The sequence below is a fragment of the Rhodococcus sp. DN22 genome, assembly GCF_036669995.1.
GTDB classification, from domain to species: Bacteria; Actinomycetota; Actinomycetes; order Mycobacteriales; family Mycobacteriaceae; genus Rhodococcus_F; species Rhodococcus_F erythropolis.
Genome location: NZ_CP133328.1, coordinates 56,973 through 114,643, shown reverse-complemented (window position 1 = coordinate 114,643; position 57,671 = coordinate 56,973). Strand labels below are relative to the sequence as shown.

Below are 57,671 nucleotides of genomic sequence, written 5' to 3'. Positions count from 1 at the left end.
GATGGTTTCAAGCTGCCTCCACATCTTGTATCTAAACAGCTCATCGCCGGATCGACCTCACGCATTCTGGTTCCCGAAGAGCCGGATTACTACGAGGGTTGCGGGGAGACCGTCGCGCACGCCGGCCTAAGCGGTTCGCCAATCGTCTTTTTCTGCTACTAATCTGCATTCGGATGTGACGGACCAACTCGGACGCAGACGGGATACTGCTGGATTCCACTTTCCGGAGTCGTGATTCTTTCCGCTCTCACTAAGAAAATTCGCCGTGACTTACGCGGTGCGGCATCGCGCAACTAACGTCCGTTCCTCCCCCTGCACCTAGGCGAATGGATCGGCATGAACAATGATCTCTTTACTTGCTCCGAGCCGCACCCATGGGTATTTCGTGACAAAATATGGCGCTTCGAAACTCGTGTAGTCACATGACCATCCGGTCCGGATCCTGCCCGGATGGCCGCTTCATACCTGTTGAACTGGCATTTTTTCCAGTGCGGAACAATCAACTCGCGACACCATGGCGGCGAAACATGTAAGAATGCTGACACGGCGGTATGTATTCACCAATTTATTGGTCGGCTTCCAATTCAGAAAGTTCAGAAGCCTTGGTGCCTTAAGACCAGACACGGGATTTGGGTCCAATATCAGATTCCAACGCAAGGAAGGCGTTTAGATGGAATATCCCCCTGAAACGGCTATAAAAAGTCAATTCCTGGTTGCACTTGACGATACTTTTCAATACCTGGCAAATTCAAAAACTTCGAATTCAGTGCGCGTGAACGGATTTAAGATGATCCTTTCGTACATTCATATTATTGAAGGCAGTCTTTCAAATTGTCACCTGCACAATACGATCGACAATCCCAGCTTCGCGCCAGAAATCGACTCTATAAAATCTCCATCAGGCCGACTCCTCAATGAGGTCGAGCATAAAGGTTCGGTCGACGACGAGAAAATTGTCGCCAAATTATATGACCCGGCCGTTCGAGAGCTACTAGTGAATGCAAATGGATTGTCGCACAATTCCCAGGACTTACTGGAAACAATGGCTGCAAGATTGCGAAACTCTGAACGGTTCCTTGCATCAAACCCAAAGGCCCAATTCACTCCATGAACGATTTCACCAACCCTTAAAGCATAAAAACACTGGAATATAGAGAAATCTAGATTGCCACCATCCTCAACTATCTCCTTGTGCCTGATTTACGAACGGTTCAGCCTTGAGAGGAGCTTACGCATGAAGAGCCCACTAACTCCCAACCCGAGCGTTCTAGCCGCGGTCACCTACTTGTTAAAACAACCGGATGCTGCAAAATTTCGACGACAACATCAAGCCTTAGTCGTCCCAGTTGGCGGCCCTACCGGTAGGCACAATTTCGACTACACGGCGGCAGATAATTTTGCACTACTCTCTGCACAACGGAGAGCAAACGAGCTCGGCGAGCCCGACCCCACATGGATCCAACGAAAGTCGTCTTTCGACAGAGGAATGATCGAAAGCTGTGGATCCCGGGAGGACGCACCTTCCCGGATGATGATCTGTACACGAACAGGATTCTGATCAAGTCCAGCGCGCCAACGCTGGCGGGAAGGTACGCCCGTGCTCACGATAGTGGACTACGACGACGACTCCAACGAGACCGGCCAGGCAGTCGGCGCGGGCCGCTCGTTGCTCGACGAGATCGTCCGCGACGGCGCCCGGCAGATGCTCGCCGCAGCCCTGCAGGCCGAGGTCGCCGACTACATCGCCCGGCATGCCGGTGAGATCGACGACAACGGTCACCGGCTGGTGGTCCGCAATGGCTACCACGCCGAGCACGAGGTGGTCACCGCCGCCGGCGCGGTGGCGGTGAAGGCGCCGCGGGTCAATGACAAGCGCGTCGACCCCGACACCGGTGAACGTAGGCGGTTCTCCTCGACGATCCTGCCGGCATGGGCCCGCAAATCCGCGCAGGTGTCCGAGGTGCTGCCGCTGCTGTACCTGCACGGGCTCTCGACCAGCGACTTCGGTCCCGCCCTCGAACAGTTCCTCGGCACCGGTGCCGGCCTGTCGGCCAGTTCGATCACCCGCCTCACGACGCAGTGGCAGGACGAGGCGAGAGCCTTCGCCGCCCGGGATCTCTCGGAGGCGGATTACGTCTATCTCTGGGTCGATGGTATTCACCTGAAAGTGCGTCTCGAGCAGGAGAAACTTTGCCTGTTGGTGATGATCGGTGTCCGCGCCGACGGCCGTAAGGAGCTCGTCGCCCTCTCCGACGGGTACCGGGAATCGACCGAGTCCTGGGCGGACCTGCTGCGGGATTGCCGCCGGCGTGGGATGCGGGCCCCGGTGCTGGCGGTCGGTGACGGTGCCTTGGGGTTCTGGCGGGCCCTGCGCGAGGTGTTCCCGGAAACGCGGGAACAGCGCTGCTGGTTTCACAAGCAGGCGAATGTTCTTTCTGCGCTGCCGAAGTCGGCTCATCCTGGTGCGTTGGCGGCGATGAAGGAGATCTACCTCGCCGAGGACATCGACAAGGCGCAGGTGGCGATCAAGGCATTCGAGATCGATTACGGCGCGAAGTACCCGAAGGCGGTCGCGAAGATCACCGACGACGCCGACGTGCTGCTCGAGTTCTTCCGGTATCCGGCTGAGCACTGGGTGCATCTGCGCACGACAAATCCGATCGAATCGACTTTTGCGACAGTGCGTTTGAGAACCAAGGTGACAAAGGGCCCGGGGTCGCGGGCGGCGGGGATGGCGATGGCCTACAAGCTGATCGAGGCCGCCCAGGCCCGCTGGCGGGCCGTGAACGCCCCGCACCTGGTGGCGTTGGTGCGGGCCGGTGCGCTGTTCCACAAGGGCAAGCTCCTCGAACGACCCGTCGAGATCACCCCGGAACCGTCACCGGACACGCCGGTATCCGAGGTCGCCTGACACACCTTAATCCACAGAATTTGACGATTCCTCAGTCGCCGCGCGAAAGGGTCGATCATTCTTTCGGCCATCGGAGAGCAAGCTAAAATGCGGTCAACTATCCTCAATCTTTCATGAGAGGTCATGGCATGTCCGCAGTGAACGGGGCCATCGTGTTTTAAGTCTTGTTGCCCGTGACGTGGGCGGATAGGACGATGAGGAACATGGCTGGACGGAAGAGGAACTCCGCAGAGGACATCGCGCGCAAGTTGCGCCGAGCAGACGAGCTCACCGCGGCGGGGAAACCCAGGAAGAGATCGCCGGCGAACCCGAGGGGTGTCGGCAGCGCCGTACTGGCGTAAACAGTACGGCGGCATGGATACCGACGCAGCGCAAGAACTCAAGGAATTGCGGGGGCAGCAGGGCAAACTCAAACGACTCCTCGCCGACGCCGAACTGGAGAAGGACGCCCTGCGGGAGGTCGCAAAGGACGCTCCTATAGACGTCAAGGGGTCAGTGCGCGGCAGTCACGTCGGAGTGCGGTGGAGACTTCTCGGGCGAGGTAGCGCTTCTGGCAGCGGATAATTTCGGGCATCGATTTTCCCTCTGACGTGCGACGTTGCACGTAGGAGCGGGCGTTGTCGCTGTATCGGAGGCGGACGATGGCGCCGGTGTGAAGTGCTTGGTTGGCGCGTCGGTCGCCGCCACGATGCAGTCGGTGACGAGTGGTCTTTCCTGATGAAGCGGGAATCGGTGCTACTCCGCAGAGGTGAGCGAAGGATGATTCCGATTTCAAGCGGCCCGGATTGCGGAGAGGAATCGTCAAATTCTGTGGATTAAGGTGTGTCAGGCGACCTCGGATACCGGCGTGTCCGGTGACGGTTCCGGGGTGATCTCGACGGGTCGTTCGAGGAGCTTGCCCTTGTGGAACAGCGCACCGGCCCGCACCAACGCCACCAGGTGCGGGGCGTTCACGGCCCGCCAGCGGGCCTGGGCGGCCTCGATCAGCTTGTAGGCCATCGCCATCCCCGCCGCCCGCGACCCCGGGCCCTTTGTCACCTTGGTTCTCAAACGCACTGTCGCAAAAGTCGATTCGATCGGATTTGTCGTGCGCAGATGCACCCAGTGCTCAGCCGGATACCGGAAGAACTCGAGCAGCACGTCGGCGTCGTCGGTGATCTTCGCGACCGCCTTCGGGTACTTCGCGCCGTAATCGATCTCGAATGCCTTGATCGCCACCTGCGCCTTGTCGATGTCCTCGGCGAGGTAGATCTCCTTCATCGCCGCCAACGCACCAGGATGAGCCGACTTCGGCAGCGCAGAAAGAACATTCGCCTGCTTGTGAAACCAGCAGCGCTGTTCCCGCGTTTCCGGGAACACCTCGCGCAGGGCCCGCCAGAACCCCAAGGCACCGTCACCGACCGCCAGCACCGGGGCCCGCATCCCACGCCGGCGGCAATCCCGCAGCAGGTCCGCCCAGGACTCGGTCGATTCCCGGTACCCGTCGGAGAGGGCGACGAGCTCCTTACGGCCGTCGGCGCGGACACCGATCATCACCAACAGGCAAAGTTTCTCCTGCTCGAGACGCACTTTCAGGTGAATACCATCGACCCAGAGATAGACGTAATCCGCCTCCGAGAGATCCCGGGCGGCGAAGGCTCTCGCCTCGTCCTGCCACTGCGTCGTGAGGCGGGTGATCGAACTGGCCGACAGGCCGGCACCGGTGCCGAGGAACTGTTCGAGGGCGGGACCGAAGTCGCTGGTCGAGAGCCCGTGCAGGTACAGCAGCGGCAGCACCTCGGACACCTGCGCGGATTTGCGGGCCCATGCCGGCAGGATCGTCGAGGAGAACCGCCTACGTTCACCGGTGTCGGGGTCGACGCGCTTGTCATTGACCCGCGGCGCCTTCACCGCCACCGCGCCGGCGGCGGTGACCACCTCGTGCTCGGCGTGGTAGCCATTGCGGACCACCAGCCGGTGACCGTTGTCGTCGATCTCACCGGCATGCCGGGCGATGTAGTCGGCGACCTCGGCCTGCAGGGCTGCGGCGAGCATCTGCCGGGCGCCGTCGCGGACGATCTCGTCGAGCAACGAGCGGCCCGCGCCGACTGCCTGGCCGGTCTCGTTGGAGTCGTCGTCGTAGTCCACTATCGTGAGCACGGGCGTACCTTCCCGCCAGCGTTGGCGCGCTGGACTTGATCAGAATCCTGTTCGTGTACAGATCATCATCCGGGAAGGTGCGTCCTCCCGGGATCCACAGGTTTCGATCATTCCTCATGGGTCGACGGAGTGATGCTCTACTCACGACCTTTTCGCTGCTGCTCTTCTGCGATGATCCGTTTCGCTTCGATGTTTGAGTTGGCATATTTGGACGGTGTCGGTGCGGGGTAGAGATGGTCGAGCGCGGTTTCGACAATCTCCATGGTTCGGAGGAGATCGCCGGCGGTAGTTAGGGATGAATCGTGAGTGTTCGAGTTTCCAACGATGCGGACGGCGTCCAGCAAGTCTTTGACGTCGACCTCTGGGTGCGCTTCGTGGAAGTTGTCTATTCGAGTGCTCAGATACAGGGGTGCATGGTTCTTGTTGGTGGATAGCCGCGGGATACCTTGCTCGTCGAGGAGAATCTCGATGCTTGCGCGCAGGGCAGTCGCTGCGGCTCGCGGATCATTCCAAACCAAGGAACCTACTCGAGAGAGTTCTGCCTTGATTGCGTCAGGCACTGCACCGGCGGTCTCAGCAACGTCAATCGGCGGATAAAACCCGCGTACAGAATATTTCGTTTCGAACTGTCGATCGTTGCTGAATGAGCTGACTTCATGAACGGTGAAGTCGCCGTATACGAGAGTAGTGCCTTTGCAGTTGATCGCAGTGCAGATTGTTTGCGCGGCAAAGGTTCCGACTATCGATTCGGGTTCGCCATCGTTGACATCGAACTCGGTGGTGTTGAAGTAGGGATCCCGGTTCAGCACGACCCTGTCCTCCTCGAGTGGGAGTGCGCCGACGTTGCAATAGGGGCATTCAATCTGTGGCCATTGGTGCAGAAATATTGGCTCTGTCAGTTTCTCCGCGAACGGCTTCATGACCTGCTCCTAATGTTCGGATCGGCTGTTTCAAGTCTATCTACGATGCTGCGGACTGGAGGTGGATTACTTCGGTCAAGCCAGACTGATCGTGTTCGGTAAAACCGCCAGTTTGAGATGTGGGGACGCTCCAGATCTCCCTGCCCCCGGCACAGCGAGGGGCAGGGGCATCTGGAGTTGCAAGTGCATTCGAAGTGTGTACGACATATGTTGCACAACAACGGAATTCAATCGTCGGATCTTTGCCCGCTGGAGATGTTGATGGTAGATTTGTGGAGTCCTGTTAGTGGTGGCGCCTGACCAGCCCGCCGATTCGATCACCTGGAAAGGGTGGTTTTCTGATGACTGTTCTCGACGTGCGTGCGGATTCTGCTGTGACGGCTCCTGTGCGCGATGGAGTGGAGGTGCTTGAGGTGATGCCCGCCGCGTTGGTGTCCGGGTTTCCCTCCGAGGGTGCGTGGTCCGAGGTAGTTGATGAGAGCGGCGATGTGGTGGCTGCAGGGTGGTTTTCTATTGACGCGGATGTTTCCACGCCGGAGTCGGGCAGGGTGGTGTTGGTTTCTCCGCAGTTGGCTGTGCCAGGCCGGAAGTTGCTGTCGGCGTGGGCAGGTTCCGTGCGGCCTTCAGAGGTCCGTGCTGCAGCTGTAGCGCCTGGGTGTGCGCCTGTGTGGTTCGGGCAGTACGTGTCCCCTGTGCATGAAGCTCAGCGTGTTGTGGTGCAGTTGGAAGCCGAGCGTGAGAAGTGCGCAGTTCTGGAGCGTGCGCAGGGTGAGTCCGTGCGTAAGCATCAGGAGTGGATCGAGAACTTGAATGATCTGGCGATCGAATGGGCCGATGACAACAGTTTGTGCGAGCAATTCGATCGGTTCATGGAAGAGAACGGGTTGCGAGGGCGTGAGCGTGACCAGGAGGTAGAGGTGACCGTGACTGCAACGATGACAGTGGCGGTGCGTGGTGTTTCGCAGCGCGATGCTGAGGAGCGAATTGATTCGGACGATATTCGTGAGCACATCAGCGGCCATCTCTCGTATCTGGATTTCGACTACGCGTTGGCTGACTAGCCCGGGGGAGAGGTGAGGCCGGGGGAGCGCGCAGCGCCCGGCCTCACCTCGATCCATTGGTGAGTGGAAGAGGGGAGCGCGCAGCGCCCGGCCTCACCTCGATCCATTGGTGAGTGGAAGAGGGGAGCGCGCAGCGCCCGGCCTCACCTCGATCCATTGGTGAGTGGAAGAGGGGAGCGCGCAGCGCCCGGCCTCACCTCGATCCATTGGTGAGTGGAAGAGGGGAGCGCGCAGCGCGAGTGTATTTCTGTGGGATGTGGCGTGAGTCCCCGGCACCGGGAGTGTCAGGGGCGGTGGTTGCAAGGAGATGAATGGATTTGGGGCCGGTACCGGTTTGCATCCCAATTCGGTATCATGATGGTTATGAGTACGCAGATCGCGGTACGGCTGCCCGAGGGCATTGTGGCGTTTCTCGACGGTGAGGTCAGCGGCGGGCGCGCGAAAAGCCGTGCCCAAGTCGTGCTTCGAGCATTGGAGCGTGAGCAGCGTCGGCAGTTGGCGGTCCGTGACGTGGAGATCTTGTCTGACGGCGCAGGCGGCGATGTGAATATCGCTGCCGCGCACGGGAAGAAGAGCTGAGTGCGCCCGATCCACGATGCGCAGCTCGGCGCGGGCGTTTCTTCGGTGTTGGTTCTGACGAGAGAGTTGGTTCGGCCTCATCTGGGGACGGTTACTGTTGCGCCGATTCGTGCGGAGGGGCGGGGGTTGTCGACGGAGCTGAGTTTGGGTGAAGGCAACGGCGTCGAGGACGGATCTGTTGTCGATTGTGATGGGTTGACGACGATCCAGGTGTCGGCTCTCGGTGTGAACCGGGGGTTTCTGCTGCCGGCGCAGGAAGTGTTGTTGACAAGGGCATTGCGATCAGCGTTCGACCTCGAATCATGAAGACACCAGCAGTGACGACGGGGCAGTGATGGCGGCGAAAAAGTGGGAGCAGATACCCATGTTCGACCTCGATCCTCCTCCGGTGCCCGAAGTTCAGGGGGATGGTTCTGAGCTCGATTTTGAACCAGCTCTCTTCGCGCTCGACGACGCGGCCCTGGATTCCGATGCCGGCCTGGACGCCACATCGCCGAATGTAGCAGATCACGCCGCCCCGGAGGCAGACGTCGAACCAGAAACCGGTGAAAGCACCGATGCCGATCGTCACGGTGAGGACTCGATGTCGCCCGTGTCGTCGGTCTCGGACACCGAACCAATTGTGCCCCAAGTCAAGGCCGCCGCTGACGTGGAGCCGGAAACGGAACCCACCCACGCGTCCGAGCTCGACGCAACCGAACCGGCCGCTCTTCCTCCCGCCGGCGAGTCAGCAGACGGCCACGCCGTCATTGTCACAGCGGTTGGAACCTACACACCCTCTGGCCATACACTCACCGGCCCAGTAGATTCCATCGAAAAACTCGACAAACTCATCAGATGGGCAACCCTCACCCCGCTGGGCGCACCGGCGCAGATCTGGATAGTCGGAATCGAAGCCTGCGACATGCTTGGATGGATCATCGACCCAGGCAGCGAAGACGACGTCGACGACATGGAAATCCTGCGCACCCGCGCTGCCGAAGAACTCACCGCGATCCTCCACGCCACGCTGACCCCGATGCTGACCGCAGGATGGGAACTCCGCGGAGAACCCGGCCACGTCGTTCACCTCTCCCGCACCACCGGGAACTTCACATCCATGGTCGACATCTTCATCGAACCCTACGTGTGGACCTACTGGAACAAAGACTTCGGATGGGGCAATCGCGTGGGGGACATGGGGATCCTCGGATCTCCCACCGCCGGAACCTACCTCCCCGACGACGACCTCCCCGCTGCCCGCGAACTGGGACGCCGGCTCGCCTGGTGCGCACAACACCTCGGCGTGCTACCCGGTCCCACTCCAGCACGCACCGGCGCCGCCATCGTCGACAAGATCAAACGCGACCGCACCCGCAGCGGTAAAGGAATCGTCGTCACCGTCGGTGGACCGGTCCCACCGCTGGACGGCGAACCCCGCGGAGATCTCGAACCTGCCCTCGGATGGACCCGCATCCCGCACCTCGAAGAACTTTCCGATGCAACACAACTGGTATCGATAGACCAACGAGCGGCGTACCTCGCTTCCGCTGGCATGCTCGAATTCGGCTACGGAAAACCTCGACATCTTCGCGGCGAGAACGCGCTCGACGCCGCGCGGCAATCGAAAACCCCGTTCGGACTCTGGCGTGTAACCCTCCCACCGGGTGACATGCTGGCGCTCCCACCCGCTCTACCGTTGCCTCACCCACACATGCTCGCCGACCAACCTGTGCAGACCTGGATCACCACCGTCAGCCTCGATGCACTTCAAACGTCCATCGCCGATGGCGGAATCGGCGCAGAACTCGACGACCTCGACATCGCAGAAGCATGGGTCTACCCCGAACAGGGTCGAGCCCTCGACAAGTGGGCGAAAATCTTGCGAGAAGCCCGCAAAGTTGCCGTCGACACCGGCGACACAGCAATGAAACGGTTCATCGGCGCCTGCTACAAGGGTTACATCGGCCGAATGGTCAACCCCGACATGTGGACCGCCAAACAAATGCAACACCACCACCAACCGCTCTGGCGAGCAGCGATCATCGCACACTGCCGCTGGCGAGGCCGCCGCGTCGCGATGCGCATCGCACGCGAAACCGGGCGTTGGCCACTGCGCACCGTCACCGACTCCTGGGTCTACCCCCTGCCCCCGGGCATCGACATCGCAGACGAGAGTGACGCACTCGGGAAAATGACTCTGGAAAAGAGCGCCCCGCTCACCGAAAACATAACCGTCATGCTGACCGACGCCCGCGACACCCACGAGATCAACCTCGCACTCAAAGCTGCGTTCACCGACGAAGATGAAGGAAACATATAGTGGCCCTACATCTTCCGAAACCACGATCAACCAAACCCGCACAGAAGACCGTCGGCTTGGACGGACTCAACGTATCCGTCTCGACAGCAGCAACAAGCGGTATCGAAAAATCGAAATCGGTCAAAAGTGGGGGATTAGCCGGACTCACCAGCAAAGTCTCCGTACGCCAGCTCCGTACGGAAATCGGCAAAGAAGGCCTACGGCAAGCAGCTGTCGACGCCGGGAGAAAGCCACCCTCTGACCGAACACTGCGCCGTTGGGCGCAGCAAGGACGAATCCCGCACCCCGACGTCACCGAACGCGCCAGGCGGCGAGCCGCCATCGAACGCCTCGGTGGAATCGACGCTGTCGCAAAGAAGATCGGCCGTTCACGATCAGCGGTCTCTCGCTACCGTTCCGGCGAAACGAACGAACTGCGCGCTGACGCGAAAAAGAAACTCAAGAACGTCAAAGCTCGCGACATCATGGACCGCGCCGGCGTACTACGACCCGACGGGCAACCCAAAAAGGCCACCATCCGAGTCCGCGGGGGAGTGTCCGTCCGCAACGGTTCCGAAGAAGGTTACGACTATCGAGTGCGTACCCTCGACTTCGCGAACTCCGACAGTCCCTTCAGTCTCGACGAAACATGGGAACTCGCCATGGCTTTGGCAGGCGACGATCATGCCCGGGTGGTTGCCATCCTCGAACGTCACGCCACGATGGATTACCCTGAAAACAAGGGATTCGACCAGTACGGCGACACTTTCGGATTTCACTTCGATTCCATCGAATCCGTCCACATCGACTGGACATAGAACTGCCCTGCCCCCTCGCGCCGGGCAGGACCAGGCATCTCGTTCGCAGACCCTCGTGCGAAACACCGGTAGCGATCTCGGCACCAGAGGATATGTCGGCCAGATTCGGAATCGAATGGCGCCTCTCAGCCGGAGTTGTCAGGTTTGACGGGCAGTTGGGAGTCGAGTTCGGAGACGGTGGCTTCCACAGCTGCCGCGATCTCGTCGTCGGTAGGGACGAGATCGCGAACCTGGGAGGGGAGAGTCTCATAGGTGTAGTCGGCTACGGCGAGGGGTGCAGTTGTCCCGGCAAGTGAATACCGGACGACGTTGTCGTTGCGGCCGGCGCAGAGCAAGATTCCCACAGTCGGTGCGTGGATGTCCTTGTTGCGTAGGTTGTCGTCGATCCACGAAACATAGAACCCGAGCTTCCCGACATACTCCGGCTCAAACCTGGTGACCTTCAACTCGACGACAACGAACCTCGCTTGCACCCAATTGAAGATCTGAAACGCATCTGTAAGTGTTTGTAGTGGCCGGCCCGGGGCCGGCTGACAGGATAGGTGTCGTCGCTACAACGCCGTGTGACTCATGAATCGCTTTGCTCCTTCGTGGTGCACTGGCCGGGGTTTGTCCACTCTGTTGTGGTGGCGACGCCGGTCCGGTCTTGCTTCGGTGGCTTGATTAGAAGCCTGCCCGACCTCGTTGCCGCGAGGTCGTGGCCCGTTACAGGCCTGCCTCGAAGTGCTCTTTCCGGGCCGACGCCGACAACGACGTCGCCCATCGGAAAGGACATCCGTCGCTATGCCTATCGTCGCAGATAACTACGAAATCGTCATCGGGGTCGATACTCACGCCGCCGCCCACGCGCTGTGCGTCGTGGCCGCCGCAACTGGTGCGGTGCAGGACAAAGCAAGTTTTCCAGCAAGCCCGGCGGGTCTTGATCGGGCCCGCACGTGGATTGCACACAGAGTAGGTCAACAAGCCGCCCTCGTTGTCATCGAAGGCATCGGCTCCTACGGCGCCGGACTCTCCGACCGCGTTCTCGCGGCGGGATTCCCGGTAGCCGAACCCTCCGTGATGGGGTCGGCGGATCGCAGAGGAGTCGGTAAGACCGACGATCTCGACGCCGCTCGTATCGCCCGATCAGTTCTGTCTGTCGACATCGATCGACTGCGTCGACCACGAGCGGACGGATCGCGAGTGGCGATGCGCGTTCTCGTGGTCGCCCGAGAACAGATGACGTGTGAACGGACGCGCACCATCAATGCGTTGACGGCTTTGGTTCGCACCGTCGAACTTGGTGTGGATGCACGAAAATCGTTGACATACAGTCAGTTAAAGGAGATCGCAACCTGGCGGGCTCGGTCCGAGGACGCCACCACTGCGACGTGCCGAGCAGAGGCCGTGCGACTAGCCAAGAGGATTCGTGCGCTCGATGCGGAGTTGGTTGACAATCGAAAGTCTCTCGACGCATTGGTGAAGACCAATGCGCCGGAACTGACTGCCGCGGTCGGGGTCGGGGCAGTGGTTGCAGCGACTGTCCTGATCGCGTGGTCACATGCAGGTCGGGTGCGCTCCGAGGCCGCATTCGCCTCGCTCGCCGGGACCTGCCCGGTCCCGGCTTCATCAGGTAACACGGTGCGCTACAGGCTTAATCGGGGCGGTGACCGCCGATTGAACAGAGCACTGACCACGGTTGTGATCGTGAGGATGCGGGTTGATCCCCAAACTCGCACCTATGTCGAACGTCGACGAGGAGAAGGCCGCACGACCAAGGAGATCATGCGATCCCTCAAGCGTTACGTCACCCGGCAGCTGTACCGGACACTTGCCACTGCACACCCAATCTTGGAGTCTTGACAGATATAGAAGCATCCCGGCAAGTCCGGAGACTGAACCGTGCCGGGTTTCTTGCCGCTCCTATGCTGGCGACATCTCCGGCTGGAGAATCGATAGTTGAGAGTAATAGACGGCTTCGAACTCGTCGGGAGTGACGTAGTTCAAGGTGCTGTGCAGACGGCGGGTATTGAACCAATCCACCCATTCTATCGTCGCGAATTCGATGTCGTCGATCGTCTTGATCGCCCCTTGCAGAAACGGACTGCTCTTGGAAACTTCTTCTGTCTTGAACAGTCCGATTGTCGACTCCGCAAGGGCGTTGTCGTGGGCGTCGCCGACGCTTCCAATTGAAGCCGCAATCCCTTCCAGTGCAGCCGTTTCCGCGAAGGAAATTGATGTGCACTGATTGGGCTCAACCGGTGGAAGCAACACCTGAGGCCAGGAGGGTGTTGTGGGCAGACCATCGGATTGGGCGCGGGAGGTGACGGGCAGGGCTCCGATGAGGTCACCGAAGAGCGCCGGGCCATCCTCGGTCGAAGGACCGAGATTTCTTGGGACCAGATCGCCACAGGCAAGCTTCCTTGCGAGGCTGCTGACGCTGTCGGCGTGGGACAACCTGTGGGCCAGCGGTTGTTCCGGCACGCTGGCGGGCTGAGACCGTATCCATGGCCCGCGCCGGCAGGTACCTCTCTCTGGAAGAGCGTGAGGGCATCGCGATCCTGCGCGCCACCGGCCACGGGGCGCGCGCGATCGCGAGTGTCATCGGGAGGAGCCCGTCGACGATCTCGCGGGAGTTGCGGCGCAACGCTGCGACCCGGGGCGGCACGCTCGACTACCGTGCCAGCGTTGCGCACTGGAAAGCCGAGTTGTTTGCCCGTCGCCCAAAGTCCGCCAAGCTGGCTGAGAATGAGCGGTTGCGCGAGTACGTCGAGGACCGCCTTTCGGGCAAGATCACCCTGCCGGGCGGCGCTGCTGTCGCCGGACCGTTCGAACGGCAATGGAAGGGTTTGAACAAGCCGCATCGTCAGGACCTCCGATGAGTGAAAGCGTGTAGCCCGGAGCAGATTTCGCACCGGCTGCCCATCGACTTCCCGATGACGAGTCAATGCGGATCAGCCACGAGGTCATCTAAGCCTGGATCCACTGACGAGCCTCTGAAAGTCAATTCGAATCGAAGACAGCGGTGGCGGCGGGTCTGCGGATCGGGATACCCGCGTTTCTCAGCCATGTGGTCAGGGAACCATGGGATATGCCGAGATCGGCGGCGATCCCGGCTACGGTCGCGCCGTCGGTATCGCAGTACAGCGCGACGCAGTCGAGCTGTACTGGCATGGCCCCGTTCACTGGGGACATGCCAGTGACGCAGTCGCCGATATCGCTACGGAAACCGGCGTGGAGGAATGATCGAAACCTGTGGATCCCGGGAGGACGCACCTTCCCGGATGATGATCTGTACACGAACAGGATTCTGATCAAGTCCAGCGCGCCAACGCTGGCGGGAAGGTACGCCCGTGCTCACGATAGTGGACTACGACGACGACTCCAACGAGACCGGCCAGGCAGTCGGCGCGGGCCGCTCGTTGCTCGACGAGATCGTCCGCGACGGCGCCCGGCAGATGCTCGCCGCAGCCCTGCAGGCCGAGGTCGCCGACTACATCGCCCGGCATGCCGGTGAGATCGACGACAACGGTCACCGGCTGGTGGTCCGCAATGGCTACCACGCCGAGCGCGAGGTGGTCACCGCCGCCGGCGCGGTGGCGGTGAAGGCGCCGCGGGTCAATGACAAGCGCGTCGACCCCGACACCGGTGAACGTAGGCGGTTCTCCTCGACGATCCTGCCGGCATGGGCCCGCAAATCCGCGCAGGTGTCCGAGGTGCTGCCGCTGCTGTACCTGCACGGGCTCTCGACCAGCGACTTCGGTCCCGCCCTCGAACAGTTCCTCGGCACCGGTGCCGGCCTGTCGGCCAGTTCGATCACCCGCCTCACGACGCAGTGGCAGGACGAGGCGAGAGCCTTCGCCGCCCGGGATCTCTCGGAGGCGGATTACGTCTATCTCTGGGTCGATGGTATTCACCTGAAAGTGCGTCTCGAGCAGGAGAAACTTTGCCTGTTGGTGATGATCGGTGTCCGCGCCGACGGCCGTAAGGAGCTCGTCGCCCTCTCCGACGGGTACCGGGAATCGACCGAGTCCTGGGCGGACCTGCTGCGGGATTGCCGCCGGCGTGGGATGCGGGCCCCGGTGCTGGCGGTCGGTGACGGTGCCTTGGGGTTCTGGCGGGCCCTGCGCGAGGTGTTCCCGGAAACGCGGGAACAGCGCTGCTGGTTTCACAAGCAGGCGAATGTTCTTTCTGCGCTGCCGAAGTCGGCTCATCCTGGTGCGTTGGCGGCGATGAAGGAGATCTACCTCGCCGAGGACATCGACAAGGCGCAGGTGGCGATCAAGGCATTCGAGATCGATTACGGCGCGAAGTACCCGAAGGCGGTCGCGAAGATCACCGACGACGCCGACGTGCTGCTCGAGTTCTTCCGGTATCCGGCTGAGCACTGGGTGCATCTGCGCACGACAAATCCGATCGAATCGACTTTTGCGACAGTGCGTTTGAGAACCAAGGTGACAAAGGGCCCGGGGTCGCGGGCGGCGGGGATGGCGATGGCCTACAAGCTGATCGAGGCCGCCCAGGCCCGCTGGCGGGCCGTGAACGCCCCGCACCTGGTGGCGTTGGTGCGGGCCGGTGCGCTGTTCCACAAGGGCAAGCTCCTCGAACGACCCGTCGAGATCACCCCGGAACCGTCACCGGACACGCCGGTATCCGAGGTCGCCTGACACACCTTAATCCACAGAATTTGACGATTCCTCCCGACGCAGTCAACTTCGACCACAATTTGAACGATCACATAAACGCAGCATCAGGAGTTGGTTATGGCTGGTGAGACCTTTGTATCGTACGACGAGAGAATGGCGAGACGCCTCTTCGAGGAAGGCTGCCGTTGATGCGGATCGCAATCAACAACGCAGTGCCCGGCATCGACGGCGACCTGCGGGGCGCCCGACCATCTCAGGCCACTGCGGATCGGCGCACGCACGGCAGGTCCGGTGCGCGGCGTCTGTCAGTTGTTCGTTTCCGCGGTACTAGCACGACAAAGCGGACATGACCGCTGCCGGAGAAGAAGCCGGATTCGATCTGGACCTCCACGTGTAGGGCAACGCTGAGACCTAAGGCACTGATTAGCTGGGCCGGGAGAGTTTTTGGGCAACTTGGTATTGCTAATCGTCGGCGGCAACGACATGACCCGGGATTCAATGATCGGCGATGTTCTGGCATTGAACCGGTTCCTTGATCAGCCGTTACACTCTAGTCATGGTTGTCGAGCCCGTCCGGGTTTCCTTTCGTCTGCAGCTGCGCGCTGAAGCCTTGCGAGCAGCTCAGGAGTTGGCCATCGAGAAGGGCTGGGAGAAAGTGCGATTCAGTGAAATCGCCGCTGTGATTGGCGTATCCCGGCCTACGTTGTATCGCGAGTTCGCGAGTAAAGCTGCCCTCGGCGACGCACTAGTCGTGCGCGAGACTCACCGCTTTCTGGATGGAATCCGGAAGGTCCTCGACGCAAACGCAGCCGACGTACCGACGGCCATCACGGCAGCCGTTCGTTACACGTTGGACGAAGCCGTTGAAAGTCCCCTGTTGGGCGTCCAGCTTGGCCGTTCGGATGACCTCACCCGTATGGGCACTGGGGTGTTGCCGTTACTCGCTACATCGACGAACATGCTGAAGTCCGCCACCGAAGAATTGGTGACGTGGATTCAGACCCATCTCAGAGGTGATCGTGCTGCCGACGTTGTCCCTGCGGTCGATGTTTGGATCCGCCTCACCGTCAGTCATCTGGTGCTCCCGGGTTCTATGGAACGCTGCAACCAAGCCGTAGCAGACCAGATTTCACTCTCGGTGCTCCGCTACCTTGGCCTTCGGTAGAACGAGCCCGCAGAGTAGGCTTCGTAACCTTCGTAGACTGCGATACTGGGTCGTGTGGCGTCGTAGCACGGTAACGAGATGTCGACAATGGTAAATGGGCATTAGTCCCTCCGCCAGTCACGATTTTTCGCCGCATGACATCCCGCGACAGCTGTCGTTGTGTGGGAAGGCGGAGCACACTGGTGCGCTCGTGTCGACATCGTGTGGCGGAAGACCGAATCGAACGCAGCGTTCTCTCTCTTCACCTAACATTCGCAGGAAAGTGGTTTGCTGGGGTCCAGCCTGAACACTCACTTCGATGGCCGCGGCATCAGAGGTAGGCCAAGTGGCTTTGTCAAACCATCGCCCTCCTATGGGAGGGCGATTCAGTGTCGCCGGAGCGGCGAGTACATCGTATACCGGGTCCCGCTGACGGGTATAACTGGTTTCCGCTGCGCAGACGTGCGTGTGGGAACGGAGAAAGTCACGCTACCGCCAACTGACCCATAACTTTATCCGAATGGGTCTGCTGCACGGATAGGTGACATCTGATCTGGCTTACCTTCGGGGTGGCCTGGAAGGATGCAGCTATGCCGAAGCCTTACCCACAGGAGTTTCGCGAGGATGTAGTCCGGGTGGCCCGCGGCCGGGAACCGGGTGTGACGATCGATCAGGTTGCCGCGGATTTCGGGGTGCACCCGATGACACTGTCGAAGTGGATGCGACGAGCCGATGTCGATGACGGTACGAAACCCGGGCTGAGCAGCATGAGTATGGCCGAGAACCGGGAGTTGAAGAAACGAGTTCGGCTGCTGGAGCAGGAGAATGAGGTGCTGCGGCGAGCTGCGGCGTATCTGTCGCAGGCGAATCTGCCGGGAAAATGATGTACCCGCTCGTGAAGGAGCTCGCCGTCGACGGAATCCCCGTCGCGGTCTCGTGCCGGGTCTTGAAGCTCTCCCGCCAACCGTACTATCGGTGGCTGCGTGATGCGGTCACCGAGGCAGATCTGACCTGGGCATATCGGGCGAACGCGTTGTTCGATGCCCACCGGGACGACCCTGAGTTCGGGTACCGGTTTCTCGCCGACGAAGCCGAGGCCGCGGGTCAGGTCATGGCGGCACGGACGGCGTGGCGGATCTGCTCGGATAACACCTGGTGGTCGAGGTTCGGCAAGAAGCCTCGCCGACTGAAGTCGGTGCGTTCCGGGCCGGCCGTGCACGAGGACCTGGTGCAACGCGAGTTCACCGCGCAGCGTCCGAACCGATTGTGGCTCACCGACATCACCGAGCACCCCACCGCTTGGATTCCAGCAATCGTCGCAACACTCGTAATTACGAGACTTCCAGTAAAGCACTCAGGCGCTCGGCAGGGGTGTCCCAGTCGAGCGATTTCCGGGGTCGGTCGTTAAGCTCCTCCGCGACGGCCAAGAGTTTGTCGACGCTGTGCGCTTCCAGGTCGGTACCGCGCGGGAAGTATTGGCGGAGAAGCCCGTTGGTGTTCTCGTTGCTGCCGCGCTGCCAGGGAGCGCCCGCGTCTGCGAAGTAGACGTCGAAGTTGGTCGCGGCGGCGAATGCCCGGTGCTCGGCCATCTCGGCGCCTTGGTCCCAGGTCAGAGTTCCTCGCAGCGATGCGGGCAGATGACGGACGGTGGTAATGAGAGAGTCGCGGACGGCTTCGGCAGTCCGTTCACGTCCGAGGTGCCCGAGCATCACGAAGCGGGAGGAGCGTTCGACTAGTGTCGCGATCGCCGATCCACCCAGCGCACCGATGATGAGATCGCCCTCCCAATGACCTGGCACTTTTCGCGAGTCAACCTCTGCCGGCCGATTGCTGATCGAGTTCATCGGGTCTACGAACCGCGGCCGACGGGCATCGGACTGCCTATGTGGCTTGCGCGCAATTCGACCGCGGCGCAGTTGCTTTCCGAGTTCACGTGTGAGATCGCCTCGGGCGTGCACGTAGATCGCTTGATAAATCGTCTCGGTGTTCGCACGCATTTCCGGCGTGGTCGGGAAGTCCTTGACCAGTCGGTGACTGATCTGTTGCGGCGACCACCTTTTCGCCAATTTCCCTTGGACATAGGAACGAAGCTCGGCATTGGCAACCAGCTTCGCCCTCCGCGGCCTGGCCCGATGCTTCACCGACAGCCGATGCGCCGTATGAGGCATATATCCCCTCACCGAGACGGTGTTGCGCTTGAGTTCTCGGCTGATCGTCGACGGTGCGCGTCGCATCTCCGACGCGATCGCCCGGATCGACAACCCCGCACGCCGTAGATCCTGCAACTGCTCCCGTTCGAGCAGGCTGAGGTAACGGGGATGGATGATCTTCTCGACCACATTGAGGTCGACACTTCCGCCGATCGCGCGAGTTCTTCGTTCTGGCACAACATCATTGTTCTTTACGGGGTACCGCACCACCCGGCCGTCGGGATAGACACGCCCTCGGTTGATGATGGTGATGCCTTTGTCCCAGTCGGTCGCCGATCGGGCATCGGCCCCGACGCGAGCCCTCGCCTCCACGCGCGTGAGTCCCGCCGCTCGTAGACGTAGGAACTCTTCACGCCGCGGGTTGACCTTGCGTGCCTCGCTGGTCGATATTCCTGCTTTCCGCGCCCATACATGGGCTGTTGGCCGATGAATCCCCAGCTCATGAGCAACAGTTGAGATGATTTGCCGCTCGCGAACGAGCCGCAAGAACTCAGCTTTGAGTTCCGCGGGGTAGGTGCGCGGCGCGGCCCGCGCCATGGTCAGCCCTGTCTTCCGCAACCAGTTGTAGCCTGCGTCTTCATGAACGCCGACTGCACGCGCTGCGGCGCGGACCGTGCCACCTCTATCGAGTAGTCGGAAGAATTCTTCCTTCTGCTGATCCGTGTACTTTTTGCCAGCCATTGCAACACCTTCCAGTAGGTGTTGCGACGATTGCTGGAATCCAAGCCGGTGAGGGGAAGCTGTATCTGTGTGCGATCAAAGATGCCTGCGGTAATCGGATCGTCGGATACTCCATCGACTCGCGGATGAAAGCCCGCCTGGCGGTCACCGCTCTGAACAACGCCCTCGCTCGCCGCGGCGACGTCACCGGATGCGTGGTTCACTCGGACCGAGGCTCTCAATTTTCGTCCCGAAAGTTCCTTAACGTCTTAACTACTCACGACCTGATCGGATCGATGGGCAAAGTCGGAGCCTGCGGCGACAACGCTGCAATGGAAAGCTTTTTCTCGCTGTTGCAAAAGAACGTCCTCGACCGTCAGGCCTGGGCGACCCGCCAGGAGCTCCGAACAGCGATCGTCACCTGGATCGAGCGGACCTATCACCGCCGCCGACGCCAGGCCGCCCTCGGCCGATTGACCCCCATCGAATACGAGACCATCATGAACACACCAGCCGCACCGGCTGCGTGACTACAACTGTCACCTATCCGTGCAGCAGACCCAATCTTGTTTCCTTGTGATCGTGGCCGATGCGTATGCCGTCATCTTTGGCTTGAAATGCGCTGCGACTCCCGCAGCGTCTCGTATTCCACTGTCGGACTTCCACGGTCCGCTCCGAGCAGATCATGTTCTTGTCGCAACCCGACGCATCCGCGTGAGTAACCTCAGGGTATTTACAAAAACAAAAAAAGGTAACGATTTGAGCAAAAGGTGGTATGGTGAACATCACACGCACCCTCGTGTGGGCGGGAAGCATGCCTCGCAACGACGAGTTCGGCTGAGAGGCGGTCACCCCCGATGACTTGTTTGACGGGAGCGGTGACTATCGCAGATTGAGCGTCCCTGGTCGCTCGCGACCGCGCATTACCTACAACGAGATTGGTGGAGGTTCGAGATGGCTGTGTTCAAGAATGAGGACGAGGTTTACGCCTACATGGCCGGGATATTTCGGCGTGGCCTGGAGATCGAGGGGCTGGCGGACAAGCTTGCGGGCTCGGGGGTGGTGTTGCGGGTGTATTACACCGATCCGGATGCGGTGGTGACGGTGGATATGCCGAACAAAGTGGTGGAGACCGGAGCTTCGAGTACCGCAGTCCCCAATGTCGAACTGTTCATGTCTTCGGACACCGGGAACAAGTTCTGGCTAGGGAAGGTGAACCTGACAATGGCGATGGCCAAGGGAACCGTGCGCGCAAAAGGGCCGGTGCCCAAGTTGCTCAAACTGATCCCACAGGCCAAGAACCTGTTTCCCGAGTACAAGTCGATGTTGCAGAGCGAGAATCGACAGGATCTCATCGATGCGTGACTACCGATCGATGCGTGACTTCCGCTTGACCGCTGACCGCAGGACGGTGGCGCGATGAAAAGCACCATGCAGGACGTTCCGCTGACCGTGTCGTCGATAGTGCGGCATGCCTCCAGGATTCATGGCGAGCGTGCGGTGTTGACCGCGCGTGGACCCGGGCAGATCTCCCGGGTGTCGTACCGAGAGCTGGGCGAACGTGCGGCTCAGTTGGCTAATGCATTGCGCGCGATCGGGATTCGTGGAGATGAGCGCGTCGCGACCCTCCAATGGAGTAACCAGGAGCATCTGGAATGCTATTCGGCGGTGCCATCGATGGGCGCGGTGCTGCACACGTTGAATCTGCGACTGCCGACTGAACAGCTGACGTGGATCGCAAACCATGCCGACGATCGGGTGGTCATCGTCGACGGAACGGTCCTTCCTCTCCTGGCGTCGGCTCTTCCCTCGATGACCTCGGTTCGCACGGTGCTCGTCACCGGTACTGGCGACCTTGCCGCTGTTGAGGGGTGTGGAAAGGACGTCCTTCGGTACGACGATGTGGTCGCCGCCCAGCCGAGCTCATTCGACTGGCCAGACGTCGACGAACGGTCGGCCGCTGCGATGTGCTACACCAGCGGCACCACCGGCCATCCGAAAGGCGTTATCTACAGCCATCGTTCGACGTGGCTGCATTCTCAGGCAGCGTGCGCCTCGAATGCGCTGGGCATCGGTCATGACGACACGGTATTGACGATCGTGCCGATGTTCCATGCCAATGCGTGGGGACTGCCGTACGCGGCGATGATGGCAGGCGCGCAGATGCTGCTGCCCGACCGCTTTTTACAGGCTGAGCCGTTGGTGGAGATGATCGAGGCAGCGCGACCGACGATGGCGGGAGCGGTCCCGACGATCTGGACCGACGTTTTGCACTACCTGCGTGACAATCCAGGCCATGACGTCAGTTCGCTGAAGATGGTGGCCTGCGGGGGTTCAGCCGTTCCGCGGTCGTTGATAACCGCTTACGACGAGCTGGGTATCCGCATCGTACAGGCATGGGGAATGACCGAGACCTCGCCGCTTGCTGCAGTCGCGCTCCCGCGGGACACCGACTCACCGGAGAGGTCCCTTCAGGTACGCGGAACCCAGGGCAGGGTGGTGGCCGGTGTGGAGGCCCGCATCGTCGACGACTCTGATGCTGAGCAGCCCTGGGACGGAAAGTCGGTGGGCGAGATTCAGATTCGCGGCCCATGGATCACCGGGTCGTACTACCAGCATGACAGTGCGGCGGTGACGCCGGATGGATGGTTGTGTACCGGAGATGTTGGCGTGATCAGCGCAGATGCGTTCATCACTCTGACCGACCGTTCCAAGGATGTCATCAAGTCGGGAGGTGAATGGATCTCGTCAGTCGAACTGGAGAATGAATTGGCCGCTCATCCTGCGGTGCGCACCGCCACTGTGATCGGTGTGCCAGACGATAAGTGGCAGGAACGACCGCTGGCAGTGGTTGTCCTCGATACCGGACGCACCGTTACGGCTAGGGAGCTGTCGGGATTCTTGCGCGACCGTGTGGCCAAGTGGTGGCTACCTGAACGATGGGCATTCGTTACTGAAGTTCCACTGACCTCGACAGGCAAGTTTGACAAGAAGAAGTTGCGGCGCCAATACGCCGACGGTGACTTCATTGTTGAGACGCTCGACTGAATCGGCCTTCACGGCAACCGAATTATTGATCTAAGGAGAATCATGAAGACACGCGCTGCTGTTCTCTGGGGCCTGGGAGAGAAGTGGGAGGTAGAGGAAGTCGAGCTTGATCCGCCCGGCCCCAACGAGGTGCTCGTCAGGCTGACCGCGAGTGGGTTGTGCCATTCCGATGAACATCTCGTGACCGGTGACTTGCCCTTCCCTCTACCCGTAGTCGGCGGTCACGAAGGCGCCGGCACCGTGGTGGAAATCGGCGCGGGAGTCGAGGATATCGCCGAGGGCGATTCGGTCATCCTCACCTTCCTTCCGTCGTGCGGGCACTGTTCCTACTGCGCACGCGGTATAGGGAACCTGTGCGACGCAGGCGCGGCCGTCATGATGGGACCCCAGCTCGATGGCACCTACCGCTTCCATGCACGCGGCGAGGACATCGGCCAGATGTGCTTGCTGGGCACCTTCTCGGAGTACACGGTCGTGCCGAGGGCGTCGCTGGTTAAGATCGATACAGGAACACCGCTGGATAAGGCGGCGTTGATCGGCTGCGGCGTCACCACCGGTTACGGGTCGGCGGTGCGCACAGGCGAAGTGCGCGCCGGGGACACAGTGGTCGTAATCGGAGCCGGCGGTATCGGCATGAACGCGATTCAAGGCGCACGGATCGCCGGCGCGTTGAACATCATCGCCGTCGACCCCGTGGAATTCAAAAGGGAGCAATCCAGCGTGTTCGGCGCGACGCATGCCGTTGCCTCGATCGACGAAGCGTGGGCGCTGGTCAGTGACATTACTCGCGGCAAACTCGCCGACGTCTGCATCTTGACCACGGATGTCGCCGAAGGGTCCTATACTTCCGAGGCGCTATCACTCGTTGGCAAACGTGGGCGAGTGGTTGTCACCGCGATCGGGCATCCCGAGGAGACCACTATGTCGGGCTCTTTGTTGGAGTTGACACTCTACGAAAAGCAGATCCGCGGTTCCCTGTACGGCTCGTCGAACGCTGCGCATGACGTCCCTCGCCTCGTCGAACTGTACAACGGCGGAAACCTCAAGCTCGATGAGCTGATCACCCGTGAGTACACTCTCGATCAGATTAACGAGGGCTATGAGGACATGCGATCAGGCCGCAACATCCGAGGGCTCATTCGATTCTGACGCCACCGCGGGGACAAATTCCCGCAGTCAGTGGTGAATGTCGGGTGGCGGAGCCCAAATAACGGCGAGGTTTGCAGATCGAGTACTGCGCCGTGGAGCCCTCACCGGCTTAGGGGCATTTCCGTGAAACTCGCCCACAAATGCAACGACTCCGGCAATACCTTGATGGTGACCGGCCGATGTCGTTCTAAATCTCCCTCATGAAGAAAGCCTCGGCTGTCGTGGTCGGCGCCGTTGGGACCCCGATTCGATGATGTCTACCCGTTTACCAGAGAAATCGCCCGAGCTACTAGAAAGGCAGTTGACATGCCATTACAAATGGAGGCGCAGGGCGGCAGGCGCGACCGCAAGCAACTGCTCGACGAGGTCCGACGTGTCGCAAATTCAGGCCGCACACGGGATCTGCAGTGGCGACTGGACCAATTGACAGGGATCGAGCGACTTTGTTCCGAACGTGAGAGCGAAATCGCCTTGGCGTTGTCCAAGGACCTAGGCCGCTCTTCTGTAGAGGCATGGCTCGGCGACATCAACGCCACGAAGACTGAAGCCCGCTACGCGCGGAAGCACCTGAAGAAATGGATGCGGCATAAGAGAGTGTCGTTGCCGCTGAGTCAATTGCCCGGTCGCGGGTGGGTGCAGTACGACCCGTTGGGCGTCGTCCTGATCATCGGACCATGGAACTATCCCCTGTATTTGAATCTGGGTCCCTTGGTGGCGGCGGTGGCAGCCGGCAACTGCGCAGTGATCAAGCCATCCGAGCTTGCGCCTGCAACCTCCGAGTTGCTTGCCCGGTTGGTGCCGCAATATGTTGATGCGGAGGCGGTCCGCGTTGTCGAGGGTGACGGGGAGACGACTCAGGATCTGCTTTTCCAGGGTTTCGATCACGCCTTGTTTACTGGAAGCACCGAGATCGGTAAGAAGATTATGGCCACTGCCGCGCTGACGTTGACTCCGGTGACGCTCGAGTTGGGCGGGAAGAGCCCAGTCGTCGTGGCAGCCGACGCCGACATCGACGTCGCTGCGCGTCGGATTGCGTGGGTGAAATTGCTCAACTCTGGACAAACCTGCATCGCCCCGGATTATGTTCTGGCTGATAAGTCGATCGTCGACGAACTGGTGGAGAAGATCGTCCAGAACATCGTCCAGTTCCGGTCTGCCGAAGAAGAGTTCGCGCTGCCGATCGTCAATGCACGGCAATTCGACCGCTTGGTTCAACTACTCACCGCCACCCAGGGCACCATCGTCAGCGGAGGGCACTTCAACCGAGACAGTTTGCGTATCGAGCCGACGGTCATTGTGAATCCGCCCGACACCGACGCGATGATGGCCAGTGAAATCTTCGGCCCTGTGTTGCCAATCCTCACGATCGACTCGATTAGCGCAGCTGTAACCCGTATTAACGCCGGCCCGAAGCCATTAGCACTTTACCTATTCACCACTTCATCGCAGCTAGGTCGTGACCTGATCGACCGCATCCCGTCCGGTGGTGCCGTCATCAATCACGTCGCATTGCACTGCTTAATTCCGCAGCTGCCTTTCGGTGGTGTCGGTGCCAGCGGCCTCGGCGAGTATCACGGCAAATGGGGGTTCGAGGCTCTCAGCCACCGCAGAGCAGTGCTGTCCAAATCCACCAAACCCGATCTGCGTCTGATTTATCCACCGTATACTGAACGTACGATCAAGTTGCTACGGAAACTTCTGTGAACGGGTTGGTGCCCGCCGTTCGAATGACCCCTGTTATCGCTGATCCTGAAGGTTTTCGGCGCCGGGGGGACCTACTTTTCGTCAACCAAAAGTGGGGAGCCGTAAATCAAATGGCATCAAGGCTCGGGGATGAGCGAATTCTCGGATTGAGCGTTGCGAGTTCAGGCTCGCTAGGTCGAACTGGAATGACTCGTTGCGTGAAAGCTGGAGGAGGCACGCCCGCATCATTGCGTTTCATTTTCCCCCCTGAGTCGAATTCACAACCATCTGACTCTGGCGAACATAGCCGACATGGTCAGTTGCTGTCAGAATTTAAAATCCCATCAATACGCTGCATCAGGAGTTGGTTATGGCTGTTGTCACTTTTGTCTCTCGCGACGGCGAGGAGCGTGAGGTGTCTCTCGAGGAAGGTTCGTCGTTGATGCAGATCGCAACCAACAACGCGGTGCCCGGTATTGATGGCGACTGTGGGGGTGAAGCCGCGTGTGGGACCTGCCATGTGATCGTCGACCCGCAGTGGTCCGAGTTGGTCGGACGTTCAGGATCGGAGGAGGAGGAGATGCTTGCGATGAACCCCGAGCGTCAACCCACCTCCCGATTGTCTTGCCAGATGCTCGTTTCGGCGGCGTGGGACGGCTTGATTGTCCAGACGCCAGAATTTCAGATGTGACCCACGAGAGTGACGGATAAGACGTAATGAAGGTTTCTGAAGTGATCACTGACAAAGTTCAATCTGCCATCCCGATCGACCTGCAAATCCGCGGCGCACACCTGTACGACAGGACCCGACGTTGGGTGACCGGATCGAACGGAAAGAAGCTGTTCGTAGAGAGCCCAATACCACCGGTCGAAGACGTCGAGCTCGCTGACATCGACCTCAGCAACCCGTTTCTCTATCGTCAGGGGCGTTGGCAGTCCTACTACGAGCGCCTACGCAATGAGGCGCCGGTGCACTATTTACCGGACAGTCCCTTCGGGCCGTTCTGGTCGGTCACGCGGCATGCCGACATAATGGCCGTCGACAAGGATCATGAGTCATTCTCCGCCGAGCCGCTAATCGTCATCGGGGTCCCGCCGCGTTTTTTAGATATCACAATGTTCATTGCGATGGATCCGCCCCGCCATGACAGGCAGCGGGCCGCCGTCCAGGGCGTGGTCGCGCCGAAGAATCTTCGTGAGATGGAGGGGCTGATTCGTTCGCGAGTCCAGGAGGTGCTCGATGACCTGCCAAGGAATGAGCCATTCGACTGGGTACAGAACGTCTCTATCGAGTTGACCGCTCGAATGCTTGCAACCCTTCTCGATTTTCCATACGAACAGCGTCATAAACTCGTCGAATGGTCAGACCTCGCAACCTCGATGGAGCAGACCAACGGCGGCCCCTCAGACCTCGACGACACGTTCGTCGGTATGCGCGAGATGGCACAAGGTCTCAGCGAGCACTGGCACGACAAAGCGGCCCGGACCGCTGCCGGAGAAGAACCAGGGTTCGACCTGATCACCATGCTGCAGAGCAACGCCGACACCAAGGACCTGATCAGCCGACCGATGGAATTCTTGGGCAACCTCGTATTGCTGATCGTCGGTGGCAACGACACCACCCGCAATTCGATGAGCGGCGGTGTTCTCGCGCTGAACCGGTTCCCCGATCAATTCGAGAAACTCAAGGCCAATCCCGACCTGATCTCCAACATGAACTCGGAGATCATCCGGTGGCAGACACCATTGGCCTACATGCGACGAATCGCCAAGGTCGACACGGTGCTCAACGGGCAGTTCATCCGGAAAGGCGACAAGGTCGTGATGTGGTACGCGTCGGGCAACCGCGACGAACGCGTGTTCGACCGGCCCGACGACTTCATCATCGACCGGGCCAACGCGCGCAACCACATCTCTTTCGGCTTCGGTGTTCACCGCTGTATGGGTAACCGGTTGGCCGAACTTCAGCTGCGGATCCTCTGGGAGGAATTGCTCGCTCGTTTCGAGAACATCGATGTCATCGGCGAACCCGAATACGTCCAGTCCAACTTCGTGAGAGGGATCAGCAAGATGACGGTCCGCCTCACCCCGAAATCCGACGCATGACCGCACAGCGCGCCGTCATCATCGGGGCCAGCCATGCTGGGGCTCAACTCGCAGCCAGCCTGCGCCAGGAACGTTGGACCGGAGAGATCGTCCTCATCGGCGATGAATCAGCGCTGCCGTACCAACGCCCTCCTTTGTCGAAGGCTTACCTGGCCTCGAAGAGCACGCTCAAGGACCTGGAGATCCGAAGCGTCGAGTTCTACAGCAAGCACGGGATCCAACTCCTGGACGCGACTGTAGAGGCGATCGACCGCTCAGCAGGAAGCCTTTCGCTCAGCACTGGCGACGCGTTGACCTATGACAAGCTCGCCTTGTGCACCGGTGCCCGCCCGCGGCGGCTCCCTACCCCGGGGGCCGACCTGGCCGGCGTCTACTACCTACGCACCGCCGCGGATGTTGGGTTGATTCGAAAGGCCGCGACCCCCGGACGTCGAGCCGTGATCGTCGGCGGGGGCTACATCGGCCTAGAGACGGCCGCCTCCTTGCGTGCACTGGGTCTGGAGGTCACCGTGTTGGAGGCGACCGAACGCGTCCTCGAGCGGGTCACCGCTCCCGAAGTCTCCGCATTTTTCGACCGAATCCACCGCAGTGAAGGGGTCGATATCCGCACGGGAGCCCTGGTCGAAGCGCTCACCGGCGATAGCCGCGTCCGCGAAGTGGTCCTGGCCAGCGGCGAATCAATCCCTGCCGACCTCCTCATTGTCGGAATCGGCGTGGAGCCCAATGTCGACCTCGCCGCCGCCGCGGACCTTGCTGTTGACAATGGCGTCGTCATCGACGACCACGCCCGGACCAGTGATCACAACATCGTGGCCGCCGGGGATTGCGCCAGCCACGACATGGCCCGCTACGGACGTCGCATTCGCCTGGAGTCCGTGCCGAGCGCCGCCGAGCAGGCCAAGGTCGCTGCCGCGACCATTTGCGGAAAGCCTAAGGAGATAAAGGCGCTTCCCTGGTTCTGGTCGGATCAATACGATCTCAAGCTCCAGATCGCCGGGCTCAACACTGGGTACGACGAAGTCGTCCTCAGCGGAAACCCGACCCGTGACCGCGACTTCACCTGCTACTACCTACGCAGTGCAGAGCTGATTGCGGCGGACTGCATCAATCGTCCCCGCGACTTCATGTTCAGCAAGCGGGTCATCTCGCAGCAGCTCCCCATCGACCGCGCCGAACTGTCACTCGCCGGTGCAGTGTGAGGCGACTCTGCCTTGAGCTCGATCGATATGACGTCGGCGAGCGATACGCAATTCGAAGGACGAACAGGTCCAAACCTCATTCGGCGCGCCCACTAACGAAACTGCGGCTTCTATCGGCGGCTCGCGAATCGACCCTTCCCTCCGAGCTTGAGCTCGATCCAACGAGACCCGCAACAGTTCGGTGCCAACTGTGGGCCACCACTTCAGTGTTCGTAAGCAACGTCGACCCATGGGCTACGCATGCCCACTTGGAACGAATCCCTGGCAACTGACTGGTCTTCGACACCCCCACGCCCCGCCACTCGGAAAGGATCGCATATGCCGCACAAAACCCTCATCGAGGGCTACCCCCATCAGATCGGGGGCCACTGTGGTTCAGGCGCGATGCGAGATCTGCTGCACTGGCACGGTCTCGGGTGGGATGGACCGCCCAGCGAGGGGCTGACATTTACCCTCGGGGGTGCCTTGGGGTTGTCCTATCTTCGATCGAATGCCCTCGTTCCACCGCTTTATCTGGTGGGACGAGGTGCCGACTTCGAAGTCGACCTACCGCGCCGACTCGGCGGGCAGGTCGAGGTCCTAACCACCGACGATCCAGAGGAGGGATGGTCGTGGGTCCGCGACGAAATCGACTCCGGTCGACCAAGCCTGGTGTGGGGCGACATCGCCGAGCTACCGTATCTGAGGGTCCAGATGAAGATGAGCCGCCACGACATCGTCGTGATCGGCTACGACGAGGACGCGGGCGTAGCGTTCGTCGTAGACAACGACCGGGCCGAGGTGCAGGAGGTTCCCTTCGACTCGCTGGCCCGGGCCAGGTCTTCGACGTCGTTCCCGCAGCCAACGCGCCACTGCACGTATCGGATTACCTGGCCGAGCGACCTTCCCGTGATCGGTGACGCTGCAGCGGCAGCGTTTCGGCAGTCTGCTGATAACTTGCGTCAGCCATCAGGGGCAAGAATCGCCGATATCCCCGCATCGAGCGGTGCTGAGGGGCTGGCAGCCGCCGCAGCGCTGGCAGCCGACGTCCACACCTGGGCAGACCTTCCTGACGACGAACTCGAGATCCTACTGTTCGGTCTCGGCGCGTTCATCGAGAAAGCAGGCACCGGCGGCGGGTTGTTCCGACGCTTACTCGCCGAGGGGTGCGCCGAGGTCGCACGACTGACCGGCGACCTCGCCACAGAAGGCCTCGCGCAAGTCGCCGACCGTTGTGCGCAGGCCTGGACCGAGACCGCGCGCGCTTGCATCCAGCGTGACGTTGACATGCGAGCTCGCTTGAACGCGGTTGTCCTGTCAGCTGGTAGATTGCCCGGGGCCGAAAGGGATCTTGTCGAGGCTTTAGAGGTTGCGTCCAGCTCGTTGGTAACTGAAGACCGCTAACCACGTTCGTCTCGTGAAATAGATCAGGTAGCTTGTTATGTAAGCCGAAAGTTGGTGCAGAGAAGGGCATTACACGGAGAGTGCGTTTCATTGCGGTGGTACTAATATCCGTCAAAAGAGAATGCTGGTGACAGATACATGATGGGCGCGAAACTCGTCGAGGAGACTGACACGATGCGGCTGATTCTGTGATGATGCTCAGACGACGCTTTGATAAAATGGGGGTTGCCGGTGAAGGAGATCCGCTTGGTGACCGGGATCGTCTTGATGCCGTCGACAGGCTGAACCCTGCCTCAGTGGGTTGGTCGTGACAGAACCGCTTGAAACCTATCAAGATTGTTCCGAAGGCCAGGTTGAGATCGCGCTCGTGACGGACTGGTGGAGTAGCTTCGAGGAGCGGCGAGACACACTGGCCGATGGCGACCCTCTCCCGCCTCACCACCCATGGTGTCTCGGCTGTGGCCCGGACAACCCCCACGGTCATCATCTACTGGCGCGACGTCGCGGCGACGGCGTCGTGGCGGAGCATGTGTTCGATAGTCGGCATCGAGGTGCTCCGGGCATCGCGCATGGGGGAGCTGTGGTCACCGTGCTCGATGACATGGTGGGAATGCTTCTTTATGTGATCGGGGACATGGCGGTTACACGTAAGCTCGATGTCGAGTTCCTCGCGCCGGTTCGCCTGAAAGTGCCCTATGAGGTAAGTGCCACGCTGAAAGCGCGTGATGGACGCAAGCTGCACGTTGCTGCCGAAGTTCGAGCGCAAGGCGCCGGAGACGTAGTGGCCTCCGCCATTGGCGTCTTCATTGTCGTAGATCTGGCGCACTTCATCGCTGCGCTTCGACCCGAATCGCTCTAGTGTGTGTGCGCCCGTTAGCCAATCGGGGGTCACGCGCCGAACGACCATAGCGCATAAGGATCGTGGCGCCGAGGCGGTGGAGAAGTTCGTGAAGGTCAGCCGCGTGAAGGTCCAATCGAAGGGGTGGGCAGTAGCGTTATAACATTTCTGGAAGGCGAGTAGGCGGCCGGCCACCTCGTCGAGATCGCAGAAAAGTCGTCGGGCGTGAGGGCCTTTGCGCTGCACAGCGGTGAAGTAGATTTCGACCTGGTTCAACTACTACGCATGAACGGGTAGATGGATCATGCGAGCTGTACTGGCATGTCCCCAGTGAACGGGGCCATCTTGTTTTAGAGTCTTGTTGCCCGTGACGTGGGCGGATAGGACGATGAGGAACATGGCTGGACGGAAGAGGAACTCCGCAGAGGACATCGTGCGCAAGTTGCGCCGAGCAGACGAGCTCACCGCGGCGGGGAAAACGCAGGAAGAGATCGCCAGCGAGCTCGAGGTTTCGGCAGCGACGTTGTACAACTGGCGCCGCCAGTACGGCGGCATGGATATCGACGCAGCGAAAGAACTCAAGGAATTGCGGGAGCAGCAGGGCAAACTCAAACGACTACTCGCCGACACCGAACTGGAGAAGGACGCCCTGCGGGAGGTGGCGAAGGGAAAATTTTGAGCCCGGCTGACAAGCGGCGCTGTCGACATGCTCGTCACGACGATGAGAGTGTCGAAGCGGTTGGCCTGCAGAGCAGTTGGGCTTGCCCGGTCCACCTACGCCCGTACGCCGATCGCACAGACTCCCGCCGACCCCGATGCGGTCCTGAGAGCGATTCTGCGTGACTACGCGCGAACACACCCGTTGCATGGCTTCCGTCGCGCCTGGGCGCATCTGCGACACGATCAGGCGATGGCGGTGAACAAGAAGAAAGTGCACCGATTGTGGAAAGAGGAAGGTCTGCAGGTGAGGATCTACCATCCACGCAAGGAGGAATCGTCAAATTCTGTGGATTAAGGTGTGTCAGGCGACCTCGGATACCGGCGTGTCCGGTGACGGTTCCGGGGTGATCTCGACGGGTCGTTCGAGGAGCTTGCCCTTGTGGAACAGCGCACCGGCCCGCACCAACGCCACCAGGTGCGGGGCGTTCACGGCCCGCCAGCGGGCCTGGGCGGCCTCGATCAGCTTGTAGGCCATCGCCATCCCCGCCGCCCGCGACCCCGGGCCCTTTGTCACCTTGGTTCTCAAACGCACTGTCGCAAAAGTCGATTCGATCGGATTTGTCGTGCGCAGATGCACCCAGTGCTCAGCCGGATACCGGAAGAACTCGAGCAGCACGTCGGCGTCGTCGGTGATCTTCGCGACCGCCTTCGGGTACTTCGCGCCGTAATCGATCTCGAATGCCTTGATCGCCACCTGCGCCTTGTCGATGTCCTCGGCGAGGTAGATCTCCTTCATCGCCGCCAACGCACCAGGATGAGCCGACTTCGGCAGCGCAGAAAGAACATTCGCCTGCTTGTGAAACCAGCAGCGCTGTTCCCGCGTTTCCGGGAACACCTCGCGCAGGGCCCGCCAGAACCCCAAGGCACCGTCACCGACCGCCAGCACCGGGGCCCGCATCCCACGCCGGCGGCAATCCCGCAGCAGGTCCGCCCAGGACTCGGTCGATTCCCGGTACCCGTCGGAGAGGGCGACGAGCTCCTTACGGCCGTCGGCGCGGACACCGATCATCACCAACAGGCAAAGTTTCTCCTGCTCGAGACGCACTTTCAGGTGAATACCATCGACCCAGAGATAGACGTAATCCGCCTCCGAGAGATCCCGGGCGGCGAAGGCTCTCGCCTCGTCCTGCCACTGCGTCGTGAGGCGGGTGATCGAACTGGCCGACAGGCCGGCACCGGTGCCGAGGAACTGTTCGAGGGCGGGACCGAAGTCGCTGGTCGAGAGCCCGTGCAGGTACAGCAGCGGCAGCACCTCGGACACCTGCGCGGATTTGCGGGCCCATGCCGGCAGGATCGTCGAGGAGAACCGCCTACGTTCACCGGTGTCGGGGTCGACGCGCTTGTCATTGACCCGCGGCGCCTTCACCGCCACCGCGCCGGCGGCGGTGACCACCTCGTGCTCGGCGTGGTAGCCATTGCGGACCACCAGCCGGTGACCGTTGTCGTCGATCTCACCGGCATGCCGGGCGATGTAGTCGGCGACCTCGGCCTGCAGGGCTGCGGCGAGCATCTGCCGGGCGCCGTCGCGGACGATCTCGTCGAGCAACGAGCGGCCCGCGCCGACTGCCTGGCCGGTCTCGTTGGAGTCGTCGTCGTAGTCCACTATCGTGAGCACGGGCGTACCTTCCCGCCAGCGTTGGCGCGCTGGACTTGATCAGAATCCTGTTCGTGTACAGATCATCATCCGGGAAGGTGCGTCCTCCCGGGATCCACAGGTTTCGATCATTCCTCCAATCGACGAACGACATGATCGGTCCTGTCCTGTAGACGGTCTTTCACTGTTGGACGGACGACCTCGCCGATCTGGACAGGTCGGCGAACAGGCGAGCGCCCGCGATGGTGGTTCCGATGCTCTCGGCGACGAGGACTTCGCTGTCGAACTGTCGGTTCAGACCCCGGTTCTCCGCAGAATCGCGGGGGGGTATGACCCGCTCACCAGCCGACGCGGACGACCTCGTGCAGGATGTGCTCGAACGTGCGTGGCGTGGCAGGCGCAGTTTCAGGGCGGAGTCCGCTCTGTCGACCTGGCTCTACCGAATCGCGATCAATCGCGCCCGGGATCTGGCAGCGCGCGCGGATTCGGCGCGCACCGTGCCATCGGGCATCGACGATATCGACTTGCCGGTCAGCCGTCTCGATCATCCCGAGGTTCTCGCCGAGTCGCTGGCCGACGAGCAGACGGTGCGTGCCGCTCTGGCGACCTTGTCCGTCGAGGATCGAATGGTTCTTGCGCTCCACGACGGTGAAGGATGGACCGCACCTCGGATCAGCACGGTTTGCGAGCTCACCGTCGCATCGGTCTACAAGCGGATTCATCGCGCGCGGATTAGACTGCTGCGAGCACTCCCCGCCGTATCCGCGAGCGAGAGTGTCGATTCCGAATTGTGCCGAAAAACCCTGGTCCACGCGTCGGCCTATCTCGACGGTCACCTCGATGTCGAAACATCGACGCGGATCGACGAACACCTCAGACAGTGCCCCCGCTGCCCACCGATAGCTGGGGCACTGGTGGGAATCAAAACTGCACTCGGGCAGCGCCCGTGGAGTTCTGCGATGCCGCCGGACTTCGTCCGTGCCGTCGACACATTGGGCAACACCAACCGGTAGCACGCGGTGGCCATCCGGCCGCCTCGGCCCGGCCACCTGACTTTATACCCCTACGGGTATAGTTGCCTTCATAGTCGAAGAACTTGAGGAGATGCCATGTGCAGAGCTGTCACGTGCAAGAAGTGCGGAAAGACCACCTGGGCGGGTTGCGGCCAACACGTTCAGCAAGTGATGCGGGGCGTTCCCGCGTCCGCTCGATGCAATGGGCACGAGGCCGATCCGAAATCGACCGGATTGTTCTCTCGCATGTTCTCCAAGAAGTAGAGGCAGTACGCGATCTCCACCTGCCCCAGATTGCACGGGCTCGCGGACGCACCGGATGCCGGCGGTCAGGTTCGGTTTTGAGAAGGCATCCGGTGGTGTCGTCCACCGTTGCGACGTGGTCGCGTCGAAGGCATTTCGCACACCGAGCGAGCCTGTGTCGACGTAGACCGGACTACGTCGAAACCTGTCGGATCGTGCAGATGAGTGTCGGCATCACACCACCAACACGGGCATTCCAAGGACCTCGTCCCGAGAGAAGCGATGGCGCGCGTCCAGACTCGGAGCGGTCATCGGTGGTTCGTGGCCCGAACACCGAACGACGGTGTCGTAGCGGTATATCGGTCGGCATCGTTGCGTGCCGAAGCCTCTCTCGTGTCGTCGCGCAGTTGGCCTCGATCGGGCTCGTCAGTGCCGCCACTGCTCAGGTGCCTCGGCGGGCGGAGGTGCACTGCCGACCAGGGTCATCCTCTGACGACGGTCGGGGTCGACCCAGACCGAGATGATGCTGCCGACCACGAGTTGAACTGCCATCGAACGTGATACGTGGACTTCGGACCGATATGTTCCCGATCCTGGAACAGTCACTTTCAGCGCCACGCTCCCCGAACCGATGTCGACGTCCAGGACCACTGCCCACCCTTCGACGACGCCGATCGGTGCCGATGCCGCCCGTCGTGGTGTGCGCGCTGCGAACATCATCGCGAGCAGGAGAAGCACCGCGAACACCACCACCACAGCGGCGGTCACAACTGTCTCAGAACGTGCCGACAGACGCGGAACGAGGCAGGTGAACACCACGATCAGCGCGAGCACGTAGAACCCCATGACGCAGGCAATGGCGTACGACCCTCGGCCCGGCAGCAGCACATTCGCGCCCACTCGATGGCCGCAACGATCTCTCGTCACCGGGTGTCGCTCTCGCTGGCGGTGTCGTGTTCGATACCGTCGGCCACGACTTCGGAGGGGGCCCGGACTCCGGCCGTGTGGCCCATCAAGCCCACGTGCGCCTCGGTGCGCATCCGGTCGACCATGTGCGGGTAATGCAGCTCGAATGCCGGCCGCTCGGAACGGATCCGGGGGAGCTCGGTGAAGTTGTGGCGCGGCGGTGGACAGGTGGTGGCCCATTCGAGGGAATTGCCGCATCCCCAGGGGTCGTCGACGATAGCGAGCTCGCCGTAGCGGTAGGACTTGAAGACGTTCCACACGAACGGCAACGTCGATGCTCCGAGGATGAACGCTCCGATGGAAGAGATTGAGTTCAGAGTGGTGAAGCCGTCCGAGGGTAGGTAGTCGGCGTAGCGGCGCGGCATCCCTTCACTGCCGAGCCAGTGCTGAACCAGGAACGTCATGTGGAACCCGATGAAGGTCGTCCAGAAATGCCACTTGCCGAGGCGTTCGTCGAGCATGCGGCCGGTGATTTTCGGGAACCAGAAGTACACCCCGGCATAGGTGGCGAAGACAATGGTGCCGAACAGCACGTAGTGGAAGTGCGCGACGACGAAGTAAGTGTCGGTGACATGGAAGTCGATCGGAGGGCTAGCGAGCAGTACCCCGGTCAGGCCGCCGAAGAGGAAGGTGATCAGAAATCCGACGCTGAAGAGCATCGGCGTCTCCAAGGTAACCTGCCCTCGCCACATGGTGCCGACCCAGTTGAACAATTTTACCCCGGTCGGTATCGCGATCAGAAAGGACATGAACGAGAAGAACGGCAGCAACACTGCGCCGGTGGCGTACATGTGATGCGCCCATACGGTGATAGAGAGGGCAGCGATGCCGAGAGTGGCGAAGATCAATCCCTTGTAACCAAAGATGGGTTTGCGACTGAAGACGGGGAAGATCTCGGAGACTATCCCGAAGAAGGGCAGCGCCACGATGTAGACCTCGGGGTGTCCGAAGAACCAGAACAGGTGCTGCCAGAGCATCGCTCCCCCGGTCGCGGGATCGAACACGTGACCGCCGAAGTGGCGATCGAATGCCAGACCGGCCAGTGCAGCGGCGAAGGTCGGAAACGCCAGGAGCACCAGGAGTGAGGTCACAAGAATGTTCCAGGTGAAGATCGGCATCCGGAACATCGTCATCCCCGGTGCCCGTAGACAGACGACGGTGGTGACGAAATTGACCGCACCCAAGATGGTGCCGAGCCCGGAAAGAATCAGGCCCAGTACCCACAGGTCGGCACCGACACCGGGTGAATGCAGTGCACTCGTCAGTGGGGTGTAAGCGGTCCACCCGAAGTCCGCCGCGCCTCCCGGGGTGATGAACCCGGCGAGCACGATCAACGACCCGAACACATACAACCAGTACGCGAACGCGTTGAGCCGCGGGAATGCGACATCGGGTGCGCCGATCTGCAGCGGAAGAATGTAGTTCGCGAAACCGTAGGCCACCGGTACCGCGTAGAGCAACAGCATGATCGTACCGTGCATGGTGAAGAGTTGGTTGTACTGCTCGTTGGAAAGAAACTGCAGCCCCGGCACCGCCAATTCAGCGCGCATCAATAACGCCATCAGACCGCCGATGAGAAACAGACCGAACGAGGTGACCAAATACATCTTGCCGATCGTTTTATGATCGGTGGTGGTCACCAACTGGAACAGTGTCGAGCCCTTGGGTTCACTACGCGCCGGATACGGCCTGGCTGCTTCTCGGCGGGGAATCAGTGCGGTCATCGACGATCTCCTCGATCCAGGTGTGGGGTGCGCCCGCAACTGCGTGCGTAGAAAGGGGCTCGGTGGGCGACGCCGGCGTGCATCACAGGGCCATGGCGGATTGGACAGTGACGTAGACGGCCACGACGAGTAGCAGGGCTGCGAAGCTACGGGTGAGTGTGGTGACAGAGACTTTGTCGGTGATGATTTTTCCTGCGAACGAGCCTGCGATTGCCGCGAGAGTGAACGGAACGACGATCTCCCACGGGATTGCGGCACCCGTGCCGAGGCGTTCGGTGAAGGCGCCTGCGCTGGTGATGGAAATGATCACCAGCGATGTTCCGACAGCGACGGGCATCGTATAACCCAGTGCCAGAACCAGGGCAGGGACGATGAGGAATCCGCCGCCCACTCCCAGAAAACCGGTAAGGAAGCCGACGACGAGCGCGGAGGTGACCAGCTTGACCACCTGTGAAGTGTTGATCTTCACTTTCGCGGGCTTGGTGGTGACCGCGACGGCGCTAGGGTGCATCTCCTCGGTCTCGGCCGGGTTCGGCGTCGGTACGTCGGCATCGTGTCCGCGCCGTGTACGGCGCAGCATCGCGCCGGCTGCGACGATCATCAGTGCAGCGAACGCGAGCAGCAAGATCTGCGGGTCGACCGACCGATTGAGGATCGATCCACCGAAAGCGGTCACCGAGCCCAGGATTCCGAACACTCCGGCTGCCCGCCACCGCACGTGACGTGCTCGCGCATGGCTGATGGCCGCGATGATCGAGGTGATGCCGACGATGATCAGCGAGGCGCTCGTTGCCGATTGCGGTTCGACCGCCAGGAGATACACCAGTGCAGGAACAGTCAGTATCGATCCCCCACCACCGAGTGCGCCGAGGGAGAGCCCGATGAGTATCCCGGCGGCGACTGCGATCGCGAGGGTGGCGACCATGTCAGATCACTGTGCCGGGGGTGCCGTCATCACGGACCACGGGGCGGCCGTCTTGGTGCCACGCTTTCATTCCGCCGGTCAGGTTGTGGGCCGTGCGTCCCGCCGCACCGAGTACCGCCGCGGCTTTGCTCGACCGGGCTCCGGAACGGCAGACGACCACCAGAGGCTGGTCCGGGGTGTAATCGGAGGGGTCGAGCGATCCGAGGGGGACGTGTACGGCAGCGGGGGCATGTCCGGCAGCCCATTCGTCGTCCTCGCGGACATCGATCAGGATGGCTCCGGATTCGGCGATCAGTGCGTGTGCGGCAGCTGGATCGGCTGCCGGTAGTGCTCCAGTCATGAAGAACGCTCCTTGGATCGGTGGGTGCTTACAGGGCGTGCAGCGGCATGGCCGGCACGAAGCGATAGCCCTCGCTCGATGAGAACGTGGCCGACACGGTGAACCGATCTCCTCGAATCACTGTGTGCCGTAACTCCACCGGCCGGGAGTTCATGAAACCCAAACGGCGGATCGACAGCGCGGCGGTCTTCGCATCGAGTTCGAGTGCTGCCGCATCCTCTGGATCCGGGACGACGGCAGTGACGTCCTCGCGGCCACCGGTGAGGCGGATGCCGCAGCGTTGCTCGAGCTCGATGTACAGAGCTGTATGAGTGAAGTCTGCGTCCAGGAGGTCGTGTGCCAGATCTCCTGGCAACCAGGCATAGTCAAGCGCCAACGGCATCGTCCCTGCCATACGGATGCGCTCCAGGTAGAGCAGTGGGGCCTTGGGGCCGACCTGCAGAGTGGCAGCGACCGCGGGGTCGGTGCGTAGTTCGAGTGCACGCACCACGCTGTGCTGGGCAACACCCGTGGCTTCCACGGCAGCGAAGAGACTGTAGAGCGCACCGAGAGGTTGCTCGATCACCGGCGGAGCCGCCAGCCGAGAAGGCCGGCCACGCTCCGCAATCAAGATTCCTTCGTTCCGTAAGCGCCGCAGAGCCTCGCGGGTGGTGTGACGACTCACGCCGTAACTCGTGGTCAACGCATGCTCGCCCGGGAACTCGGAGCCGGCGAATTCGTCGTCGCCGATCCTGCGGACCAGATCGGCATGCAGTTGCGCCCACAGCGGCATCGCACTGGAGCGGTCGAGCGCGGCACTGCGATCGTCGTCGACCATCAGAGGCTCTCCTGTCGATCTGTGTGTCGGAATCCGAATTCGAGTCGCCACATGCTGACACTCGTGGGTTGAGTCGCCACATGCTGACGCTCGTGGGTTACTGTACAACAAATGTACGTACATCCGTACGGGCGATCAGGGAGTGATGCTCAGTACACGTCCGAAGTGATCTCCATCGAGGACCTCGGGGACCGCAACTCCTTCCGTCCACGACGGAACAGCCGCCGGCCTCGCAGACCCGTAAACGAGACACCGATCGCATCGAGAAAATTCTCGCCGCGAACTCACGCGCGCCCAGTCCCATTCCGCTCGTATGCCGACCGCTGAACTACCCGCTGCCACACAGGTTTCACCCATCCGCGGTGTCGACGCGCCGAGCACGAAGGAGGCCCTGTTGGAGATCGCGTCGAACCTGGTGAATATGTCGGCGTAGCGACGCAGCATCACGTTACTTCCGAGTCGGTACCGGATCGGGATTGTCGCCTGGGGTCCGCTCCGCCATCGGTGGCTCGACGAGCCTTATAGACAAGCTAAGCAGCGAACCGGGGGCGGACGGTACGACGGGCCCCCTGTTCGGGGTGTGTCCGGTCAGACTGTTTCGAGGTTGTGCTCGGCCCAGGCGGCGTAGCTGCCCTCAAGTTCGACGACATGGTAGCCGGCGCGACGCAGTGCGCTGGCTGCGACCGCGTTGCGGACGCCGCTCTGGCAATAGGTCACGATCGGACCGCCCGTGGGTAGTCCGTCGAGGTTCCACAACAATCGGCCGCCGCTGAGCTGTTCGGAGCCAGGTATGTGGCCGTCGGCGTGTTCGGTCTTGTTGCGCACGTCCAGCACCATTGCCGGGTCGAACGAATCCAGCTCGTCCGCCCCGATCGTCTCGGGCGTCGTCATGGGGAGGCCTCGTAGACTTGTGACGTACCCGGTCACCGTATCGATGCCGACCCGCAGCAGGTGATCACGTAGCTCGTCGGCGGCATTACAGTCCTCGGCGAGCACCACCAGTGGAGTGTCCTCTCGCTCGGGGTCGTAGACCCAGGCACCGAACGAGGCTGCCTTGCTGAGGCCGGGGATGTTGAGCGCTCCGGGGACAGTGCCGACGTGCACCTCATCTTGGCCGCGGGTGTCGAGGAGGACGACCTCGTCGGAATCCAGGGCGCGTGCCAATTCTGCGGAGTCGTACTCGTGCAGTGGAGAGAGTGGCCCGAGAACGACCGGGCCCTGCTTGTTCTGACGCTTCATCCGGCCGAAGTAGGCGTGTGCGTCCGGTTGGCCGTCGAGCATCTCATCGACGAAGCCCTGCTCGTCGTCGCGCTCGACGTACCCGGCCCACCAAGCGAAACGGCGTTCGTAGCCGACGCTGGTCGACGGGAGCGCGCCGAGAGCTTTTCCGCAGGCGCTGCCCGAACCGTGACCCGGAAAGACCTGGATATGATCCGGCTGCGTGACGAACGATCGCTTCAGACTGCGGAAGATCTGTTTGGCACCCTCGAAACGGGTGTCGACACCGTCGGCGGCCTCGTCGAGTAGGTCCGGCCGGCCGAGATCGCCGGCAAAGACGAAGTCGCCCGTCAACATGTATCCCGGAGCGTCGGCGAAGGCACCGTCGGTTACCAGGAACGAGAGGTGCTCCGGGGTATGGCCGGGCGTGTGAACGGCTTGCACGGTGATGTTGCCCAGAGTCAGCGTGTCGCCATCGTGGAGGCGTTCGGCTTCGAAGCCGTACTGCCAGTCGTCGCCGCCCTCTCCTGAGACGTAGGTGGTCGCGCCGGTGGCCTTGGCCAACTCGCGGGTGCCGGACAGGTAGTCGGCATGGATGTGGGTCTCGGTCACGGCGGTGATGGTCATGCCATGCCGATCGGCCAGGTCCAGGTACACACCGATGTCGCGGCGGGCGTCGACCACCACTGCCTCTCCCTTGGTCTGACAGCCGATGAAGTATCCGGCTTGGGCGAGGTCTTCGTCGTAGATGCGTTCGAGAAGCATCGAAATCTCCTTGTCGATCGTGGCGGCGGTCGTGCAGGTGTCAACAATCCATGGTACCCAGTGGGGTATTTTCAGGAGGTTCTGTGCGCCATGGCGCACGGGCCTGATCTCGCGGGTGAACGTGCAGCAGGTCGGCATACCAACGGACACCCAGGGGCATCGCACCCGGCCGATCCAGCGAGGCGCAGCGGACTCACGGCGACACTGCAGCGATCGTCGACCATCACGTCCTCCTCGGGCCGTCTGACATTCGTCGACTCGGGGCGGGAGAGGAAAGTTCATCCGCCTTGAGTGTGGCGTTCGTGGTACTCGGCGACTAGCCTTAGCCCTAATGTACGTACATCCGTACGATCAATCAAGGCGAGGGTGCCTTGCACTTCCGCACTTGCATTTGCACACCAGCTGCTCGAACGCCGGAACGAACTTCCAGCACGACTGCTGTATGCGCAGTACGCCAGCCGGAATGACCACACCTTCGTCATGACCTCACGGCACGCGCCCACACCGACGTCGAGCTGACCCATCCCGCACCAACCGAATCGAGACCGCGCCTACCGAGCTCGTGTCACGAACAGGAGGACGACATGTCCGCGCACACCATCGACCACAAAGTTGCGATCATCGGCGGAGGCAACGCCGGTCTTTCGCTTGCAGCACGTCTACGGCGAGCAGGAATGACCGACATCGGCGTCATCGAGCCGGCAGGGACCCACTACTACCAACCGCTGTGGACTCTCGTCGGTGGTGGCCGGGCCCCGGCCGCGGAAAGTGCGCGCAGCGAGGCGTCGGTGATGCCGCAGGGCGTCGGCTGGATCAAGGATCGAGCCGAGGGGGTCGACCCCGAGGCCCAGACGGTCAGCACCTCCTCTGGAACCACCGTCCACTACGACCACCTGGTGGTGTGTCCCGGTATTCAGCTCGACTGGGACTCCGTGCCCGGAATGACCGAATCGATCGACACCCCGCAGGTCTCGAGCAACTATCGCTACGATCTCGCACCCAAGACGTGGCAGATGATCCAGAAGATGCGTTCGGGCACCGCAGTGTTCACGATGCCGTCCGGCCCCATCAAATGCGCGGGTGCCCCACAGAAGATCGCGTACCTCGCAGCCGACTACTGGCGCGAGCAGGGCGTGCTCGACGCCATCCGAGTTGTCCTCGTCCTGCCCACACCCGGAATGTTCGGAGTGCCGGTCTTCGCCGAGGAGCTCGAGCGGGTGGTAGCGCGCTACGGCATCGAGGTGCGTAAGAACAGTGAGGTCACCGCCGTCGATCCTGACGGCCGATCGGTGACGATCACCGACAATGCTGCAGGAGTGAGCGAAGAGCTACCCTACGATCTCCTCCACGTCGTACCGCGGCAATCTGCACCGGACTGGATCAAGGCCAGCCCCATAGCGGACCCCGACAATCCAGCCGGATATGTACAGATCGACAAGAACACTCTGCGGCACAGTCGATTCGACAACATCTTCGCACTCGGTGATGCCGGATCCTCGCCGAACTCCAAGACCGGTGCCGCAATTCGCAAGCAGGCACCCGTCGTCGCCGAGAACCTGCAGGCGAGCATCGCCGGCCGCCCGCTGACCGCGCAGTACGGTGGCTATGCCTCCTGCCCCTTGACGACCTCTCGGAACACGATGCTTCTGGCCGAATTCGACTACACGATGCAGCCCGCACCCTCGATTCCGTTCATCGACACCACCCACGAACGCCGCGACATGTGGTTCCTGAAGAGGCGCGGCCTGCCGGCGTTGTATTGGAACGCCATCCTCACCGGCCGGGCGTGAGCTGCCGAAAGCCGAGGAGTCACGGCGTCGACGGCGAGCTGAGCACGTACCGCTCGGTGTTCGACGCCATAGAGCGACGGGTGCTGCCCGAGGTCGAGTTCGGCAGAAGCATGCCGATTCTCATCGCCGCGATAGCGACCGCAATCCTGGGGTTCGCGCTACCCCACACCGGTTCGGCGCATGGATATGACGTCTTGCTCCGTACATCACGCGCCGAAGCGGAGTCCGCGGGAGTTCTACCCACTCTGTTCGTCGTCTTCAGCGCCACGTTCACGGTCACGGTGGCCGCAGCCGCTCGCTCACTTCGGCGGTTCCGATGGGCAGGTTTGGCGTTGGCTGGGAACGGAGTAACCACGGTCTTCGCCGTACTGGCAATCTGGTCGAGGCAATCGCTGACGCCCGATGCCGAGTTCGCGGGCCCCTCCATCGGAATGTACTTGGGATGTGCGGCGGCGCTGTTGTCCACAGCGTTGTGGGCCCGTGCGGTTTTCACCCATCCACACGGGCCCCTCGGAGCACCCTCACACTGCTGACGCGAGGTCGGCGCACCGTCGCGGACCTCAGGCGAGGGCGAGAAACAGCTTCTCGAGCTCCGCTTCGCTCATCTTCTCGCCCGTCTCCGCTCCGGTGATGCACTCACGGAGCCCGGTGGCGACGATCTTGAAGCCTGCCCGGTCGAGGGCCTTCGATACCGCGGCCAGCTGGGTGACGACATCCTTGCAGTCACGACCGCTCTCGATCATGGCGATCACTCCTGCAAGCTGACCCTGCGCACGCCGCAGACGGTTCAATACCAACGCGATGCTTTCGGTGTCACCGGTCATGTCGTTCAGTCCTTCGTTCGATGAAACTCCAGTTTACCCCTAGGGGTAAGAGCGGTCATGGTGGCCGAAGCCGGACGGCCTCGGCCACCACTGTGTTGCTCGAGATCGGTGACACTCAGCTGTGTGAGAAGCCGATCTTGGGCAACACCGCTCGTAGCCATGCGGGTGACCACCACGCGGCGTGGCCGGTCAAGCGCAACAACACCGGCAGCAGAACCAAGCGGATGAGAATCGCGTCCAGCAATACGGCGACACCCAGAATGATTCCCATCTCCTTGGGTGGCAGTGGTTCGGCGAGCGCGAACGAGAAGAACACCGCGATCATCACCGCTGCCGCCGCGAAGATCACCCGTCCCGAATGCGCCATTCCGTCGACCTGAGAACCGTGCGGATCACCGGTGTTCTCGTAGTGTTCCTTGACGCTCGACAGCAGAAACACCGTGTAATCCATCGCAATTGCGAAAATCATCGCGAAGAAGAACACCGGGCCCCAGCCGTTCAGGAATCCCTGCGGCGTGAATCCGAGCAGCGACGAGCCGTGACCGTCTTGGAAGATCAGCTTCGCCACACCGAATGCCGCTCCGGTGGACAGCAGGCTGACCACGGTCCCCAGCAGGGCGATCAGCGGTGCCTGCAGCGCGATCAGCAGCAACAGGAATCCGAGCACGAGGATCACCGACACCACGATCGGCAGATACTCGTTCAACGCTGTCTGCAGGTCCAGGTTCTCCGCGGGCGCACCGCCCACGATCGCGCCCTCGGGCAGCTCGGCACGCAAGGCGTCGAGTGTGGTCTCGAGTGCGGGGTCCGACGGATCCACGTTCGGGATGGCCTGCAGCATGACGAAGTCGGATCCGTCCATGGCGGGCATGGGCGGCGTCACCATCGATACGCCGTTCACGCTCGCTGCGATCTGTGCGGTCTGCTCTGCCTCCGACGTGGGGGCGATGATCTGCAGCATTCCTGGTGCGCCTTCACCCATCTGTGCCTGAACCAATTCGTAGCCCTGCCGGACCGGAGCGTCCTCGGGCACAACCGAAATGGACGGCATGGCGACCTTCAGGCCCAGTGCCGGAATCGACAGCGCCACCAGAATCAACAGGGAGCCGATGGCGAACGGCCACGGATGCTTGTGCAGCAATTGACCCCAGGACGCGAATTTCGGCGAGCGATGCACCTGCCGCTTCGCGTACGGGAGGGAGCCGGCATTGACCTTCGGTCCGAGCTTGCCCAGAACTGCGGGGAGCAGCGTGAGGGTGGCAGCGAGAACGAACACCACCGCGAGCATGATGCCCACGGCCATCGTGCGCACCGCAGGTGCGGGTACCAGAAGCACGGCAGACAAGCTGATCAGCACGGTCAGTCCGGACAGCAGGACGGCTTTGCCTGCCGTGTCCATCGTTTCTGCCACTGCACGCTGCGGGTCGATCCGACCGGTGTCGATGGTCTTACGCAGCGCATCCCGGAACCTCACGACGAGGAAAAGCGCGTAGTCGATACCGAGCGCCAGGGCGAACATCATCGCAAAGTTCATCGCCCACACCGAGATCGGCGTGATTTCGTTCAGCAGAACCAAGCCACCCGCGGATGCGACGAGACCGGCCAGTGTCAACAGCAAGGGCAGGCCTGCCGCGACGAGTGATCCGAACGCGAGCACCATGATCGCCAATGTGACCGGCCAGGAGATGATTTCGGCCTTGATCATCGCGTCGTGGTTGGCCTTGTTGAAGTCACTCCACAGCGCCGATGCTCCGGTCGGGTAAACCTCGATCGAGTCCGTGGAGGCTGCGGTCAAGTCGCCCTTGAGATCGTCGACGGCCTTGACCATCTCGTCGGTCGTCCCGTTCGCTCCACCGATGAGAATTCCGGTGTGCCCATCGGCACTGATCGACATCCCCGGTTTCGGGGCGATCACCTCGGAAATCCGCGAGTCAGCAGCCAGAATGTCGGTGACCTCGGAAATGACAGCCGCGACAGCGGGGTCCGTCACCTGCTCGGTGTCCGAGTGCACGACCACCTGTATCGCCGCAGAAGAGTTCCCGCCGAAGTGCTCCTGTGCGAGTTCGCGAACCTGGACCGACTCCGATCCGTTGGATTGCCAACCGGCACCGGCGAGAGATCCGAACACAGACGGGGCAAACGCTCCCAATCCGATGATGACCACCAGCCACGCGGTGACCACCCACTTGAAATTGCCTGCCATGCGCGCACCGAAGCGCGCCAACGGCCCCCCAGTGATCCCTGGCGGCGAGCTGTCTGCAGAACTCTCGTCGGTTCGAACGTCCGTAGAACTCACTGTGTGTCCTTCATGGTCGGGAGCGGTGTCCGAACGGTAGCACGTACCCCCTAGGGTATCTTGAGTGTAGTCTATCGTCTACCCCGTGGGGTATACCAGTCGAACCGCAACATCTCACAGAACCGAGGCTCTCCGCATGTCATGCAACGACACCCTCAACGGACCCGCCGGTCTGAGCATCGAACGCGCTGTTCCCGCACTCGCGGGCACCGTCGTGCTCACCAGCCTCGCGCTCGCCCGTCTGCACGACCGCCGATGGCAAGCACTGACCGCGTTCGTCGGCGGAAACCTCGTGTTCTACTCGGCAGTGGGATGGTGCCCGGCCAGTCTGCTGATGCGGCGATTGGGGATACGTCAGAGCGGCAGATTCTAGGGGCGTCGCAACACGATCAGTCTTTGTTGGTCACACGCAGTGCATGGCCCTGGTCGTAATATCTGCCTGCGACCGATGGTGCCGAAGCCCCAAAGACGCTCGACCAACCCAGACGAGGGGGTGCTCAATCGCTTTCCATCGTTTTCATTTCAGGAGTTGTGAACGACGGTCGAAACCTGGTTCTTACCCAATTTCCGTACGACTCCACCTTCGAGTCGCGGTGCCGTTCCGGTAGGACGTGGATTGTGCGGGAGATGATCATCGTCACTACGGCATTGAAGATGGCGTTGTAGCGACGCGATCACGGCGGTCATAAGATTGGCGATGGACTTGATCCATCACAGCGATGCCAACAGTAAATACACATCAATTGCCTTCACAGAAACGCTTGCGCTGGAAGGGATTGCGGCTTCAATTGGAAACGTCGGCGACGCCTACGACAACGCCCTTGCAGAGTCGATAATCGGACCGTTCAAGACAGAAGCAGTTTCCAAGAGCAGTCCGTTTCCGCAAGGGGCGATCAAGACGATCGACGACATCGAATTCTTGGGCGATGGAATGGGTGGATTGGTTCAATACCCGCCGTCCGCACAGCACCTTGGACTACGTCACTCCCGACGAGTTCGAAGCCGTCTATTATTCTCAACTATCGATTCTCCAGCCGGAGATGTCGCCGGCATAGGAGCGGCAAGAAACCCGGCACGGTTCACAGTCCCAGTAATGTCTACTTATCGGTAACAAGCGAGTGCATGGAGTGGGCATGGGATCTTCACGGGCTGACGAGAACGCGCGATCAGAGTTCGCTGCCAGGTTTGCACTATTGTATGAACTGGCTGGAAACCCGGTTTTGAAGAGAGTTGCTGACCGCGCCAATGCCTCGATCGTCAGCGGGGCTTCCCGCAGAACTGTCTACGTATCTGCGCAGCGGCTTTCCGACTGGCGGGGTGGCCGAAACGTACCTGCCAGATTCGAGGGTTTGTCAGCGGCCTTGCATGTTCTTGTCGCTGCGGCACGCGCACGGGTTCCCGAACCCCCGGTAGAGGGGCTGTACTCACTATCACAGTGGCAAAAGCTATGGATGCGTGCGCAGCGAAGCAATCACGTAGTCACAACTGACGTGTCTCACCAAAGGCGCTTCGCACCTCCAGGGAAACCCGAAATCCCTTGCCCGTACATAGGTTTGGCAGCATACGGACAGGGAGACAGCACATTGTTCTTTGGCCGCGACAAGGCTACAGCGGCACTGATGTCCAAAGCACTCGACGGCGGAGACGATGTCGCACTGACATTTCTGGTGGGCGCTTCGGGGACTGGGAAGTCGTCGCTCTTGCATGCTGGCCTACTACCAGCCCTCAGCCCCAATCGGTCAGCGGTACAGCTGAGTCCTGGCGCAGACCCCCTCGGTGCGTTGGATGCTGCGTTGATGGCGCGACCAGATGGGCGAGTCATCGTGATCATCGACCGTTTCGAGGAACTGTTCACCCAATGCCACCATGGTGTCGTCAGGGAACAATTCGTCGAGCAACTGGTGACACTGGCAAAGGCCCGAAGGTTTGAGGATAGCCCCGTGGATGCAGTTGTTGTTGCGGTGCGCGCAGATTTTTATGAACAATGCTTGAGGATTCCGGAACTCGCCCGGCGTCTGGAACAAGATCAGATGGTGCTGGGCGCGATGACGCGCGAAGAAATAGCATCCGCAGTGATCGGGCCGGCCAAGCTGGTCGGCGTCGACGTCGAACCCGGCTTGGTCGATGTCATCATCCGCGACCTCGGGGTACACAACGGCGTAACTGGCGCAGGATATGGACATGGGGGCGCGCTTCCGCTGCTCGCGCACGCCTTAACAGAGACGTGGAATGCGCGTTCTGCGCAGACCATGACGATTGCCGCCTACGAATCTGTTGGTGGTGTCCACGGGGCGTTGGCACGTACAGCTGAGGAAGTATGGTCGACATTTACTCCTCTCCAACGTCACGCTGCCAGGCAAATGCTACTGCGACTGGTCACGGTGAACGAGGACGGGCCCGACACACGACGCCGACTTGCGCGACACACACTGCTGGAAAGCGTCCCCGACGTCGAGGCCGGACTAGCCGCCCTTGATGCACTAATCGACAGTCGGCTTGTGACATGCGATTCCGCCGGAATCGAATTCACCCACGAGGCTGTATTCGAAGCCTGGCCCCGGTTCGCAGAATGGTTGGAGGACAATCGCGCGGATACAGTTCGACGTCAACGTCTGGACCGGGATGCGGACGAATGGAACCGCAACGATCGCGAAGTGTCGCTTCTCTATCGAGGGCTTCGGCTCGAGTCTGCATTGGCATTGACCAGGGAGCCCTCCGCTAAGTTCGCGACCACAACACGTGAGTACGTCGACGCCGGACACCGTCAAGCCCGTACCGCCTTGTTGCTGAAGCGGTGCATGGTCGGCTTGCTGAGTCTCCTTACGGTGGTAGCGATGGTCCTGGCGTTGACCAGTCATGCCCAACGCGTATCGTCCGACGTTCAGCGAAACGACGCTCAGTTCGCCGAGGTGCTTGCACAAGCCGGGCGCACACAGAACTCCGACCCCTCGTTGTCAGCTCAGGTGTCTCTTGCCGGCTCAGCGTTGCGACCTCTCGACCCGGCCGCACACGCGATGGTACTTGCCAGTCAAAACGCTCCGCTGGCAAGCCCGATGTCCGGACATACCGGAGCTATCTACGACACCGCAGTAGCGGGAAACGGAATTGTGGCCACCGCCAGTTACGACCGCACGATTCGGCTATGGGATCCACTCAGCGGCAAACAATTAGGTGGTCCTCTGGTCGGGCACACCAGCTGGGTCACCAGTGTCGCCTTCAGCCCGGACGGGCACTATCTCGTAAGTGGAGGGGGTGACGGAACTCTGCGCCTGTGGGACGTTCGAGATCCGGACCGTCCCAGTCCACTAGGTTCCCCCGTGGTCGGCCATTCCGGCGCTATTTACATGGTCGCGTTCAGTCCTGATGGGCGCACAATCGCCACCGCCGGAGACGATACGACGGCACGCCTGTGGGATGTGGATAATTCGGCCGCCGTGACGCAACGAACCCCCCCTCTCCGCGGACATGAGGCGCCAGTCCGCACCGTCGCGTTCAGTCCGGACGGCCGTACCCTCGCGACGGGAAGTGATGACCACACCGCAATACTGTGGAACGTAGAAGACCTCGCTGGACCGGTAATCCCGTGGGGACCGCCGCTACGGGTGCACGCCGACACCGTCCACTCCGTGGCATTTAGCCCGGACTCCCGAATGCTGGCTACGGGCAGTGACGATCACAGCGTACGGATCTGGATGGTGGATAACCCGAATACGCCGGTGATGGGGCAGACCCCGCTGATCGGCCACACTGCCGCAATCTGGTCGGTGTCTTTCAGTCCGGATGGGCAGTCGCTGGTCTCGGCGAGTTGGGACGGCACCGCTCGTGTCTGGTCTGTGATCGATCCCGACCATCCCACTGTGCTCGGCGGCCCGCTCGTCGGGAGCAGCGGTGGACTGACGACGACAACTTTCACGAACAACGGAACGAAAGTAATTACCGGTGGTCAGGACGGCCTCGTTCGCGTCTGGAGTTTGCCTAGCGCGGTACTCGCTGGGCACAGCCGCAGGGTCGCCACACCGGCAATCGATCGCAGCGGACAAGTGATGGCCACCGGATCACTCGACGGTACGGTCCTACTCTGGGATATCACAGGAGGACGGACCCCGACAATCCGGGAACGGCTTCGCGCTCCTGACGGACTCGGGATCGAGAACCTCGCTCTCTCACCGGACGGGTCCACTCTTGCGACAGCGGGCCTCGGCAGCACCGGTGTCCAACTGTGGACCATTACCTCAGGCGCAACCGCGGCAGCGGGTCCTGTACTACCAATTTCCGCACGCTATACCCACGAGCTAGCTTTCAGCCCCGATAGCTCCATACTCGCGACCGCCGCAGACGACCAGTCGTTGATGCTGTGGCGTGTTGACGATCCCAGCCGACCCGACCCCATAAGGGCCGCACTGACCGGCCCGTCGGGCTGGATCAATTCCGTCACATTCAGCCCGGGAGGTAACCTCATCGCCGTAGGGAGCAGCGACAACACGGTCCGCATCTGGGATGCGTCGAACCCTGCAATGCCCGTCCCCCGACGGAACGCGTTAGTTGGGCATACCGGCGCTGTGAACTCAGTCGCGTTCAGTCCCGATGGCCAGCTCCTTGCCAGCGGTAGTGACGACCAATCGATCCGCATATGGAGCATCGGGTCAGACAATGACACCGACGCCAACCCGGAAGTCTTAACTGGGCATACCAGTACTGTAAGGTCCGTGGCCTTCAGTGCTGACGGAGAGCACCTCGCTAGCGGTAGCGACGACCAATCGGTGCGAATCTGGGACGTCGATGGCTTACGGATCCGCGGCACGGGGACCTCGATCGTGCCAACTGGAACGGTGCGGTGGCGCGTAGCGTTCGACCCGGCGGGGAGCAGAATCATGGCCGCAGGCGAGGGTGGTGCGATGCGCGCGCTCACCCTCGACGCTGATGCTGCTGCCCACCGCGTCTGCCACGCGACGCGGGGAATTCTCACATCGCAGTTGTGGGATCAGGTCTTGCCCGGCCTCGACTACCACCCGCCCTGCGCCTGAAATCGGGAAGGCTGAGGCGGGTAACTGTGACATGACCCCCCATCAAGTGACCGCATGATCCGTGCCCCTCAAAGTGAACCATCTATATGAGAGATGAGGCAGAGCGGTCCATAGGAGGTCACAGTGCCCAAGTCGTATCCGAACTCAGTCCGGCGACAGATCTCGCACCGTCTGCGAAGTGGTGACACAGTCGCCGATATCGCTACGGAAACCGGCATATCGCCGGCGACGTTGTTCCGGTGGAAAGCCCAAGCCCTGATCGATGCGGAGGTGCGCGGCGGTGTACCGAGCGTTGAGTCCGACGAGCTCGCATCGGCCCGCGCCCTATCGCTGCACTCGAAGCTGAACTCGCATTGACTCGCGATGTGTGCGCCTTGTTCGACGATCAGTCGGTGGCGCCCCCAAAAGGAAGATCGCGATCGTCGAAGGACTGATCACACGAGGACATTCCGGTAGATCGGCATGTCGCATAACGGGTTTGAGCAGATCAACATTTCATGCGGAGGAATGATCGAAACCTGTGGATCCCGGGAGGACGCACCTTCCCGGATGATGATCTGTACACGAACAGGATTCTGATCAAGTCCAGCGCGCCAACGCTGGCGGGAAGGTACGCCCGTGCTGAGGAATCGTCAACATCTGGCCGTCATCGGCCGTATTCGACTCGACCCGAAAACCCAGGTTTACGTGGAGAAGAAGATCAGCGAAGGCCATTCGAAGCTGGAAGCGATCAGGTGCCTGAAGCGCTACCTGGCTCGCGAGATCTACTACCTCCTCAACCCCGGACAGCGAGGAATGATCGGGCGATACGAGCGGCGTCGAGATCGTCGGTCTTACCGACTCCTCTGCGATCCGCCGACCCCATCACGGAGGGTTCGGCTACCGGGAATCCCGCCGCGAGAACGCGGTCGGAGAGTCCGGCGCCGTAGGAGCCGATGCCTTCGATGACAACGAGGGCGGCTTGTTGACCTACTCTGTGTGCAATCCACGTGCGGGCCCGATCAAGACCCGCCGGGCTTGCTGGAAAACTTGCTTTGTCCTGCACCGCACCAGTTGCGGCGGCCACGACGCACAGCGCGTGGGCGGCGGCGTGAGTATCGACCCCGATGACGATTTCGTAGTTATCTGCGACGATAGGCATAGCGACGGATGTCCTTTCCGATGGGCGACGTCGTTGTCGGCGTCGGCCCGGAAAGAGCACTTCGAGGCAGGCCTGTAACGGGCCACGACCTCGCGGCAACGAGGTCGGGCAGGCTTCTAATCAAGCCACCGAAGCAAGACCGGACCGGCGTCGCCACCACAACAGAGTGGACAAACCCCGGCCAGTGCACCACGAAGGAGCAAAGCGATTCATGAGTCACACGGCGTTGTAGCGACGACACCTATCCTGTCAGCCGGCCCCGGGCCGGCCACTACAAACACTTACATGCGATTCAATCACACGCAGTTGGTTGATGATTTCGACCGGGTAACGGCGGCCTTAGTACGACAGCGTTCTTCAAACAATGTGACAGTTCCCAGCGGCCCGATGCGCATTCGACCGCTGCTGGTCTGATCAGTTCACTGATCAGACCAGCAGCGGCCTCTCACGAAAAATCGAGGCTGACGCCTAGACCGCAGGCTTCTCGACCGACTGGTCTGCAGAACCGGTGCCGAGTGTGGAAATTAGTTCGACGACTGTTTTGACGATGCTGATGACGTCCCCAACTGAACCCATGACTGTCTCCCTCTGTGTGTTTGATTCTTTCTGTTGGTTGCGCGAAAGACTGTCCCTTACATGCATTTTTGGCCGCATAGAGCACAATCTTCAATACGCGCAATCCAGAGTGTAGGCCGCTGGTTCGGCATCGGCATGAGGGTCGGTGAACCGCTCACTGAAATGATCCTGGGGCAACCAGATAGCTGTATTTGACCTGGAAGGAAAAACAGACAGTATGTACTGCGCATCTTATGATTAGCCAGCCAAGAAACTAGTTGAACGGAGAGTGAGCGACATCACATTTCGGGCTTGATGGCGTTGACCTGACGTGAGTTTCGATTCGGCCAGTATGCCCATCGAGCAGATGGGAACCCACCCCCCCATAAGTGAATCTGCGAAAGATGTAGATGTCCCTTGCGGATCGATCCGCAAGAGCGCCGCGCCGAACCGCGAAGAGAGCGCACGACCTGCACGCTCGGCGGGATGCGGAATTCGAGCATGGAGACGAGGCGTCAGTGACGGCGGGGCGCGTGACGGAGGACGACGTTCTCCAGGCCCGCCTCAACGAGTTGTACGGCGCGCCCGATCGGCGGCTCACGAACGCTGCAGTGTCGAAAGGTGGCGCGCGGCGCATTCCGGATTTCCGCACCGTACCCCTCTCAGTTGCGTACCGGGGTCCGCGAGAGCCCGTCAGATGAGGTGGAGTCGCGTTGGCACTCGATTTTTGTGCACGATACTGCTGAAATGGCGTCGCGATTGCAGTCGGGGTGGCATGACCCCCGTGAAGTGACCCGTACGCTATGAGAATCCTTCCGCCCTGCTCAAGGGCATGAAAGGCTTCATCTCATGGCTGGACGTAAACGACACACGCCCGAACAGGTCATCCGAAAGCTGCGCCACGGCGACGAACTCGCCGCCACAGGTGGCAGGTCCCCGATAGTCGGACCACCGCGCTTTAGAGCCGCGGTTTGATTGGTTTCAGTCGATCTCGCACCCATCCACCGGTTGGTGGGTGTGGGAGCACTGGGCAGCGTACTCGGCCGGCGTGAGGTAGCCCAGCGACGAGTGGCGGTGCCGATGATTGTGGTCGTCCTTGAAGTCCTCGATCACCACTCGCGCTTCGAGCAGGCTCGTCCAGTGGTTGCGGTTCAGGCACTCCTTCCGAAGGCGGTTGTTGAAAGATTCGATGTGCCCGTTGTTCCAGGGAGTTCCCGGCGGGATGTACGAGATTCCCACACGGTTCACGCAGAACTGGTGTAGCGCACTAGAAATGAATTCTGGCCCGTTGTCCATCCGTAATACCAGCGGCGGCCCGCCCCACAGCGCGAACGTCTTGCCTCGTTCCTCGACCAACCGCTGCGCGGGGATCGAACGCTCCACGATGTTCATCAGCGACAGGCGCGTGTGCTCGTCGATCATCGATGCAATCTTGACGGCTTTGCCGTCGACGGTGGAATCGAACTGGAAGTCCATAGCCCACAACACGTTCGGGGCGTCGGCTTCGGTCTGTGGGCATGAGCTGACCCCGCCTCGTTTGCGTGGAGAGGAATGATCGAAACCTGTGGATCCCGGGAGGACGCACCTTCCCGGATGATGATCTGTACACGAACAGGATTCTGATCAAGTCCAGCGCGCCAACGCTGGCGGGAAGGTACGCCCGTGCTCACGATAGTGGACTACGACGACGACTCCAACGAGACCGGCCAGGCAGTCGGCGCGGGCCGCTCGTTGCTCGACGAGATCGTCCGCGACGGCGCCCGGCAGATGCTCGCCGCAGCCCTGCAGGCCGAGGTCGCCGACTACATCGCCCGGCATGCCGGTGAGATCGACGACAACGGTCACCGGCTGGTGGTCCGCAATGGCTACCACGCCGAGCGCGAGGTGGTCACCGCCGCCGGCGCGGTGGCGGTGAAGGCGCCGCGGGTCAATGACAAGCGCGTCGACCCCGACACCGGTGAACGTAGGCGGTTCTCCTCGACGATCCTGCCGGCATGGGCCCGCAAATCCGCGCAGGTGTCCGAGGTGCTGCCGCTGCTGTACCTGCACGGGCTCTCGACCAGCGACTTCGGTCCCGCCCTCGAACAGTTCCTCGGCACCGGTGCCGGCCTGTCGGCCAGTTCGATCACCCGCCTCACGACGCAGTGGCAGGACGAGGCGAGAGCCTTCGCCGCCCGGGATCTCTCGGAGGCGGATTACGTCTATCTCTGGGTCGATGGTATTCACCTGAAAGTGCGTCTCGAGCAGGAGAAACTTTGCCTGTTGGTGATGATCGGTGTCCGCGCCGACGGCCGTAAGGAGCTCGTCGCCCTCTCCGACGGGTACCGGGAATCGACCGAGTCCTGGGCGGACCTGCTGCGGGATTGCCGCCGGCGTGGGATGCGGGCCCCGGTGCTGGCGGTCGGTGACGGTGCCTTGGGGTTCTGGCGGGCCCTGCGCGAGGTGTTCCCGGAAACGCGGGAACAGCGCTGCTGGTTTCACAAGCAGGCGAATGTTCTTTCTGCGCTGCCGAAGTCGGCTCATCCTGGTGCGTTGGCGGCGATGAAGGAGATCTACCTCGCCGAGGACATCGACAAGGCGCAGGTGGCGATCAAGGCATTCGAGATCGATTACGGCGCGAAGTACCCGAAGGCGGTCGCGAAGATCACCGACGACGCCGACGTGCTGCTCGAGTTCTTCCGGTATCCGGCTGAGCACTGGGTGCATCTGCGCACGACAAATCCGATCGAATCGACTTTTGCGACAGTGCGTTTGAGAACCAAGGTGACAAAGGGCCCGGGGTCGCGGGCGGCGGGGATGGCGATGGCCTACAAGCTGATCGAGGCCGCCCAGGCCCGCTGGCGGGCCGTGAACGCCCCGCACCTGGTGGCGTTGGTGCGGGCCGGTGCGCTGTTCCACAAGGGCAAGCTCCTCGAACGACCCGTCGAGATCACCCCGGAACCGTCACCGGACACGCCGGTATCCGAGGTCGCCTGACACACCTTAATCCACAGAATTTGACGATTCCTCTCGTCGATTTCATGCGCAGCACAGCCGGGCGCGTACTGCGCATCGTCGTGGGTATCGCCCTCATCACGCTCGCCTTCTCCGTCGGTGGTGCCGTCGGCATTCTGGCAGGAGTGATCGGGGCAGTCTTCGTCCTCACCGGAGTAGTCAACGTGTGTCTGCTCGGCCCGTTGTTCTCCGTGGAACTGCGAGGACGGCCCAAGGCATCCTGAGGAGGAGGACTCGATCTCGGGACCGCCGACCTCAGAAATGGGGTATCACCTTGAATGCGGTGTATCCGTCGGTGTCCGCGGCGAGCGCAACACCGTTGGGTGTCATCGCTACCGGAGCCTCGCCCAGTGATGTGCCTGTCACGCGGCCGGTGACCGCATCGATAGCGGTCACGGCCGAACCAGAAGCACCGTAGACGATTCCGCCGACGAGCGTGAAACGATCGGCACCGGGAAACTGATCGGCTGTGAAACCTCGGTTGCCGTATCGCGGAAAAAGAACGGCGATTCCGTCGTCGCCGAGGTCCCCGGTGGTGATCATCGTCGATCCGCTACCCGCATCGGCTGTCACCGCCATCGGGGTCCGAGCACCACTGACCCAACGGATCCCGGCGTCCGAGAGGCGATAGACCGCTTGGATCGGTTCAGGGCGGGTAGGGACCGTCCATGCCACGACGACGGAACTACCAGCCGATTGGACGAACCGTGCGCTACCGGCGAGTGCGGCGGGCGGTGGTGCCACTGTCTCGGTCGACCATGCCGTGTTGCCAGTATCGACAGTCACGATTTCTGCGGTATCACCATCGCGGACGACCGCGTAACCCCCGGATTCGGACACTGCCCCACTCAGATAGGTGGTGTGCCCGTCGGCGGCAGATATCGCGGCCTCCGGCGGGGCGGATTCGCTACTGCATCCGGCATCGATCAGCAGCCCGGTCCCGGTCAGGCACCCGGCGCTACCGACCGGGCCCCACACGACCTCGCCTGTTCGGGTGTCGCGAGCGGTGAGGGAGGCAGCGTGCCCGGAGTCAGAGGGGTCGACGTCTTCCGTGATCAGTAGTTCGCGATCGTGGGCAGTGGTGACCGCGAACTGCGTGCGGTTCTTCGGTACGTCGACCTCGAACCGCGATGAGCCTGTGTCGCTGACGACCTGCACCGTTGCCGAATCGGATGACGGTGCCGTGTCGAGGACTCCGACGAATCCGTCATCGACGACATGGGGTCTCGAGACGAAGGGCACCGACCACAGTGGGCTGTCGCCGAAGCCGGGCGGCGACAGCAGCTGCGACGACGACGGGTTCTCCACCACTCCGGTGATCGACCCGTGTGCGCTCACGAGCGAGGACGCATCACATGCGCAGAGCATCAACACCGCGCATGCTCCACCCGCCGCACTCACCAACCGAATACGGCACATGCGCATCTAGGTAGAGGAGCTTTCGCCACTGAGTGCCATGATGGCCGCGTGCAGCAGCGCTGTGGCTTCGTCGGCGACATCCGCGAGTCCGGGCGCGTCGGACAGTCCGACCATCACTTGCGGGTTCATCGCTTCGACGATCGTGCTTCCCCCGTCAGCGCGGACAATGACGTTGCACGGTAAAAGCAGTCCTACCTGGCGGTCGGTGTCGATCGCAGATTTCGCCAGCCGGGGATTGCAGGCACCGAGAATGACATAGCGCTCGATGTCGGCATCGATCTTCGCCTTCAGGGTGGATTGCATGTCGATTTCGGTCAGGATTCCGAATCCCTGCTCCGAGAGAGCTTCACGGGTCGCGTCCACGGTTTCCGCGAAGGGCATGTCCAGTCGAATACTGATCGCAAGTTCGGTCATGATGTTCGATTCTCCATCGTCGGAATTGTCCTTGTCTGCCTCAAGAAATGTCGAGTACGGCACGAGCCGACAAGTCGGCTCACACCGCGCAGGACCCTGCGGAGCAGTCTCGCCGACGCCACCGAAAAGCTACGG

The 57,671-nt window shown here is 61.4% G+C and carries 51 protein-coding genes and 9 pseudogenes (2 of these 60 cut by a window edge); 39 read left to right on the top strand and 21 right to left on the bottom strand.

The genetic code is table 11. The features are described 5' to 3' along the window. From RA302_RS32185 to RA302_RS32170, 4 genes and pseudogenes are all read left to right on the top strand, one after another. Positions 1-15: pseudogene (locus tag RA302_RS32185) on the top strand (IS630 family transposase); its annotated part reaches 122 nt to the left of the window's first position; the annotation flags it as partial. 655 nt (positions 16-670) lie between these two features. Beyond that, the gene (locus RA302_RS32180; protein WP_080656786.1) at positions 671-1,111 is read left to right on the top strand and encodes a hypothetical protein; all 441 of its coding nucleotides are present in this window, start codon (positions 671-673) and stop codon (positions 1,109-1,111) included. A 486-nt stretch (positions 1,112-1,597) separates the two neighbouring features. Further along, positions 1,598-2,911 carry an IS256 family transposase gene (locus RA302_RS32175; RefSeq protein WP_030538128.1) on the top strand — a complete coding sequence of 438 codons (1,314 nt, stop codon included), beginning with the start codon at positions 1,598-1,600 and terminating at the stop codon, positions 2,909-2,911. A 354-nt stretch (positions 2,912-3,265) separates the two neighbouring features. Then, complete coding sequence (locus RA302_RS32170) at positions 3,266-3,475, top strand: hypothetical protein (protein WP_166503019.1); 210 nt, start codon at positions 3,266-3,268, stop codon at positions 3,473-3,475. Here the strand turns inward: RA302_RS32170 and RA302_RS32165 are convergent. The 3 genes and pseudogenes from RA302_RS32165 to RA302_RS32155 all read right to left on the bottom strand — a co-directional run. Next, positions 3,396-3,698 (bottom strand): annotated as a pseudogene (locus tag RA302_RS32165) (transposase); the annotation flags it as partial. The gene RA302_RS32170 and the pseudogene RA302_RS32165 sit on opposite strands and share 80 nt — an antisense overlap. Before the next feature lie 38 nt (positions 3,699-3,736). Then, positions 3,737-5,050, bottom strand: coding sequence for an IS256 family transposase (locus RA302_RS32160; RefSeq protein WP_030538128.1), 1,314 nt, complete (start codon positions 5,048-5,050; stop codon positions 3,737-3,739). Positions 5,051-5,187: 137 nt separating this feature from the next. Then, the gene (locus tag RA302_RS32155; RefSeq protein WP_021334706.1) at positions 5,188-5,970 is read right to left on the bottom strand and encodes a DUF4145 domain-containing protein; all 783 of its coding nucleotides are present in this window, start codon (positions 5,968-5,970) and stop codon (positions 5,188-5,190) included. Positions 5,971-6,311: 341 nt separating this feature from the next. On the opposite strand from RA302_RS32155, the gene RA302_RS32150 reads away from it, so the two are divergent. The 5 genes from RA302_RS32150 (at position 6,312) to RA302_RS32130 (ending at position 10,709) form a co-directional block, all read left to right on the top strand. Then, a complete protein-coding gene (locus RA302_RS32150) occupies positions 6,312-7,031 on the top strand; it encodes a hypothetical protein (protein WP_021334705.1) in 720 nt (239 codons plus the stop codon). A 363-nt stretch (positions 7,032-7,394) separates the two neighbouring features. Further along, positions 7,395-7,610, top strand: a complete 216-nt coding sequence (locus RA302_RS32145) for a hypothetical protein (RefSeq protein ID WP_030538123.1) — start codon at positions 7,395-7,397, stop codon at positions 7,608-7,610. Beyond that, entirely contained in the window at positions 7,611-7,916 is a 306-nt protein-coding gene (locus tag RA302_RS32140) for a type II toxin-antitoxin system PemK/MazF family toxin (RefSeq protein ID WP_021334703.1), read from the top strand. A gap of 28 nt (positions 7,917-7,944) precedes the next feature. After that, positions 7,945-9,912 carry a hypothetical protein gene (locus RA302_RS32135; RefSeq protein WP_021334702.1) on the top strand — a complete coding sequence of 656 codons (1,968 nt, stop codon included), beginning with the start codon at positions 7,945-7,947 and terminating at the stop codon, positions 9,910-9,912. Then, complete coding sequence (locus tag RA302_RS32130) at positions 9,912-10,709, top strand: hypothetical protein (RefSeq protein ID WP_021334701.1); 798 nt, start codon at positions 9,912-9,914, stop codon at positions 10,707-10,709. Before RA302_RS32135 ends, RA302_RS32130 begins: the two co-directional genes overlap by 1 nt. A 125-nt stretch (positions 10,710-10,834) precedes the next feature. On the opposite strand, the pseudogene RA302_RS32125 reads toward RA302_RS32130, so the two are convergent. Continuing rightward, positions 10,835-11,191: pseudogene (locus RA302_RS32125) on the bottom strand (PDDEXK nuclease domain-containing protein); the annotation flags it as partial. A gap of 301 nt (positions 11,192-11,492) precedes the next feature. Between RA302_RS32125 and RA302_RS32120 the strand changes: the two are divergent. Then, positions 11,493-12,551: an IS110 family transposase gene (locus RA302_RS32120; RefSeq protein ID WP_165639875.1), complete on the top strand. Its 1,059-nt coding sequence runs from the start codon at positions 11,493-11,495 to the stop codon at positions 12,549-12,551. 60 nt (positions 12,552-12,611) lie between these two features. Here the strand turns inward: RA302_RS32120 and RA302_RS32115 are convergent, their stop codons facing one another. After that, the gene (locus RA302_RS32115) at positions 12,612-13,172 is read right to left on the bottom strand and encodes an integrase core domain-containing protein (RefSeq protein ID WP_080656784.1); all 561 of its coding nucleotides are present in this window, start codon (positions 13,170-13,172) and stop codon (positions 12,612-12,614) included. Between the two features lie 23 nt (positions 13,173-13,195). On the opposite strand from RA302_RS32115, the pseudogene RA302_RS32110 reads away from it, so the two are divergent. The 8 genes and pseudogenes from RA302_RS32110 to RA302_RS32075 all read left to right on the top strand — a co-directional run. Beyond that, positions 13,196-13,659: pseudogene (locus RA302_RS32110) on the top strand (helix-turn-helix domain-containing protein); the annotation flags it as partial. A gap of 113 nt (positions 13,660-13,772) precedes the next feature. Then, on the top strand, positions 13,773-13,934 hold the full coding sequence (locus RA302_RS32105) for a hypothetical protein (protein ID WP_155277984.1): 162 nt from the start codon (positions 13,773-13,775) through the stop codon (positions 13,932-13,934). A gap of 107 nt (positions 13,935-14,041) precedes the next feature. Next, a complete protein-coding gene (locus tag RA302_RS32100) occupies positions 14,042-15,355 on the top strand; it encodes an IS256 family transposase (protein WP_166503022.1) in 1,314 nt (437 codons plus the stop codon). 96 nt (positions 15,356-15,451) lie between these two features. Further along, a pseudogene (locus RA302_RS32095) lies at positions 15,452-15,567 on the top strand (2Fe-2S ferredoxin); the annotation flags it as partial. Between the two features lie 98 nt (positions 15,568-15,665). Next, positions 15,666-15,874 (top strand): annotated as a pseudogene (locus tag RA302_RS32090) (cytochrome P450); the annotation flags it as partial. 16 nt (positions 15,875-15,890) lie between these two features. After that, complete coding sequence (locus RA302_RS32085) at positions 15,891-16,499, top strand: TetR family transcriptional regulator (protein WP_021334597.1); 609 nt, start codon at positions 15,891-15,893, stop codon at positions 16,497-16,499. 569 nt (positions 16,500-17,068) lie between these two features. Next, positions 17,069-17,362, top strand: coding sequence for a transposase (locus RA302_RS32080; protein ID WP_030537996.1), 294 nt, complete (start codon positions 17,069-17,071; stop codon positions 17,360-17,362). Continuing rightward, positions 17,359-17,886, top strand: coding sequence for a transposase (locus RA302_RS32075; RefSeq protein ID WP_011331550.1), 528 nt, complete (start codon positions 17,359-17,361; stop codon positions 17,884-17,886). Before RA302_RS32080 ends, RA302_RS32075 begins: the two co-directional genes overlap by 4 nt. Here the strand turns inward: RA302_RS32075 and RA302_RS32070 are convergent. Together RA302_RS32070 and RA302_RS32065 are read right to left on the bottom strand one after the other, a co-directional pair. After that, positions 17,810-18,865: an IS30 family transposase gene (locus RA302_RS32070; RefSeq protein ID WP_211919460.1), complete on the bottom strand. Its 1,056-nt coding sequence runs from the start codon at positions 18,863-18,865 to the stop codon at positions 17,810-17,812. The two genes, RA302_RS32075 and RA302_RS32070, sit on opposite strands and share 77 nt — an antisense overlap. Before the next feature lie 378 nt (positions 18,866-19,243). After that, positions 19,244-19,369, bottom strand: a pseudogene (locus RA302_RS32065) (transposase); the annotation flags it as partial. A 50-nt stretch (positions 19,370-19,419) separates the two neighbouring features. Here RA302_RS32065 and RA302_RS32060 point away from each other — a divergent pair. From RA302_RS32060 to RA302_RS32010, 11 genes and pseudogenes are all read left to right on the top strand, one after another. Further along, a pseudogene (locus tag RA302_RS32060) lies at positions 19,420-19,878 on the top strand (DDE-type integrase/transposase/recombinase); the annotation flags it as partial. Between the two features lie 424 nt (positions 19,879-20,302). Next, positions 20,303-20,713: an SCP2 sterol-binding domain-containing protein gene (locus RA302_RS32055; protein ID WP_011331542.1), complete on the top strand. Its 411-nt coding sequence runs from the start codon at positions 20,303-20,305 to the stop codon at positions 20,711-20,713. Positions 20,714-20,767: 54 nt separating this feature from the next. Continuing rightward, positions 20,768-22,396 (top strand): fatty acid--CoA ligase, encoded by a 1,629-nt coding sequence (locus RA302_RS32050; RefSeq protein WP_011331541.1) that lies wholly within the window; start codon positions 20,768-20,770, stop codon positions 22,394-22,396. Positions 22,397-22,438: 42 nt separating this feature from the next. Next, positions 22,439-23,545 (top strand): NDMA-dependent alcohol dehydrogenase, encoded by a 1,107-nt coding sequence (locus RA302_RS32045; RefSeq protein ID WP_011331540.1) that lies wholly within the window; start codon positions 22,439-22,441, stop codon positions 23,543-23,545. Positions 23,546-23,851: 306 nt separating this feature from the next. After that, the gene (locus RA302_RS32040; protein WP_011331539.1) at positions 23,852-25,249 is read left to right on the top strand and encodes an aldehyde dehydrogenase family protein; all 1,398 of its coding nucleotides are present in this window, start codon (positions 23,852-23,854) and stop codon (positions 25,247-25,249) included. A gap of 349 nt (positions 25,250-25,598) precedes the next feature. Next, positions 25,599-25,919: a 2Fe-2S iron-sulfur cluster-binding protein gene (locus RA302_RS32035; protein ID WP_011331538.1), complete on the top strand. Its 321-nt coding sequence runs from the start codon at positions 25,599-25,601 to the stop codon at positions 25,917-25,919. Between the two features lie 26 nt (positions 25,920-25,945). Further along, positions 25,946-27,334 (top strand): cytochrome P450, encoded by a 1,389-nt coding sequence (locus RA302_RS32030; RefSeq protein WP_021334602.1) that lies wholly within the window; start codon positions 25,946-25,948, stop codon positions 27,332-27,334. Then, positions 27,331-28,533 (top strand): FAD-dependent oxidoreductase, encoded by a 1,203-nt coding sequence (locus RA302_RS32025; protein ID WP_011331536.1) that lies wholly within the window; start codon positions 27,331-27,333, stop codon positions 28,531-28,533. The genes RA302_RS32030 and RA302_RS32025 overlap by 4 nt, the downstream gene beginning before the upstream one ends. Before the next feature lie 318 nt (positions 28,534-28,851). Continuing rightward, positions 28,852-29,916, top strand: a complete 1,065-nt coding sequence (locus RA302_RS32020) for a BtrH N-terminal domain-containing protein (RefSeq protein ID WP_011331535.1) — start codon at positions 28,852-28,854, stop codon at positions 29,914-29,916. A gap of 601 nt (positions 29,917-30,517) precedes the next feature. Further along, positions 30,518-30,775 (top strand): PaaI family thioesterase, encoded by a 258-nt coding sequence (locus RA302_RS32015; RefSeq protein WP_306300966.1) that lies wholly within the window; start codon positions 30,518-30,520, stop codon positions 30,773-30,775. Between the two features lie 376 nt (positions 30,776-31,151). Beyond that, a complete protein-coding gene (locus tag RA302_RS32010; protein WP_225320460.1) occupies positions 31,152-31,433 on the top strand; it encodes a transposase in 282 nt (93 codons plus the stop codon). 342 nt (positions 31,434-31,775) lie between these two features. Here the strand turns inward: RA302_RS32010 and RA302_RS32005 are convergent, their stop codons facing one another. Continuing rightward, positions 31,776-33,089, bottom strand: coding sequence for an IS256 family transposase (locus tag RA302_RS32005; RefSeq protein WP_030538128.1), 1,314 nt, complete (start codon positions 33,087-33,089; stop codon positions 31,776-31,778). A gap of 308 nt (positions 33,090-33,397) precedes the next feature. On the opposite strand from RA302_RS32005, the gene RA302_RS32000 reads away from it, so the two are divergent. Beyond that, positions 33,398-34,081, top strand: a complete 684-nt coding sequence (locus RA302_RS32000; protein ID WP_021334540.1) for a sigma-70 family RNA polymerase sigma factor — start codon at positions 33,398-33,400, stop codon at positions 34,079-34,081. 669 nt (positions 34,082-34,750) lie between these two features. Here RA302_RS32000 and RA302_RS31995 read toward each other — a convergent pair. From RA302_RS31995 to RA302_RS31970, 6 genes are all read right to left on the bottom strand, one after another. After that, positions 34,751-35,251, bottom strand: coding sequence for a hypothetical protein (locus RA302_RS31995; protein ID WP_134771772.1), 501 nt, complete (start codon positions 35,249-35,251; stop codon positions 34,751-34,753). Continuing rightward, on the bottom strand, positions 35,248-37,014 hold the full coding sequence (ctaD, locus tag RA302_RS31990; protein WP_011331573.1) for a cytochrome c oxidase subunit I: 1,767 nt from the start codon (positions 37,012-37,014) through the stop codon (positions 35,248-35,250). Before ctaD ends, RA302_RS31995 begins: the two co-directional genes overlap by 4 nt. 82 nt (positions 37,015-37,096) lie before the next feature. Next, positions 37,097-37,939, bottom strand: coding sequence for a sulfite exporter TauE/SafE family protein (locus RA302_RS31985; protein WP_011331574.1), 843 nt, complete (start codon positions 37,937-37,939; stop codon positions 37,097-37,099). A 1-nt stretch (position 37,940) separates the two neighbouring features. Next, entirely contained in the window at positions 37,941-38,279 is a 339-nt protein-coding gene (locus RA302_RS31980) for a rhodanese-like domain-containing protein (RefSeq protein ID WP_011331575.1), read from the bottom strand. 28 nt (positions 38,280-38,307) lie between these two features. Next, complete coding sequence (locus RA302_RS31975; protein WP_011331576.1) at positions 38,308-39,096, bottom strand: GntR family transcriptional regulator; 789 nt, start codon at positions 39,094-39,096, stop codon at positions 38,308-38,310. A gap of 588 nt (positions 39,097-39,684) precedes the next feature. Then, on the bottom strand, positions 39,685-41,079 hold the full coding sequence (locus tag RA302_RS31970; protein ID WP_030537988.1) for an MBL fold metallo-hydrolase: 1,395 nt from the start codon (positions 41,077-41,079) through the stop codon (positions 39,685-39,687). 584 nt (positions 41,080-41,663) lie between these two features. Here RA302_RS31970 and RA302_RS31965 point away from each other — a divergent pair. Then, positions 41,664-42,869, top strand: a complete 1,206-nt coding sequence (locus RA302_RS31965) for an FAD/NAD(P)-binding oxidoreductase (protein WP_021334544.1) — start codon at positions 41,664-41,666, stop codon at positions 42,867-42,869. Beyond that, the gene (locus RA302_RS31960; RefSeq protein ID WP_011331579.1) at positions 42,866-43,402 is read left to right on the top strand and encodes a hypothetical protein; all 537 of its coding nucleotides are present in this window, start codon (positions 42,866-42,868) and stop codon (positions 43,400-43,402) included. The genes RA302_RS31965 and RA302_RS31960 overlap by 4 nt, the downstream gene beginning before the upstream one ends. Positions 43,403-43,429: 27 nt before the next feature. Here the strand turns inward: RA302_RS31960 and RA302_RS31955 are convergent, their stop codons facing one another. Together RA302_RS31955 and RA302_RS31950 are read right to left on the bottom strand one after the other, a co-directional pair. Then, positions 43,430-43,693, bottom strand: coding sequence for a metal-sensitive transcriptional regulator (locus RA302_RS31955; protein ID WP_011331580.1), 264 nt, complete (start codon positions 43,691-43,693; stop codon positions 43,430-43,432). 115 nt (positions 43,694-43,808) lie between these two features. Next, on the bottom strand, positions 43,809-45,989 hold the full coding sequence (locus tag RA302_RS31950; RefSeq protein ID WP_011331581.1) for an MMPL family transporter: 2,181 nt from the start codon (positions 45,987-45,989) through the stop codon (positions 43,809-43,811). A 136-nt stretch (positions 45,990-46,125) separates the two neighbouring features. Between RA302_RS31950 and RA302_RS31945 the strand changes: the two genes are divergently transcribed. From RA302_RS31945 to RA302_RS31925, 5 genes and pseudogenes are all read left to right on the top strand, one after another. After that, positions 46,126-46,362, top strand: a complete 237-nt coding sequence (locus RA302_RS31945) for a DUF2892 domain-containing protein (RefSeq protein WP_011331582.1) — start codon at positions 46,126-46,128, stop codon at positions 46,360-46,362. Between the two features lie 324 nt (positions 46,363-46,686). After that, positions 46,687-47,100, top strand: a complete 414-nt coding sequence (locus tag RA302_RS31940) for a hypothetical protein (protein WP_229757369.1) — start codon at positions 46,687-46,689, stop codon at positions 47,098-47,100. A 22-nt stretch (positions 47,101-47,122) separates the two neighbouring features. Further along, entirely contained in the window at positions 47,123-51,013 is a 3,891-nt protein-coding gene (locus RA302_RS31935) for a WD40 repeat domain-containing protein (protein WP_030537990.1), read from the top strand. Positions 51,014-51,136: 123 nt separating this feature from the next. After that, entirely contained in the window at positions 51,137-51,370 is a 234-nt protein-coding gene (locus RA302_RS31930) for a transposase (RefSeq protein ID WP_021334551.1), read from the top strand. 270 nt (positions 51,371-51,640) lie between these two features. Continuing rightward, positions 51,641-51,799, top strand: a pseudogene (locus RA302_RS31925) (IS110 family transposase); the annotation flags it as partial. On the opposite strand, the gene RA302_RS31920 reads toward RA302_RS31925, so the two are convergent. Both RA302_RS31920 and RA302_RS31915 read right to left on the bottom strand, forming a co-directional pair. Continuing rightward, entirely contained in the window at positions 51,789-52,154 is a 366-nt protein-coding gene (locus RA302_RS31920; protein ID WP_021334733.1) for a transposase, read from the bottom strand. The pseudogene RA302_RS31925 and the gene RA302_RS31920 overlap by 11 nt on opposite strands. A 1,536-nt stretch (positions 52,155-53,690) precedes the next feature. Then, the gene (locus RA302_RS31915; protein WP_080712845.1) at positions 53,691-54,197 is read right to left on the bottom strand and encodes an integrase core domain-containing protein; all 507 of its coding nucleotides are present in this window, start codon (positions 54,195-54,197) and stop codon (positions 53,691-53,693) included. Between the two features lie 174 nt (positions 54,198-54,371). Between RA302_RS31915 and RA302_RS31910 the strand changes: the two genes are divergently transcribed. Further along, positions 54,372-55,685: an IS256 family transposase gene (locus RA302_RS31910; RefSeq protein ID WP_166503022.1), complete on the top strand. Its 1,314-nt coding sequence runs from the start codon at positions 54,372-54,374 to the stop codon at positions 55,683-55,685. Positions 55,686-55,729: 44 nt separating this feature from the next. Next, entirely contained in the window at positions 55,730-55,927 is a 198-nt protein-coding gene (locus tag RA302_RS31905; RefSeq protein ID WP_031332288.1) for a DUF2892 domain-containing protein, read from the top strand. Between the two features lie 31 nt (positions 55,928-55,958). Here RA302_RS31905 and RA302_RS31900 read toward each other — a convergent pair whose 3' ends face one another. The 3 genes from RA302_RS31900 to RA302_RS31890 all read right to left on the bottom strand — a co-directional run. Then, on the bottom strand, positions 55,959-57,041 hold the full coding sequence (locus tag RA302_RS31900) for a hypothetical protein (protein ID WP_230587725.1): 1,083 nt from the start codon (positions 57,039-57,041) through the stop codon (positions 55,959-55,961). Positions 57,042-57,128: 87 nt separating this feature from the next. Beyond that, positions 57,129-57,536, bottom strand: coding sequence for a DUF302 domain-containing protein (locus RA302_RS31895; RefSeq protein WP_011331567.1), 408 nt, complete (start codon positions 57,534-57,536; stop codon positions 57,129-57,131). 79 nt (positions 57,537-57,615) lie between these two features. Then, positions 57,616-57,671 carry the end of a hypothetical protein gene (locus RA302_RS31890; protein ID WP_011331566.1) on the bottom strand. The gene runs 445 nt beyond the window's last position, so only the last 56 of its 501 coding nucleotides appear in the window; its start codon lies off the right edge, out of view — the gene reads right to left on this strand; the stop codon is at positions 57,616-57,618.

Excerpts from the sequence above, each read along its gene's own strand:
- RA302_RS32180 (WP_080656786.1), top strand. The coding sequence starts at position 671 with ATGGAATATCCCCCTGAAACGGCTATAAAAAGTCAATTCCTGGTTGCA.
- RA302_RS32170 (WP_166503019.1), top strand. The coding sequence starts at position 3,266 with ATGGATACCGACGCAGCGCAAGAACTCAAGGAATTGCGGGGGCAGCAG.
- RA302_RS32155 (WP_021334706.1), bottom strand. The coding sequence starts at position 5,970 with ATGAAGCCGTTCGCGGAGAAACTGACAGAGCCAATATTTCTGCACCAA.
- RA302_RS32150 (WP_021334705.1), top strand. The coding sequence starts at position 6,312 with ATGACTGTTCTCGACGTGCGTGCGGATTCTGCTGTGACGGCTCCTGTG.
- RA302_RS32145 (WP_030538123.1), top strand. The coding sequence starts at position 7,395 with ATGAGTACGCAGATCGCGGTACGGCTGCCCGAGGGCATTGTGGCGTTT.
- RA302_RS32135 (WP_021334702.1), top strand. The coding sequence starts at position 7,945 with ATGGCGGCGAAAAAGTGGGAGCAGATACCCATGTTCGACCTCGATCCT.
- RA302_RS32120 (WP_165639875.1), top strand. The coding sequence starts at position 11,493 with ATGCCTATCGTCGCAGATAACTACGAAATCGTCATCGGGGTCGATACT.
- RA302_RS32105 (WP_155277984.1), top strand. The coding sequence starts at position 13,773 with ATGGGATATGCCGAGATCGGCGGCGATCCCGGCTACGGTCGCGCCGTC.
- RA302_RS32085 (WP_021334597.1), top strand. The coding sequence starts at position 15,891 with ATGGTTGTCGAGCCCGTCCGGGTTTCCTTTCGTCTGCAGCTGCGCGCT.
- RA302_RS32080 (WP_030537996.1), top strand. The coding sequence starts at position 17,069 with ATGCCGAAGCCTTACCCACAGGAGTTTCGCGAGGATGTAGTCCGGGTG.
- RA302_RS32075 (WP_011331550.1), top strand. The coding sequence starts at position 17,359 with ATGATGTACCCGCTCGTGAAGGAGCTCGCCGTCGACGGAATCCCCGTC.
- RA302_RS32055 (WP_011331542.1), top strand. The coding sequence starts at position 20,303 with ATGGCTGTGTTCAAGAATGAGGACGAGGTTTACGCCTACATGGCCGGG.
- RA302_RS32050 (WP_011331541.1), top strand. The coding sequence starts at position 20,768 with ATGAAAAGCACCATGCAGGACGTTCCGCTGACCGTGTCGTCGATAGTG.
- RA302_RS32045 (WP_011331540.1), top strand. The coding sequence starts at position 22,439 with ATGAAGACACGCGCTGCTGTTCTCTGGGGCCTGGGAGAGAAGTGGGAG.
- RA302_RS32040 (WP_011331539.1), top strand. The coding sequence starts at position 23,852 with ATGCCATTACAAATGGAGGCGCAGGGCGGCAGGCGCGACCGCAAGCAA.
- RA302_RS32035 (WP_011331538.1), top strand. The coding sequence starts at position 25,599 with ATGGCTGTTGTCACTTTTGTCTCTCGCGACGGCGAGGAGCGTGAGGTG.
- RA302_RS32030 (WP_021334602.1), top strand. The coding sequence starts at position 25,946 with ATGAAGGTTTCTGAAGTGATCACTGACAAAGTTCAATCTGCCATCCCG.
- RA302_RS32025 (WP_011331536.1), top strand. The coding sequence starts at position 27,331 with ATGACCGCACAGCGCGCCGTCATCATCGGGGCCAGCCATGCTGGGGCT.
- RA302_RS32020 (WP_011331535.1), top strand. The coding sequence starts at position 28,852 with ATGCCGCACAAAACCCTCATCGAGGGCTACCCCCATCAGATCGGGGGC.
- RA302_RS32015 (WP_306300966.1), top strand. The coding sequence starts at position 30,518 with ATGGTGGGAATGCTTCTTTATGTGATCGGGGACATGGCGGTTACACGT.
- RA302_RS32010 (WP_225320460.1), top strand. The coding sequence starts at position 31,152 with ATGGCTGGACGGAAGAGGAACTCCGCAGAGGACATCGTGCGCAAGTTG.
- RA302_RS32000 (WP_021334540.1), top strand. The coding sequence starts at position 33,398 with ATGACCCGCTCACCAGCCGACGCGGACGACCTCGTGCAGGATGTGCTC.
- ctaD (WP_011331573.1), bottom strand. The coding sequence starts at position 37,014 with ATGACCGCACTGATTCCCCGCCGAGAAGCAGCCAGGCCGTATCCGGCG.
- RA302_RS31985 (WP_011331574.1), bottom strand. The coding sequence starts at position 37,939 with ATGGTCGCCACCCTCGCGATCGCAGTCGCCGCCGGGATACTCATCGGG.
- RA302_RS31980 (WP_011331575.1), bottom strand. The coding sequence starts at position 38,279 with ATGACTGGAGCACTACCGGCAGCCGATCCAGCTGCCGCACACGCACTG.
- RA302_RS31975 (WP_011331576.1), bottom strand. The coding sequence starts at position 39,096 with ATGGTCGACGACGATCGCAGTGCCGCGCTCGACCGCTCCAGTGCGATG.
- RA302_RS31970 (WP_030537988.1), bottom strand. The coding sequence starts at position 41,079 with ATGCTTCTCGAACGCATCTACGACGAAGACCTCGCCCAAGCCGGATAC.
- RA302_RS31965 (WP_021334544.1), top strand. The coding sequence starts at position 41,664 with ATGTCCGCGCACACCATCGACCACAAAGTTGCGATCATCGGCGGAGGC.
- RA302_RS31955 (WP_011331580.1), bottom strand. The coding sequence starts at position 43,693 with ATGACCGGTGACACCGAAAGCATCGCGTTGGTATTGAACCGTCTGCGG.
- RA302_RS31945 (WP_011331582.1), top strand. The coding sequence starts at position 46,126 with ATGTCATGCAACGACACCCTCAACGGACCCGCCGGTCTGAGCATCGAA.
- RA302_RS31940 (WP_229757369.1), top strand. The coding sequence starts at position 46,687 with ATGGACTTGATCCATCACAGCGATGCCAACAGTAAATACACATCAATT.
- RA302_RS31935 (WP_030537990.1), top strand. The coding sequence starts at position 47,123 with ATGGGATCTTCACGGGCTGACGAGAACGCGCGATCAGAGTTCGCTGCC.
- RA302_RS31920 (WP_021334733.1), bottom strand. The coding sequence starts at position 52,154 with ATGCCTATCGTCGCAGATAACTACGAAATCGTCATCGGGGTCGATACT.
- RA302_RS31905 (WP_031332288.1), top strand. The coding sequence starts at position 55,730 with ATGCGCAGCACAGCCGGGCGCGTACTGCGCATCGTCGTGGGTATCGCC.
- RA302_RS31895 (WP_011331567.1), bottom strand. The coding sequence starts at position 57,536 with ATGACCGAACTTGCGATCAGTATTCGACTGGACATGCCCTTCGCGGAA.